Source organism: Sphingopyxis sp. (assembly GCF_035998905.1).
Lineage (GTDB): Bacteria > Pseudomonadota > Alphaproteobacteria > Sphingomonadales > Sphingomonadaceae > Sphingopyxis.
In genome coordinates this window covers 281,987-322,453 of record NZ_DASYHG010000025.1, presented here as the reverse complement: position 1 = coordinate 322,453, position 40,467 = coordinate 281,987, and the positions used below count along the sequence as shown (strand labels likewise).

The 40,467-nt window shown below is 66.3% G+C and carries 31 protein-coding genes and 1 pseudogene (1 of these 32 running past the window's edge); 5 read left to right on the top strand and 27 right to left on the bottom strand.

The features are described 5' to 3' along the window. Positions 1 to 209 (bottom strand): annotated as a pseudogene (locus tag VGN62_RS15860) (phosphotransferase family protein); the annotation flags it as partial. A gap of 462 nt (positions 210 to 671) precedes the next feature. Here VGN62_RS15860 and VGN62_RS15855 point away from each other — a divergent pair. From VGN62_RS15855 to VGN62_RS15835, 5 genes are all read left to right on the top strand, one after another. Continuing rightward, a complete protein-coding gene (locus tag VGN62_RS15855; protein ID WP_327455599.1) occupies positions 672 to 1,187 on the top strand; it encodes a hypothetical protein in 516 nt (171 codons plus the stop codon). A 163-nt stretch (positions 1,188 to 1,350) separates the two neighbouring features. Beyond that, a complete protein-coding gene (locus VGN62_RS15850; RefSeq protein WP_327455597.1) occupies positions 1,351 to 1,968 on the top strand; it encodes a hypothetical protein in 618 nt (205 codons plus the stop codon). Between the two features lie 57 nt (positions 1,969 to 2,025). Continuing rightward, positions 2,026 to 2,805 (top strand): molecular chaperone, encoded by a 780-nt coding sequence (locus tag VGN62_RS15845; protein WP_327455595.1) that lies wholly within the window; start codon positions 2,026 to 2,028, stop codon positions 2,803 to 2,805. A gap of 50 nt (positions 2,806 to 2,855) precedes the next feature. Continuing rightward, complete coding sequence (locus tag VGN62_RS15840) at positions 2,856 to 5,330, top strand: fimbria/pilus outer membrane usher protein (RefSeq protein WP_327455593.1); 2,475 nt, start codon at positions 2,856 to 2,858, stop codon at positions 5,328 to 5,330. After that, positions 5,327 to 6,283 (top strand): hypothetical protein, encoded by a 957-nt coding sequence (locus VGN62_RS15835; protein ID WP_327455591.1) that lies wholly within the window; start codon positions 5,327 to 5,329, stop codon positions 6,281 to 6,283. The genes VGN62_RS15840 and VGN62_RS15835 overlap by 4 nt, the downstream gene beginning before the upstream one ends. Positions 6,284 to 6,303: 20 nt before the next feature. On the opposite strand, the gene VGN62_RS15830 is transcribed toward VGN62_RS15835, so the two are convergent. The 26 genes from VGN62_RS15830 to kynU form a co-directional block, all read right to left on the bottom strand. Then, positions 6,304 to 6,744, bottom strand: a complete 441-nt coding sequence (locus VGN62_RS15830; RefSeq protein ID WP_327455588.1) for a hypothetical protein — start codon at positions 6,742 to 6,744, stop codon at positions 6,304 to 6,306. A 114-nt stretch (positions 6,745 to 6,858) separates the two neighbouring features. Next, entirely contained in the window at positions 6,859 to 7,527 is a 669-nt protein-coding gene (locus VGN62_RS15825) for a helix-turn-helix domain-containing protein (RefSeq protein WP_327455586.1), read from the bottom strand. Between the two features lie 358 nt (positions 7,528 to 7,885). Next, positions 7,886 to 11,452 carry a DUF6519 domain-containing protein gene (locus tag VGN62_RS15820; RefSeq protein WP_327455584.1) on the bottom strand — a complete coding sequence of 1,189 codons (3,567 nt, stop codon included), beginning with the start codon at positions 11,450 to 11,452 and terminating at the stop codon, positions 7,886 to 7,888. Beyond that, positions 11,449 to 13,863, bottom strand: a complete 2,415-nt coding sequence (locus VGN62_RS15815; RefSeq protein WP_327455582.1) for a hypothetical protein — start codon at positions 13,861 to 13,863, stop codon at positions 11,449 to 11,451. Before VGN62_RS15815 ends, VGN62_RS15820 begins: the two co-directional genes overlap by 4 nt. Beyond that, on the bottom strand, positions 13,860 to 16,472 hold the full coding sequence (locus VGN62_RS15810) for a baseplate J/gp47 family protein (protein ID WP_327455580.1): 2,613 nt from the start codon (positions 16,470 to 16,472) through the stop codon (positions 13,860 to 13,862). The genes VGN62_RS15815 and VGN62_RS15810 overlap by 4 nt, the downstream gene beginning before the upstream one ends. Continuing rightward, positions 16,469 to 18,949 carry a baseplate J/gp47 family protein gene (locus tag VGN62_RS15805; RefSeq protein WP_327455578.1) on the bottom strand — a complete coding sequence of 827 codons (2,481 nt, stop codon included), beginning with the start codon at positions 18,947 to 18,949 and terminating at the stop codon, positions 16,469 to 16,471. Before VGN62_RS15805 ends, VGN62_RS15810 begins: the two co-directional genes overlap by 4 nt. Beyond that, positions 18,946 to 19,320: a GPW/gp25 family protein gene (locus tag VGN62_RS15800; protein WP_327455576.1), complete on the bottom strand. Its 375-nt coding sequence runs from the start codon at positions 19,318 to 19,320 to the stop codon at positions 18,946 to 18,948. Before VGN62_RS15800 ends, VGN62_RS15805 begins: the two co-directional genes overlap by 4 nt. After that, a complete protein-coding gene (locus VGN62_RS15795; protein WP_327455574.1) occupies positions 19,317 to 19,553 on the bottom strand; it encodes a hypothetical protein in 237 nt (78 codons plus the stop codon). The genes VGN62_RS15800 and VGN62_RS15795 overlap by 4 nt, the downstream gene beginning before the upstream one ends. A 118-nt stretch (positions 19,554 to 19,671) precedes the next feature. After that, positions 19,672 to 20,187: a phage baseplate assembly protein V gene (locus tag VGN62_RS15790; RefSeq protein WP_327455572.1), complete on the bottom strand. Its 516-nt coding sequence runs from the start codon at positions 20,185 to 20,187 to the stop codon at positions 19,672 to 19,674. Continuing rightward, a complete protein-coding gene (locus VGN62_RS15785) occupies positions 20,184 to 21,302 on the bottom strand; it encodes a hypothetical protein (protein WP_327455570.1) in 1,119 nt (372 codons plus the stop codon). The genes VGN62_RS15790 and VGN62_RS15785 overlap by 4 nt, the downstream gene beginning before the upstream one ends. Next, on the bottom strand, positions 21,289 to 21,609 hold the full coding sequence (locus VGN62_RS15780; RefSeq protein ID WP_327455568.1) for a hypothetical protein: 321 nt from the start codon (positions 21,607 to 21,609) through the stop codon (positions 21,289 to 21,291). Before VGN62_RS15780 ends, VGN62_RS15785 begins: the two co-directional genes overlap by 14 nt. Beyond that, positions 21,606 to 22,262, bottom strand: a complete 657-nt coding sequence (locus VGN62_RS15775; RefSeq protein WP_327455566.1) for a hypothetical protein — start codon at positions 22,260 to 22,262, stop codon at positions 21,606 to 21,608. The genes VGN62_RS15780 and VGN62_RS15775 overlap by 4 nt, the downstream gene beginning before the upstream one ends. A 10-nt stretch (positions 22,263 to 22,272) precedes the next feature. Further along, a complete protein-coding gene (locus tag VGN62_RS15770) occupies positions 22,273 to 25,665 on the bottom strand; it encodes a DUF4157 domain-containing protein (RefSeq protein ID WP_327455564.1) in 3,393 nt (1,130 codons plus the stop codon). Then, positions 25,662 to 25,901: a hypothetical protein gene (locus tag VGN62_RS15765; RefSeq protein ID WP_327455562.1), complete on the bottom strand. Its 240-nt coding sequence runs from the start codon at positions 25,899 to 25,901 to the stop codon at positions 25,662 to 25,664. The genes VGN62_RS15770 and VGN62_RS15765 overlap by 4 nt, the downstream gene beginning before the upstream one ends. Beyond that, complete coding sequence (locus tag VGN62_RS15760) at positions 25,898 to 27,814, bottom strand: ATP-binding protein (protein WP_327455618.1); 1,917 nt, start codon at positions 27,812 to 27,814, stop codon at positions 25,898 to 25,900. Before VGN62_RS15760 ends, VGN62_RS15765 begins: the two co-directional genes overlap by 4 nt. Beyond that, a complete protein-coding gene (locus tag VGN62_RS15755) occupies positions 27,814 to 28,554 on the bottom strand; it encodes a DUF4255 domain-containing protein (protein ID WP_327455560.1) in 741 nt (246 codons plus the stop codon). Before VGN62_RS15755 ends, VGN62_RS15760 begins: the two co-directional genes overlap by 1 nt. Continuing rightward, on the bottom strand, positions 28,551 to 29,357 hold the full coding sequence (locus tag VGN62_RS15750; RefSeq protein WP_327455558.1) for a hypothetical protein: 807 nt from the start codon (positions 29,355 to 29,357) through the stop codon (positions 28,551 to 28,553). Before VGN62_RS15750 ends, VGN62_RS15755 begins: the two co-directional genes overlap by 4 nt. Next, positions 29,354 to 30,115, bottom strand: coding sequence for a hypothetical protein (locus VGN62_RS15745; protein WP_327455556.1), 762 nt, complete (start codon positions 30,113 to 30,115; stop codon positions 29,354 to 29,356). The genes VGN62_RS15750 and VGN62_RS15745 overlap by 4 nt, the downstream gene beginning before the upstream one ends. A gap of 7 nt (positions 30,116 to 30,122) precedes the next feature. Then, positions 30,123 to 30,644, bottom strand: a complete 522-nt coding sequence (locus VGN62_RS15740) for a phage tail protein (RefSeq protein WP_327455554.1) — start codon at positions 30,642 to 30,644, stop codon at positions 30,123 to 30,125. A 16-nt stretch (positions 30,645 to 30,660) separates the two neighbouring features. Beyond that, positions 30,661 to 32,721 (bottom strand): phage tail sheath family protein, encoded by a 2,061-nt coding sequence (locus VGN62_RS15735; RefSeq protein WP_327455552.1) that lies wholly within the window; start codon positions 32,719 to 32,721, stop codon positions 30,661 to 30,663. A gap of 326 nt (positions 32,722 to 33,047) precedes the next feature. Further along, positions 33,048 to 36,026: a DUF2339 domain-containing protein gene (locus tag VGN62_RS15730; protein WP_327455549.1), complete on the bottom strand. Its 2,979-nt coding sequence runs from the start codon at positions 36,024 to 36,026 to the stop codon at positions 33,048 to 33,050. Between the two features lie 229 nt (positions 36,027 to 36,255). Beyond that, positions 36,256 to 37,008 (bottom strand): Asp/Glu racemase, encoded by a 753-nt coding sequence (locus tag VGN62_RS15725; protein WP_327455547.1) that lies wholly within the window; start codon positions 37,006 to 37,008, stop codon positions 36,256 to 36,258. A 4-nt stretch (positions 37,009 to 37,012) separates the two neighbouring features. Then, positions 37,013 to 37,921, bottom strand: coding sequence for a fumarylacetoacetate hydrolase family protein (locus VGN62_RS15720; RefSeq protein WP_327455545.1), 909 nt, complete (start codon positions 37,919 to 37,921; stop codon positions 37,013 to 37,015). A 19-nt stretch (positions 37,922 to 37,940) separates the two neighbouring features. Further along, positions 37,941 to 39,074, bottom strand: a complete 1,134-nt coding sequence (locus tag VGN62_RS15715; RefSeq protein WP_327455543.1) for a cupin domain-containing protein — start codon at positions 39,072 to 39,074, stop codon at positions 37,941 to 37,943. Then, positions 39,074 to 40,087, bottom strand: a complete 1,014-nt coding sequence (locus VGN62_RS15710; RefSeq protein ID WP_327455541.1) for a carbon-nitrogen hydrolase family protein — start codon at positions 40,085 to 40,087, stop codon at positions 39,074 to 39,076. The genes VGN62_RS15715 and VGN62_RS15710 overlap by 1 nt, the downstream gene beginning before the upstream one ends. Next, positions 40,084 to 40,467: the end of a kynureninase gene (kynU, locus tag VGN62_RS15705; protein WP_327455539.1), read on the bottom strand. The gene runs 858 nt beyond the window's last position; 384 of the gene's 1,242 nt are visible here — the last part of the coding sequence; the start codon falls outside the window, past its right edge — the gene reads right to left on this strand; it ends in the stop codon at positions 40,084 to 40,086. Before kynU ends, VGN62_RS15710 begins: the two co-directional genes overlap by 4 nt.

Sequence of the window (40,467 nt, the reverse complement as noted above, 5' to 3'; positions counted from 1 at the left end):
ACCAGCGCCGCCTCGTCGACATGCCCGAACGGGCGGTCCGCCATATACGCCGCCGACGGCGCACGCCGCAGCACATAAGCCTCCCCACCCCACGCGAACGCAAAACTCTCCATGTTCGCGCCCCCGGACAAGCGACACAGCTCCGACAGCTCCCCGGAACCCGCTACTCGCGACATCAAGGCACTCAATAAATCAGCGAAAGTGGTCATGCGCCCCTCCGTCGCGCGCGCATTTCGCTCAACTCGCATGTCCGAAACATTCCCCGCACTCGCCACATCCCCGGCCTAACCGATATCCTTAGTATACTAACTATATCGATGGACGCCATCATGGGCAAGCAGAGAGATGGCGGCGCCCGGCCCACGATCCTGCAGCGACCGATGACGGCATATTCCGGATGCGAGGCCGGGATTAACAGGCACCCCCTCGGCTGTCCCAAAACGGGTCCTTAGAATATTAATCAAACTTTCAATTTGCTTAAGTTTCCTTAACTTTTTAGAAGGTGTCCCACTGAAGAGCCAAAACGTCCGTCGCGATGTCCGCGTCTGTGAAGCGAGCCGGGGGGTTCGCCACACATGCGGTTGGGGGAAATGATGCAAATGCTTTGGGGGGGCAGGCCCGGTCTGCCCGCAATTCGAATTGCGTGTATCGCTACCGGGTTGCTGGCCACGATGGCGCCTGCACAGGCCCACCCCGATTCCGTCGCGATCGATGTCTCCGCAGAGATCAAGGAACGATGCGGCTTCACCGCCAAGGGTCCGGCGAGCATCGATGCGCCGCGCGACCTCGAAGATGCCGCCAGCCTGTCGATCAAGGTCGGCCTCGACTGCAACACCCCCTATGCCGTGGGCGTGACGTCCGAAAATGGTGCACTGGTCAACCTCGACGCCAAGGATGACGGCTCGGGCTACGCTTTCAGCAAATCCTATCGTGTTGCGCTTGCGCTGGAAACCGACCGCGGCATCGTCCGCAGCGAGCGGTGCCGGTCGGGCGAACTGTCGCGCGACGGCAATTGCGATTTTGCCGCTTCGCGCGCGGGCAAGGGTTTGAAGTCGGGTCGCGGGATCAGCGTCGGCCGTGACGCGATCATCACGATCGACTGGCCAGCCCAGTCGACATTGCCGCGCCGGCTCGCCGCCGGCCGATACAAGGACACATTGATTCTGGTGGTGGGGCCTCGCGGATAATGCGGACCCACTCCACGAAGTGCGGCGCGCGGGTCGACGCGTCGCTGACATGCCGGACAAGCCCTTCGCGGGCACCGGCGAAGCCGATGGGGCCATCTGCCGGCCTCGATTTACCCGCGCCCCGATTCATGGGCGTCATTTAACTTAAGAGGAGTTGAATATTATGAAGCGTATCATTCTCGCGGCCAGCACGGCCATTGCGTTCGCCGCGACTGCCGGCGCTGCCTCGGCCGCCGAATCGGCCACCGTGAACATCAACGCCGAAGTCGCCAGCAAGTGCGGCGTTTCGGCAACCACGACGCAGTTCACGCTGGACGAACTCACCGGCGCTGACGCCAAGGTGCGTGCGGCCGTTACCGACGAAATCGCGGCGAAGCTGAACAGCGCGAAGATCATCCCCTTCTGCAACAAGGCGGGCAGCCAGGTTGAAGTGAAGCGCGGTGTCCTTTCGCGCGTCGGCAACACCGGCACCGGCACGACGACCGGCGGCTATGCCCAGCATGTCCGCTACAACCTCGACACCTCGATCGCCGGCCTGGCGCTCGACTCGACGTCGACCGCCGGCGCCTCGAACGTTGCCCAGCCCTTCGGCGGCCACACGAGCGCCAGCGACGCCAACACGCACATCAAGTTCGTGAAGGCTTCGGCACAGGGTGACCCCGTCGCGTCGTCGAACGGTTCGACCCCGACCGCAACCGACTGGTCGTCGCTGACCGATCGTCGCCTGATCGCAGGCACCTACACCGGTTTCGTCACCATCGAACTGACGCCCGCGTCGTAACAATTTTCCGGAGGCGGGGTTCGCTCCGCCTCCGGATTCTTGCCTGAACCCAAGATCATGACCATCACCCTTCCGCGTTTCGCGCGTTCATGGATGGCCCCCGTCGTGGCCATCGTCCTGCTCCTGGCGCTGATCGCGCCGGTCGTAGCGATCAACGTGCAGCCCGTTATCATCGACCTGCATTCGGCCGGCCGCCGGGCGTCGGCGGTCATCAGCCTGCAGAATACTTTTCCCGACGCGGTTCCGATCGAACTGACCGCGCACCCCATTCGGATCGTGAATGGCGAGTTGCAGGAGTTCGAGGAGGAAGAGGCCGAAGACCTGCTGATCTTTCCGGCGCAGGCCACGGTTGCCAGCGGCAGCACACAGGCCTTCCGCGTCCAGTGGGTCGGCGAACCCGACCTCAAGGAAAGCAAGCATTTTTATGTGACGGCGGCGCAGCTTCCGGTTGCGCTGTCCGAAGACCAGAACGCCGTCCAGGTGCTGCACCGGTTCAAGATCCTCGTCAGCGTCGGCGCCGCCGCCGCCACTTCGTCGCTGGAAGTGACCGAGGCCCGCATCGGCGTCGATGCGAACGGCAAGCCGCGCCCCGTCCTGACCGTCAGGAACGACGGCACGACCTATGGCTATGTCAGCCAGCGCCGCATGACGATCGTCCAGCGCGACGCGAGCGGCGCAGAAATCTTCCGCCAGACCTTCGAACCCGACGAGATCGGCCAGCGCATGGGCATGGGGCTCGTCCCATCGGGCCAGAGCCGGAACCTCGCCGTCAATGTCGAACTGCCGAAGGCAGAGGGAGCCTTGTCGATCGAACTGGCGCTGGCCGGAAGCAACTGAAGACCGTGCGCCGTTCCCGTTCCCGCCTGATTGCCCTGGGAGGGCTCATATTGTCGCATCCCACGGCGGGCGTGGCGGCCGGGGAAATGGCGCCGGGCGCGAACGCGCGCGGGACGCCGCCCGCGAGCCCCGCCGGCGGCGTCCCGCTGGCGGTTGTCGCCGCAGCCCAGCAACCGGCGCAGCGACTGAACCCGACGGGCCGCGACATCCCGATGGGCGGGCCGCTGATGGACAATGGCTTTGTCCTTGGCGACATTTCCTACACGCTGACCACCGACGATCGCATCCTCGTCGACACAAAGATGCTGTTGCCGATGCTGCAGCGCGTACTGACCGCCGACGCCCTCCAGAAACTGGCGGCGGCCATCGGCGACCGCTACAGCATTTCGACGGCGGAACTCGCCGATATCGACCTTCGCCTCACCTATGATCCGTCGAATTTCGGGCTGCGGCTCGATGTCGAGCCCGGGATGCGGCCACGGCAGATGATCAGCGTGTCGGGCGGGATCGACCCCCTGTCGGGTCCGATCGTGCCGGCGGCGAATTTTTCGGCCTATGTGACCGCCGCGATCAACACCGACTATGTCCACAAGGGCGGCGATACCGGGCTTTCGACACCCAATATCATCCTCGACAGCGCGGCGCGCCTGGGCGGCTTCGTCCTCGAGAATGAGGCGAATATCCAGCGGCGGTTCCGGCGCGAAGGCACGCGCCTCGTCTATGACGACCTGCGCCGCACGGCACGCTACACCGCGGGTGACCTCCAGCCGATCTCGCGCGGATTTTCGGGCGCATCGCCGATGGCAGGCGCTTCGATCGTGCGCGTCTATGCCGACCTGGAACCGCAGCGGAACATCCAGCCGCGCGGCCAGCGCTCCTTCACCCTCACCCGCCCCTCGACGATCGAAACGATCGTCAACGGGCAAACGGTGCAGCAGACACGCCTGAACCCCGGCACTTACGACATCGGCGATTTCCCCTTTGCGCAGGGGTCGAACGACGTCCGGCTGATCATTCGCGACGACACCGGACGCGAAGAGGTCGTGTCCTTCTCGCTGAACTTCGATCGCACCCTGCTTGCCTCGGGATTGACCGAGTTCGGGCTCTATGCGGGCGTCGAGGCGCCATTCAGCCTGAACGGGCGCCGCTACAGCGACAGACCGGTCTTTTCGGGCTTCTATCGCCGCGGCCTGACCGACGAACTCACCGCGGGCGGCAATTTCCAGCTCACCAACAAGGGCGGCGTCGCGGGCGCCGAGATCGTGTGGGCTGCGCCGCTCGGAACGCTGGCGTTCAACCTCGCCGGTTCCAGGAATGAAGCGACCGGCAGCGGCTATGCCTTCAACGCCGGCTATGAATTCACACAGCTGGGGTCGAACAACAATGCGCGGTCGCTCACCGCGACCTTCCAGACCATCAGCAAGAAATTCGCGACCCCGGGCGCGATCGTGGCGAACAATCCGTTCGCTTATGAATTCGGTGCGACCTTTTCGCAGTCGTTCGGCCCCGAACATTATGTCACCGCCGACGCCTTCTATTCGGTGGGCCGCGGCAACAACCCCAATCAATCTTCGTTTCGCGCGACGCATGGCTGGCGCCCGAATCAGCGGCTGCTGCTTACCACCGAAGCATCGTACGAGGACCGTCAGCAACGGTCGGGTTTCGGCATCCGCTTTTCGCTCACCTATCGCTTCGATCGCAAGTCGAGCGCGACGGCGGATGTCGATACGCGCCGCGAACGCGCCCGGCTCAGCTACCAGCGGTCGAGCGGCACCGGCGTCGGATCCTATAACGGATCGGTCAGCATCGACCGGGTGGAAGATTCAGTCGGCGCCAACGCGAATTTCAGCATGATCGCCAACCGCGCCGAATTCGGCGCCGCGCACCTCACATCCTTCTCGAACAGCGGACGGATCGTCGATCAGCGCACCTCGCTTCGCGGCGCCTTCTCGCTCGCTTACGCCGACGGGACCGTCGCGCTGTCGCGCCCGATCTACGACAGCTTTGCGATCCTCAAGACCCACGACACGCTGGGCAAGACGCCGGTGTATGTCGACCGGCGCAAGGATGAATATGTTGCGCGGTCGGGAACGTTCGGCGGCGCCGTGATGCCTGAATTGAGCGCGCACACCCCGCGCCTGCTCAGCTATGATGTCCCCGAAGCCCCGGCGGGCTACGACATCGGATCGGGCGTGCTGCAATTCCAGCCGCCCTATCGGTCGGGCCATGTGATCGAAATCGGGTCGGATTATTTCATCAGCTATATGGGCCAGCTGCTCGACGGCCGCGGCGAACCCGTCAGCCTGGTCGCGGGCTACGCCTATGAGGACGCATTGCCCGACCGCGCACCGATCCGTATGTTCACCAACCGGTCGGGCCGTTTCGCGATCCAGGGCCTTCGCCCCGGCCGCTGGCGTATCGAAATGCCGACGGCGAACGGCACCGCGACCTATCGTATCGAAATTCCCGCAGCCAGCACCGGAATGGAGCGCGGCGGCGTCCTGGAACCTGAGGAACGGAAATGAAAACGCCAGCAATGATCCTGATCGCGGCGGCCGCCTGTACGGTGCCGCAGGCCGCATTCGCCAGTTGCGCCGATTTTCGCGCATCCTCGAGCGAACTCAGCCTCCAGTACGATCCGTTCAGCCCCGCGGGCGTCGAGCGGACCTTCACATTGCGCACCCGACGGCTGGATCCCAATGTCACCGCGGTGCGCGTGGTCATCGCCGATCCGGGCAGCATCGAACGCGGCGCGGCGCTCGGCCTCGACAACGCCGTGCGATACGACATCCGCTGGACGCGCGACAGCGGACGGATCGTCTTCGTTTCGGGTGCGGAACAACCCAATGCGACGAACGGGGCGCTGATCCAGTTCGGCCCCTCGCGCTCGGGCGACAGCGTCAACGAAACCTTCCGCATCCGGATTCCGGCGGGGCAGGCGATCGGCGCCGGCGACTATTACCAGCCGCTCGAGCTTCGCTTCATATGCTATACCGGCCGCGACGAGATCGACCGCAGCATCCAGACCGGATCGCAGGTCGCCGTCAACTTGCGGGTGCCGGAACGGATTTCGACCTTTGTCGGCTCACCGGGGACCCGGCGCGGACGGATCGATTTCGGCGAGATCGATGCGTTGGGCGGAAACCAGATTCGCGGCCTGATCGTGACGGCGCAATCGACCATTCCCTATGACATCCGCGTCGACACCGAACGCGGGGCGTTGAAGCGATCCGACCGCGACGATGCGGAAGTTCCCTACAGCCTGAAATTGTCGGGGTTTCCGGTGTCCGACCGGTCGCGCCTCGTTTGCGACCGCACCCCTGCACCGGGCGGGCGGGCGCACAACCTGCAGGTCGAACTCAACGGCGACGATTTGCGCAAAGCCCCCGCGGGCGCCTATCGTGATATCGTCACGCTGACCTTTTCGCCGCGCCTCGGCTTGGCGGGCGGCGAAGGATGTTCCGCCACGCGAGGCTGACCGCCACGCGTCGTAGGCTTTTAGAAAACGGGTCCCTTGGGCTGGGCGTCGATGCTCAGCGCGATGCTGCCTTCGGGCAGATCGTCTTCGGAAAGGACCAGCCGCAGCGGCCGTTCGCGAAACTCCGCCGACGCCGCATCGACGATGATCGTGTGCGTCGCCGTGGCGGAAAGCGGGACCCGCGCATTGCCGACCTCGACCCAGGCATCGGTCAACCCGGCCGGGTGGTTCAGCGTCACCGTATAGCCTGCCATGCTGTTGCAAAGCTCGGTCATGACGCCAAGGTTGTTCGTCCCGGCGCGGAACGGCTGTGCCGGGCTGGCGGCCACGCTGACCTGGCACACCGTCGGCACGCGCGCGAAGATCGTGAGCGACGTCCCGTCCGACGCCGAAGCAGGCGTTGCCACTGCTGCGATCGCGACGAGCACTGCGGCGCTCCGATTAAATCCTGCCTTTGGCATAGCTAGCCTCCTGTTTCAGGAACCGCTCTAAGCCGCCGGTCTAAAGTTGTGTTTAATCGCCATGGTTAAATATCTTAACCTTGCCGGGCAGGTCCCAAAGGCAGGAATTACTTCCTATATTTCGATCATGATCCGTATCTTGTCCGGCGTCGTCCCGACGACGCGGGCAATTTGTTCGCGGCTTCGGGCGAGCAGGTCTTCAAGCATTTCGGGAACATCGGGTCCGAACAGTTCGGACATCGGGATACCCAGCGCATTCGCCAGCGCCTTCATCCGGGCGTCGCGCGGGCGCGCCTTGCCGGTTTCCCACGCACAGATCGCGGGCATGCTGACCCCGAGTTGCGACGCCATCTGGGCCTGCGTCAGCCCCTTCGCCTTGCGCAATTGTTTGAGGCGGTGACCGAAATCCTCCGCCGGCGGTGAAGCCAGCTGCTTGTCGGACGAGGCGATATCGCGGCTGACCGTGCTGCGCAGTTCGACCGCGCTCAGCGCGCCGGCAGAAAGCGCAACGTCGAATTCGCAGCCGTAAAGCCGACCACTCGCCCATATGACGCGCGCCGCCGTCGTCCCTGCATGGGGCAGCTCGATGGCGATTTCCTCGCCCGGCGCCAACGCGGCCTCGCTTTCAAGCAGCAGGCCCGACGCCGATATATTGTGAATAAGGACTTCGGTCGCACCGCGCGCGGCACTGATACCCTGGGTCTGGAGGCGCAGGTTTCGCCGTGCATTCCGCCGCTTTCCGCCCTGCTGTTCCTGATCGTCAAGATATGCGGTTATGACCATTTGTGCGCTTTCAAATAGGCACTTAGTCAACCCCCATCAGTTAACAGACCGTTATTGCGAAAGGCAGCGGATGCTGCCGCGCCACCATAAAGGCGGCAATGCGCCGCTTCAATGCGGTGCATCATCGTCCGGTCGCGCGGCGCGGGCGGCAGGACGCGCCGTTGCGTATCGGCGGCAGGAGCGGGTGAAGGAAGACTGTGGGGGGGCGGCTCTAAACCTAACCCCCCACGTCGCTAACGGACTCGACCAGATCGGCCACCGTTCCAGCCGGACAAATTGTCATGCTGGATGGCCACGCATAGCGCCGCTGCCGCATTTATAGCACAGGCGAGCCGACAGACAAAGCGGCAATAGCGGCTCAAGCCGGCACATTGTCGCGTTTTCGCATCGGCGGATCGCCATGGACGACATTGTGCGGCGACACCCCGGCGACCAGGTTCTCGGCGGCAAGCCAGAGGTAATCGTCAATCCCCGTATCAATCCGCTCGACGCTGTGTACCCGGATTCCGACGCGGGCGAACCCACCCTCAGGTGACTTCCTGTCGGCAATTCCGATGCGGTTCTGCGCAATGATGATGAAACGCCCCAGATAGCCGTGGACGCGGATGCCGAACTGAAAGCGGGTGTCGGCGTCGGGTTGATCGTCGGCCCAGTCGAGCAGGTTGCGTTCGATGCGCAATGTGTCGACATTGCCGACAAACATCCCCGACGAGCGTTCATGCGCCCGCGACGGAGCCCGCAGATAGATGGCATTGTCGCTGACGCGGACATTATGCGCGATCTGGGTCTCGCCCTTTTCGATGCTGACGCCGACGTGGACGCCCTGCAGGAAACCCCAAATCCGATTGCCCTCAATGGTCACCTCGCCCAGATGCCCGCCGCCGCATGTTATGCCCTGCCGCGCCCCCGCGGTGGCCGGCATCGCGTGGGCCCGGAACCATCGGTCGACATTTCGGTGGCGCGCACGCAGCCGGTTGTCGGTCGCCATCACATAGGCGACCGCCATCAGGCGTTCGGCAAAGCCGTCGATGTCGCGCGGTTCGTTCAGCGTATAGACCGCGTCGTCGGCAAACAGCGCCTGCCAATCCTCCAGCGCGATCGGCGTGTCGAGCAGTGCGGTGACGCTGCCGTAAATCAGATAGTCGCCCTCGACCACCAGCGGCCCGTTCCGGGCCCGGCGCGGCGGCCGGCGCGTCGGACGGGCGGCCCGCCCGGCCGCGACCTCGACACCGCCGGGCAGCAGCGCCGACAGCAGCGCCTCTTCGCGGGCGCCGTCGGCAAGCGTCGCGGTGCGCCGCCGTCCCTGCGCGACAAAGCGCCGCACCGTCGGGGTCCCCGTCTCGAACTCGGCCGCGCGGCGCGCAAGGCTTTCGACATGCGCGGTGATTGCAGCCGGGGTCGTATCGCCGACGAGCGGATTGGCGCGGAGCATCACATCCCATTCGGCCTGCGGCACCGACGACGGGAAGACCGCCTGCAAATCGCCGAACGACAGGATCCGGCGGTCGTCGGGGTCGCGGCGCGTGTCGGCGTCGACCGCCCGAACCCGCCGCACCAGCGCCCTCGCGACCGCTTTCGCCCACGCCTTGCTGTGGATCAGCCGATTGTCGTTGAGCTTGCTGCCGCGCCCGCCGACAACCAGTTCGTTCTGCGCGACGATCGTGTTGATGGCGTCGGTGACCAAAATGCCGTCCTGGAGATATCCGGTGATCAGCCGGTTGCGCATGACGCGAACCAGCGGGCTGGGCTTCTCCTTGTCTCCCGCGACGGTCAGGCACGTCCGCCCGGTCTCGATATCCCCGCCGCAGCGCAGCGTCATGTCGCTGACATCGACGATCGCGGTGTTGCGGATCGTGATCGAGCCCTTGCGATCCTGCCTGATCGCGTCGATTTTTTCATATGCCTCGACATCGGACTTCGGCGGGGTCGGCGCGTGCGGCGTGTCGAGCGTTTCGACGCGCAGGTCGCGCAGCGTCACGCTGGCGAAGCCGTCGAACATGATTGCGCATTCGCCCCTTTTGGCAACGATGCGCGTCCCGTCGCCCGCTCCCGACATGCGGACATTGCCCTTGCCGTTCAGTTCGACGAACAGCGAGGTCGAAAAGGTCCCGCGCTGGAAACAGATCGCGATATCCTCGTCATAGTCGATGAACCGCAATGTCTCGACCCAATTGCTCCCCTCCTCGATCACATAGGTCGAACAGCCGCCATGGCCGCCGTCCGTGTGGAAGCGCGCCGAAAAGATGATCGGCGGGGTTCCGGGCGCAAGGCCGCCGACAAGGCTGGCCTGTACCTGGTGGATCTCGTCGGCCGCGGCGGGATCGAGCGACCATCTGACTTCGGCCAGCCCGTCTGGTCCGGTCACCTGCTCGAACGCCGCGACATGGCCGTTCGACCCGGCTTCCAGTTTCCCGGTCCGACCGGCCGGGCCAAGGAATTCCCATTTGACGCGCGCGCCATTGACCGGCGTCTGCCCACGCATCACCGCGACGCGCAGCTTCGCCGGCAGCGGGACGAGCCCCGCCGCATTTTCAGCCGACACGCTCTGCCCGTCGCCGCCGCGATAGAGCAGCGCCCGGTCGGTCAGTGTCGCGAGCGGGATACGGCAGTCCTCGATCGCGGCCGCTTTGATCATCGCGAGCGGGGCGTAGCGAACCACCGGCCCATGCGGCGTTTCGGCGATGTCGGCCAGGTTGCCGTTGTCCCACGCGATCGACCCGTCGGCGCGCACCGCACAGGTCCAGTAATCGCCGCGGCGGAAGCGCGCGGCCGCCCCGCCGGTCAGCTGGATCGTCAGCCCGTCGCCCAGATCGATCACGGCGGAATCGCTGCCGTTCGGTGCCAGCGCGGCCGCGGCCATCCCGACCGGCGCGCCGTTCGTTCCGGCGGGGATGGCATCCCACAGACGCAGGAACCAGGTTCCGTCGTCGCTGACGCCGGTGTTGGCGACCGCGCCGCTCGCCGGCTCGACAAGCGTGACACTGTCGTCGCTCGCCAGCGCCACCTGGAACAAGCGTTCGGGCGTGACGGCCGGGGCGGCGTCGAGGTCGTCGTGGATCGACAGGATTTCGGCATAGGTGCCCGGCGCGAACCAGTTGCGCGGATCGAGCGAAGGCGGCGTCACCGTCAGGCGTCGTCCGTTGACCTCGCTCACCTGCACCATCAGGCTGGCGTTGCGGCGCGACAGTTTCAGCTTCAGCCCGTCGAGGCCGAAACGCGGGCCGTCGGCGGTCTGCTCGAGCACGTTCCCGCCGTGCACCTCGACGCGGTAGAGCAGATTTTCGAGGCGCGTATAGCCGCCCCCAGGCGTCAGCGAGCAGGGATCGGTCGACGATCCACCGGTCTTTTTGATGAAGGCAAGCTTGCCCGACGACGGCAGCGCCATCGCGCGCCAATTGTCGTCCGACAGGATCGTGTCGCACGTCGCCGCGCTATTGGCCGGGGTCAGCGGGAAAACGCGCCAGTCGTTGATCGATCGCCCCGACGCTTGCGCATCGCCCAATGCGCTGTCGGCAAAGTTGCTGTCCTCGACCGGGTCGACATGGCGGACGAGCGCCTTCAGGACGAGCGCCGCTGTGGCGCCGACATTTCCCATATAGGGGTGCGGTTGTCCGGCGAGGGTGCATGCCGCGATATTCTCGACGCGCCAGCCGTCGAGATAGGCATCCCCCGCACCGATCGAGACGACTGCGGGCGCCCCCCCGATCGTCGCGGCGAAGGCGCCGGTGCCCGCGGGCACGACCAGCCGGCCGGGCGACCCCATCGTATCGCGCGCTTCCTCTTCGATGCGCGCGAGCAGCGTTTCGGCCTGCCCGTTGATATCGGCGTCGAGCAGCACCTGCCCCTGCCGCGCCACGACGGCGCGCAACTGACGGGCGTCGCGCTGCGGAATCCGCAGTCTTGTGGCGTCGCTGCGTATCGTCATGGCCGGTTCCTTCGCATACTGACCGCGCTTGAACGCGTGTCGTCGATCAGTCCGGCTTCATTGCCGAACGGCAGATAGTCGTCGAAAAGGCTGCGCACATTCGCCATGCGGAGCGCGGTTGCGGAGCGCGAGAAGGCGCCCATCTCGCTTTCGCCCTCGCCGCCCCGCGCGATCGCATCGCCGGTCATCGGATGGAGCATGGCGAGCGTCGGCTCGTCGAGCGCGGTGTCGAGCAGGGTCGGCGCGGTCGCGAGGCGGATGTCGGCCTTTTCTTCGTCGGTGAGCGCGTCGCCCTTCCGCTCCGCGGCCGCAGCGAGCGCGAGGTCGGGCTGGCAGCGGAAGCGGCGCGGAAGCGAGGAGCCGTCGGCTGTCCAGCTATAGCGAACGCATCCCGCCTGCGTCCGCTCGGCGGTCACCGGACCCACGAACAGGCCGTTGGTGGCCTCGACGGATTTCACATGCGCCGGGCCGATCAGCGTCAGGTTGGCGAAATCGGCGTCGATCCCTTTGGCGGCAATCGCCATGCCAAGGGCACCGTCGCTGCTGACGATAGAGTCGTGCACCGACAGCCGCCCGCCCTGGCTGCCGTCGAGTTCGATCTTTCCGGTGATGCAATGGTCGATCCCGATCGACGCGCCGGCAAGGCTGCCGACCGACTTCAGCGCCGAGGCGCCCGGCGCGCGCAGCGTCGAGTGGCGGACCAGCAGGTCCGACACGCTGTCGGCCTCGAGTTCGAGCCCTGCGGTGAGGATAAGCCCGTCGAGGACCAGCCGCCCGGCACCTCCGGTCTGCGTCTTCACGCGCAGGCGTGCCTCGACCGCGAACTGCCGCGCCTGCCGCACCACATATCCCAGCCGGGCGGCGTCCGGATCAAAGCCCGGGCGAACCTGCGGGCTGACCCAGCGCGCCGCCACGATATGCAATTCGCTGCCCTTCGGAAGCTTGATCGACCAGCTCCCGCCCGTCGCGCGTCCGCAATTGTGCAGCACGATCAATCCGCGCTTCCCGGTGCGGTCCTGCGCGTTCCATGCGGTCAGCGCCGCCGCGAGCGACGCCGCCACATTCACCCCGGCGGGCGGGGGGTCGTCGGACGCGCCGACCAGCCAGACGATCGTGCTCCCCGACGGTTTGTCGATCACCTCGAAAGGGACGTCGGCGTCGTTGCGATCGTGCGGCCCTGCGCCGATTTCGCGTCCGATCCCGGTCGCATAGGCGATCCGCACCGCTTCGACGGCATGTCCGGGCGCCGTGTTCGCGACGATCAGCCGGCCGGTCACCGGATCGAAGCCGCACGCGATGGGACTATTCCCATCATGCTTCTGCGGCCCTGCCGCGTCGCCGGTGAACCAGCGATGCGCGCGCTCTGCGGCGGGCCGGTCGCCCACATTGGCTGGCGGGTCGTCTAGGTTGGCAATCAGGATTTCGGCCGGGGGGACGCGGCGATATTGCATCGCGCCGCCCACGTCGCGGCCGAGGTAAATGGTAAAGGGACGCCCCAGCCCGTCGAACCACGGCGATGATGCGAGGCGCGGATCGCGACCTTCGAGCGCGCTCTCCCGCAGCTCCTCGGTTTCCAGATGGAGTGGAAGCCGGCGCAGCCGGTCGGCGAGATCGCTTTCGACGACGCGGCCTTTCGCGTCCTGCGAGCGCCGGTCGGGGTTGAACAGGCGCAACCGTTCGCCATCGACCGGGGCGAGCTGGAAGTAACCGGCTGGCGCCTGCCCGCCGATCCGCCACGGCCGTGCCAGCGGCACCGCCGCGAGATCAGCCTCGCTGTACGGCCCCAATCCCTTTGCCGCGTCAAACGTCGGCGCGACGGGGCGCAACAGGTGGACGCCGACATTCGGGACATGGTGCCGTCCGCCGGTTCGCGCGATCGACCGCACGTCGACGAGACGGGGAAGCTGGTCGAACGCGGTCGCGGTGGCGGCCGCCGTGCCGCCCGCGATCAGCGATGCTGCCCCCGGACGATCGGGGCGGATGTCCGCCATATGCGCAAGGCGTGCCAGCCGCGCATAATATTCGACCGCCACCGCGCCGAAACCGCCGGCATCGCTGGCCAGCGCCTCGATCACCCGCGCCGTCCCCTTGCCCCGCCGATAGCGCATCGTGTTGGCGATATAGGCGCGCATGCTCTGGCCGGTCCCCGGAGGCAATGGCTGGAGTGGCTCGGCCGCGATCAGCGCCGCAATGTCAGGCAGCATCGCTTCGGGCGCGGTTTCGGCAAACATGCCGTCGTACAGGGCGTCGATTTCGCCTTCGACCTCGACCACCCCCGACGCCAGGACCTGGAGCAACGCGCGCAGCGGATAGCCCTGCGCCGCATCGACGGTCTGGACATGCGTGGGCAGCAGCGCGAACAGACGCTGGCCCTCCGCCTTGATCCGCGCGCTGCCAGCCGGCTCGGTCATAGGACAAGCTCCTCAAAGGCGAGGCGCGCTGGATCGAGCGCGAGCAGGCCCGCGCGCAGCAGCGCGCCGGTATCGGGATCGATCGAGGGTGCCGGGCACAACAGCCGGCCTTCGCTTTCCGCCGGATGCCCGGTGCCAAGTGTGAAGGCCCTGATTTGCGCCGCCTCGACACCCGGAACCGCCTGGACGGCGGCCAATATCTCGCTGCGATGCAGTCCGCGGCCGAACGGCCTGCGATCGGCGCCGAAACGTGCGGCAAGCGCTGCGCGCGCGGCCGTCTCGACATCGGCGCGGACGAGGTCGGGGTCGGTCGTCAGAGCAATCGCGATCGTTGGGTGGATCAGGTCGAACCCTTCGATCCGGACCTGGCGTCCGGGGACCGTCACCCGTTTCAACTCGTCGGCGAGGCCGGTCACGATATCCGAATCGGGTGCCGGCGAAGCGAGGTCGCTGGTCGCGATCGTCAGGCAGACGAACGAGCGCATCCCCTGGTACAGCTCGGTCGCCAGCGCCTTGCCGACACCGCGATAGGCCGCGGCAAAGGCTTCATGGTCGGACAGGCTGACGACGCGGTCGAGCGTCCGCACCGACTGCGGCGCGGCATGGCGCAGCACGTCGATCGCCTCGGGGTCGCTTCCCCCTTCGGCAAGCACCGGATTGCCGATCTTCGCGATGCCCGCGACGGGCGCCATTGCCATCGTCAGCCGCCCGGCGGCCAGATTGCCCGCGCGGCCTGCCCCCGTGCGATACAGCGCCGTGACATTGTGGAGGCCGCTCGGCAGGCTGCCCCCGAATTGCAGGACGCTCGCCCCCTCGCCGTCGGTGCGCAGGGTAAAGGCATGATCGTCGCTGCCGCGTCCTGCCAATGTCGCCACATGGTGCCACCGCCGTCCGTCCACGCGCGCCTCGATGGCCGGGGCATAGCCGCGTGCGGTCGCCGCGGGCACATGGCTGAGCGGCTTGCCTTTCAAGGCGAAGCGCTGGTTGCGGCGCCCGGCATCGCCCGAACCGATGATCTCGGCGCCCTGCACCGGGGTTTCGCCATGCGATGCGCCGATACAATTGCCGAGCAGGCGGAGCGTCGTCGACCGGAAGCGCATCTTCACCGGACGCTCGAACCGCAGCATGGTGCGGCCATTTGATATGGTGGCTTCGGCGATCGTCGCAACCTCGCTGACGATCTCGCCCTCCCTGCCCGCCTCATTCATCCATCGCTGTCCGGTCAGGACGACGCGGCGCCCGACGGGCAGCGACGCGACCCCCTCGATCTCCAGCATGTCGGCAGTGCCGGGAAGCGCGGCATCGACGGGCGGGCGATAGAGCCGCTGCACCTCGGTCTCGATATTGATCGCCAGCGAGCGGACAAGCCATGCAAAACTATTGCCCGCGGCGGGATCGAGCTCGATCTTGTCGAGCGTAATCTGGCTCACCTTGGCCGAGATCAGGAAGTCGCTGCGCGCTCGCTCCTCGACATAGTCGATCAGGGCCAGAATTTCCTCGATCGGCACTTCTTCGGTCCGGGCAATCCTTGGCGGCGTAAAAATGCAGACGCGCCCCGCGACCGCTCCGGGATAGACAGCGTCGAGATCGAGCTTCCTCGTTTCGGCACCCTTCTTGCTGCCGAAGCTACCTCCGGTCCCCACGAAAAAGTTGGCCCATTCGGTCACAGCATCGGGATTGCACATCCGGTGCAGCTCTTCGGCGGTTTCATCGCCCGATGCCCCCACATCGCCAAACGCGCATTTGATCTCGTCGGTCATCGCGCGGATGTCGGGCGCGGTTGCCCCGAACGGCGATGCTGCTTGCCCCAGGATGACGACCCGCCCCGCATAGGCTTGCGCCGCCGCCGGACTCCCCGAAATCGTCCGCAGCTGTGCCAGGTGCAGGCGGGTGAACGGTGCGCCGTCAATCGACGGGTCGGATATGCGTTCGAGCGCGGCGATACGCCCGACGCGCCACCGCACCTGCCCCGCCGCGGTCAGCGGCGCCGCCACCAGATCGCCGATCGCGGCCGCGCTTCCCACACCTTCAAGGCACAGCATATCCGTGTCGGTCGTTACCGGGACTCTCGCCTGATGCGGGCGCAACGCGTTCCACGCGCCGACCGCGGTCAGTTCGGCGTCAGTCTCGAATATCTGGGGCATTTCGTCCTGCCCCGGCACCGATGCGACCTTGCTGCCTTTTGCGACGCGGACTTTTTCGGGCGATCCCGCCATCGTGTCGACCGTGAAGGCCAGCGTCGTCGTCGCGGACAGCGCCGGGCGCGGCACATAGCCGACAAGGCCGGTCAACCGCGCCAGCGCATCGCGATCCTGCCCCGAAAGGATCGATCCGTCGGCCGCCAGCCGCGCGCTGTACCAGGCAAGGATGTGCAGGCTCGCCGCATGGGCATCGATCAGCGCGATCGCCGGATCGTCGGCCGCCCGCGTCGTCAGGCCGGCAAGCGGCCGGGCATGGTCGATGCGCGTGCCGGCGATGCTGCGCATCATCCTTTGCCGGATCGCCGCCTGGCGAAAATGATGCGCGTCGCCGACCGCGGCGCGCGAAACTGCGGCGCCGCCGCCACAGCTGGCACAGGTGCCGCACGCGCAGGCCGCTTCGCTGCTCATCGCCCGCCTCCCATTACCAGCCCAAGCCTGCCCTGTTCGGGAAAGCTCGGATCGTCCGAAAGCTGGAGCACTTCGAGCGCGCCGGGCTTGATGACCCCCGCGGCGATCTCGCCATCGGCGATCCGGCCGAAACGCTGGAACTTGCGCGCGGTGACGCTTTCGACGCCCTCCACCGCCATCGCAGCGGCGACGAGCCGCGACAGATAGAGCGGCGCGCCGAAATCGAATTTGTCGGGATGGAAAAAGCCCGGCCGGTCGCCGCTGCCGGGCCGCAGCACGGCGCGAAGCTCTGCCGCGACATGGCTGCGCAGCGCGTGCGGCGCGACGCACACCATCAGTTCGATATCGAGCGGCACCAGCCGCGCCGCCCTGACCGCGATATCGAAACCGATCAGGCGATAATTTTCCATATGGCGCAGCAGGTCGGCCCGGAACGCCGCATCGACCGCGGCACCCCCCTTGCGATCGATATAGAGCATGATCGTTTGCCACGCCCCCGTCCACATCGGCACCGCCGCCGCGTCGGCGACGCCCGGATGCTGGCGGGCGACAAGCGCATAGTCGTCGGCGACCACAGCGCGTTCTTGGCGGCGGAAGGCGACCGGGGCGTTGATCCGGATCTCGTTGACCGGTTCAGGATCCGCCCCGCCGCGCGCGGCCAGCGGATTGGTCACCGCGATCCGTCTGTCCGCCTCGGCATCCTTCAGTACCAGCCGGCCGATCGCATCCGCCCCGATATTACCCTTGGTCCCGCAGCCGAACCGGCCGCTGACGCTGAAACGCATTCCGACCGTCGGACGCAGGCCATGGACGTCGTCGCCGGGACGCAGCGCCACGCGCCCGTCTATCGTCTGTTCGACGACGAAGTCGCGCGAATAGCGGGTGCTTTCCAAAAGGTCGGGCCGCGCCGTCCATGACCGGAAATCATCGTCGAGTTGCAAGGCCGCCGCATGTGTACCCGGGGTAGCGATCGCCAGCCGCGCGGCGGACACCGACGCGTCCGCATCGTCGAGGTCGAGCGGTGCGATGCGCGCCACATCGCCGCGATCGAGCACCGGGCGCCATATTCCCTCGTCAGGCGGCTCATCGGGCATCAATTCGGGCCGCACCGCCTTTGTTTCGGCCGGCGTTAAGGCCAGCTCGGGCGACGGAGGCAGCGAGGCGCCATGATCGGCGAGCATGATATTCGCCGCCACCTCTGCAAAAGGCGCCGTCGAGACGGGATCGCGCTCTATCTTTGCCTGGATAACCAGGTCGAACGGCAAGGCGTCGGCTTCGTCCCATTCGACCGTCACCAGTTTCAACAGCGGCTGGAGCACGTCGGTCACCGGCGTCACGCGGGTCAGGCGGACGATATGCCGGTGCGCCGGGTCGGCATCCTCCGCGCGGCCATTTACGGGCGACCGGGCCTCGGCAAGCAGCAGGAAATCGCCCGGTGTCAGCGCGCCACTGCCCTGGCTGCCGTCGACCAGCGTGATCGCCAGCGCGCCTTGCGGAAGACGGCATTCGTCTGCGGCCCAGCTATGGACGGTCATGCTGTCTCGCCAGCTCCACAGCTGCAGCGCCGCGACCGTTTCGAATATGATCGGGGGATTGCCGACGCGCCGGGCATAGTCCGAGGCCTTGATGACGCTGCGTTCCCCGGCCTCGCCGAGCAAGAGCGGCGTAGCGGCGGGCAGCTCAAATCCATCGTCGGCGGCGTCGGCGAGCGTGAAGCGCGCGAACAACCGCGCGCTGGCGCCTTCGCCGACGACATAATCGACGAGGCGGGCGTGGCGCGCGATCGAGGTCCGGCTGCGCGCCGTCGACAGGAATGCCTCGGTGCCGACCCAGTCGAGCTTGTAACTGAGCTGATCCGCGCGATAGGCCAGCGCTTCGACCAGTGTGGTCGTGAAATCCACCGGATCGTCGGAACGAAAGCCCGGCACCAGCGTCGCGAGCCGGTCGAGCATCAGCCGGCGAAAACCCTGATAGTCGCGAACGCGATAATCGAAGGAGGGATCCGCGGGCAGCGCATCGTCATCCTCGCCGCAATCGGGGGCACAATCATAATCGCTCGCGCAGCCGATCTTGAACGAGAAGTCGACTGCGGCGAGGCGCGGGTCGAAGAAGGTCGGCGGGGCGGCATTGTCGGCGCTTCGCACCACCGAAAGCCGGTAGTTGGAAAAATCGGTCAGCTGCCCGCTGGCGATCCGCAATGTGAAATGCCGATCATCGCCCACCAGCGTATCGAGCGCAAAATCCTGCGGCGCGGGATGGCGTATGCCGCCGCTCAACGCGAAGTTGGCGGTCGTCAAAGGCGGCGATCCGGCGGGCACAGCATTGACGAGCACAATGTCGATGAAAACCGGATCGAGCGTCGATTCCCCGGTGCGCACCTCGATATAATCGATCCCGGTAAAGGCCGCATCGGCGGGCGGTTTGGTCAGCAGCGTGCGGCGCTGGTCGTTGCAGCAGATATATCGATCAACCGTCATGTCAGCTCCTTCCGGATGCTGAACCGGTCGTCGGTCCGCGTAGAGTGGACCTCATAGGCCACCTGGATCTCGAGGATCGCTTCGGCGCCGTCGAAATCGACCGTCAATTCATGGAGGGTCAACATATCGCCGAGCCATTGATTGATTGTCGCCTGCAAGGCCGCTTCCAGCGCGATCGCCGTCGCACCCTCGCCCGCCCCGAACAACAGCTGGCGTACCGGGCTGCCGAGGTCGGGGCGCATCACCCGTTCGCCCGCCATCGTCAGGATCAGCAGTTCGAGCATCTGGCGCACATGCGCGCTGCCGCCGTAAGCGACGGTTGTCGCGCGCCCGTCGCGCGCCGGATCAAAGGGGAAGGCCAGCCGGCTCATGTCGCGACGACCCGCGTCTGCGAACTGGAAATGATCGGCGGGCCGCCGGGAATCTGTTCGGCGCTCTGGCAGATGGCAACGCAGGGATTGATCAGCAGCGGTTGGCCGTTCGCCGTCACGCGCGTCGCCCCGACCGTCCACTTGGTCGTCACGCAGGGTTGCGGCTTGGGGCCCGGAACGGTGAAGGCGCATCCCGCGACCATGCCTTGGTCGGTCAAGACGGCGACGGGCATTCCCGAAACCTTTACCCGCGGACTCGCGGCGACGATGTTCAACGCTCCCCCATGGGGGCAGGTGGCGGAAGCGCCCGTGTGCAGAACCGGTCCTGGCATCTTTGTCTCCTTCCCCTCCTCAAGTGATGATCAGGGCACCCTCGTTGATGATGACCGATTTCCCGGTCATTGCGATCGTCGCACCCTGCCCATTGGAAATGACGACGCCCGTCCCGCCGATGCTGATCATCGCCCCCGAAGCCGTCTTGATCTTCACCTGCTGCATCGGATTGTCCGACAGGGTGACCGTCGTTCCCAGGCTTGTCTGGAGGTGGATATTGGGATTGGCGGGCGTCGCGCCGACCAGCGCCTCCATCGGGAAACCCGATGGGTCGGGCCAGAAGCCGCCGCTCCAGATCGGGAAATCGGGATCGCCTGCCTCGAACTCGATCCAGACCATCGATCCGACCGCGGGCAAGGACACCATCGATGCCGACATCCGGCCGGCAAGCGGCAAGCACGGAAGCGCCCATGTCGAGGGAAAGGGACCGTAACGATCGCCGAGCTGGACCTGGATGCGTCCCTGGTTCTGGGCATCCAGATTGTTGAGCACCGTCGCGCGATACTTGCCAAAATAGCGGGGGCCGGCGTTCATGTCGGCACCACGGGCAAATTGCTGATCAAGCCATCGCGCGACATCTGGAACGATTGCTTCCAGCTTCCGCGGCCGAGCGTGTGCGTGACCGAGCGGACATAATAGAGTCCGTCGTGGGCGAGCCCCGCCCCGCGCACGCCGACAAGGCTGCGCGCGTCGAGCGGTTTGCCATAACGTGCAAGATCGAAACTGCCGCTTGCCGTGACCGGGTCGGTCGCCACACGCTGCGCGAGCAGCAGCGACATGACCTTGGGCATCTTGTGCCGTTCGGTATCGATCAACTTCGTCTTCGTCGGGATCAGCGGACGTGCAGCCAATGGAGGCGCGAGCAACGAAATGTTGGGAACCGGAACGGGGATCGAGAAGCCGCCCGCCTTGACGAAGCCATAGGGCAGGACCGCTGCGGCGCCGTCGGCACTGAACGACAGGCTGTCGATATTGCTGGCGTGATCCATGTCGACGGTCAGCGCCGGTTGCGGCAGGCCGATCCGCACCTGCGGCCCCCAATAGGCGGTGTTCGTCCCGGGCGCGGGGCCCGGCGTGATATAGAATTCATAGCCCGCCTCCGCCGCCATCTTGTTCAGATATTGATAGTCGGTGCCCTGCTGGTGCGGGATCGCTTCGGTCGGAAGCGATATCGAGGTGAAGATTTCGGGGATGGGCAGCGGGATGATGCCCAGCGGCGCATATTTGGCGATCAGCGCCGCGACGCGGGCGACGGTCGGCATCCCGGGAAAGGGAAAACCCGAAAAGTCGATCACGTCCATATAGCCGGAGACATCCTCGCCGGTGATCGTCAGCCGGTTTTCGCCCGGCTGCGACGATGCGACGACGTCCTGCCGCTTGATCGGGCCGTCGGCGAGCACCTTTGGCATCCCGTTGATCGTCGCGACGAGGATCACGCGGATCATCGGGTCGAAATAGCCCGCGGGGATCAGCGTCGTCGCGATCGGCGAGGTTTTCGAATAGGTGAAGCTGATCTGGAAACCCGAACGCTGCCCGACCGCCGATGTGACCTGCGCGCTTTCGAGCGCGTCGATGACCGCCACCGGCACCGGCGCGACGGCGATCGGCCCCATCAAGAGGGTGAGCTGGATTCCCCTAAGCGTCGCCATCGTCGGCAATCTCCAGCGGCAGGGGGATCACGATCAGGCGGCCTGCGGGCTTCGTCGCGGCGCCGGGATCGGCGTCGCCATTGGCATCGCAGATCCGCCAGTAAAGTTCGGGATCGCCAAAGGCTTCGGCCGCGACCATGTCGATGCGCTCGTCGCCGCTGGCGCGGTGGCGGGTGAGCGGGCGGTAACGCGACAGCGCGGGGATGATTCGCCGCCCGACGAACTCCACCGTCGTGCCGTCGCCCTTCGCCACGCTGCGAAAGGCCAGTCCGCGATAGCGGCTGTTGGGGGCGTAATAATCGGTCATGGTACCCCCGTCAGGCCCAGCGCCTGCATGTTCGGCGGGCGGCGTTTCGCCATCCGGTCGCGGCGCCGCGCCGCCACCATGAACAATTCGGCGCCCTTGCTGCCGAAGGCGAGATCGTCGATCGACAACGCCCGCATACCCAGCGACACGCGCGCACGGATCGGATTGAGCTGCGTATCGAACGCCTCTTCGACAATGCTGAATTCGGTGATCCGTACCGGGATCAGCCGGTTGCGCCCGAGCGCCAGCAGCACCAGCGGCGACGGCAGCGGCAGCACCTCCAGCGTCCCGCTGCGCGCCAGGCCGTCGGCGGCGGCGATATCGTCGGGCGCGGGCGATATGATCATCTCGAGCTCGGCGAGCTCGGCCGCGATGCCGTTCGCGACGGTATCGGCGTTCGAGCCGGGATGTTCCAGCCGGTCGGTCGCATCGATCTCGATCTCGATCTTGATCGTTTCGATCGGGGGGCCGACGAGCCGCAATCCTTCGAGCCGGTCGCCGGCGTCGATCTTGGCCCCCCGCGGGGTCAGCGTACGCGACAGGCTGTCGGGATTATACTGAAACGCCACCGTGCGCAGCACCGCCTTGCCGTCGGAGTCCATCAGCACAAAGCCGCCCTTCAGGGTGCGCGGGGATCCGGGGAAGCTGGTCATCGCGCGCACCTCATACCTTGTTGCCGATATGGTCCCGGGGCGGCCGGGCATTGGGATCGTAATTGGGATTCGCCGCGCTCTTGGCGTTCCGCCGCGCGAGGATGTCCTTGATCACGCCCATCGGGTCGACATCGGACAGCTTGGCCTTTTCGGTCGCGTCCGGCATTTCCTTGCCGCTTCCGAAACTCGTCGAAAACTCGCCGAAATTGACGGTCTTCTTGCCGAGATTGACTGTAAAACTGGCGATATCGAAATCCCAGGTGTGGCTGAGCAGGCCCCACAGCGCCGAGATGGTCACCGCGCCGCCGATGCCGAGCGACGCGTCGAGACTCATGCTGAACTCGGGCTTTATCCCGACGGTGAAATTGCCTTTCTCATAATGGCCCTTGGCTTCAACATCGGCTTTGGTGGTCGCCGTAATCCGGGGGATCACCTTGATCGTGCCATGGACATCGCCGGCGCCGAACAGGACGTCGACTCCAAGGATCGCTCCGAATTCGCCCTTCAGCCCGAATCCCGCTTCGCAGACGAAGCGCGCATTCAGGTCGGCAGTGATGTTGGGATTTTCCTCAAGCGGGTCGAACGAACCGCTGATCTTGACGCTTTCGACCATCCCGGGGCCGAAGAAAACGCTGTAGCCGACGCCCGCGTAAAATTTGACATAGGCCCGGACCGCCGGGATCGGCGTCGGGATCGAGAATCCGGGGGTCGTGATCTTGAACAGATCGCGCTCGCCCTTGCCGTCCTTCGGGTACCGGTCGAATATCTTGTACGGGCCGAGCGTCACCGCGCCCGTGATCCTGAGGTGGTTTTCCTTGCTGAGCTCGACGGTCAGCTTGGGCTGGATCGTCGGGGTGAGCTGATAGATTATCGTGCCGGTACCGAACAGCCGGCCGCGTTCGTCAATCCCGCCCTTGAGCGATCCCTTGCCCTTCTTGTCCTTCGTTTCGACATCGACATTCGCGACGCCCTCGACCTTGACGCCGCCGCCCGAGAAGCGCTCGTAAGTGAGCGTGATGTCGCCCTTCCACTGGTTGCGGAAGGTAAAGGCCCCGCCTCCGGTGACCTTCAGATAGCCATCGCGGTAGTAAAATTTCGCCTCGATCGCATCGACGATCTTGAAAGGTTTTTCCCAGCGCGCGGCACCGCGATAGGTGATACTGCCGTCGGCCCATTTGGCGGTCAGGTCGAACGTCTTGTTGTTGACGGTGACCTTGGCGCCGCCCTCCGCCTCGATGTCGAGCTTGTCGCCCTTTTGCGCCATCAGCACGCGCACATCGATCACCGTGTTCGGCACGGACGTGCTGTTGATCTTGAGCTCGCCCGACCAGCCCTGCTCGGAATGGAAGCGGACCTTGCCACTGGCTTCCTTGACGCCGGGAATCCCGACACCGGGGACGATCGTTCCTTCGGCCAAGAAAGCGCCACCAGCGATCTTTGCGGTCACGTCACCCAGAATGATCGGTTTGCCCTTCGGGCCGATTTCGAATTTCACCGTCCCGCTGGGAACGAAATTCGGCGACAGCTGGAGCGCGAAGGCGCCCTCGGTGAAACGCAGGCCGGGAATCGGCGACTTCAGTTTCGACGCCTGGATCGGAACGCGCGCTTCGAGGAGGTCGGGGCCGAAATTGATACCCACGTCGCCCAGCATCGGGATCGACGATTTGATCACCCCGGTGCCCCGGACGTTTCCGGCATCATCGATTTCGGGCTTGATCCAGCCGGGACTCAGATAGGGGTAGTGAAACTCGATCTTTTCATTCTGCTTCGTCTTGCGCAGCTTCACGACCCGCCGCTCGTTGGCCTCCTTGCCCTCTTCCGCACCATCGGATGGTTTGGCCGCGACGGCCGGCGTTTCTTTCTGAAGAATGGCGTCGAGCTGGACGAGTTCACTCGCCTTGCCGGTCGTCTTGACCAGCTTGCCGTCGAGTACCGCCTCGATGTCGTCGGGGACGCCCGCCCCCTTTTTCTTGGTACGGCTGTAGCTCGTCAGCCGCATTCCCGGAACGATGCGCTTGAAATTGAAATCGATGGGCGTTGGCCCCGTCGGCCGGATCTTCATGGTTTCGGGCGCCCCGCCTGCCGTCATCGTGACAGGATCGCCCTCGACATTGGCCGGGACCGCGTCGGTCCCGGTCACGATCTTGTTGCGCAGCGCTTCTTCGATAATCTGGCTGCCGTCGTTTGGATCGGTGTCGGGCTTGACGGAGATGCCATCGACGAAACGCAGCTGCAATTCGCGAACATGGCCATAATCCGTCCCCTTCAGCATGCCGACAAGACCGACCAGCTGCTGATAGGTTTCGCGCCCCGATGCCTGGTTCTTCGCCGAGCCCAGTAGTTGCAGATTGGCCGGCGAACTCGTTCCCTGGAGCTGCTTTTCGACGATATGGTCGATGTCGCATTTGGCGTCGGTCAAGCGTTCCTTGCCAAAGCCCCTGAGGATGCTCGCGACCTCCTTTTTTTCGATTTTCGTTTTCAGGTCGGCATTGTTTGCCGCCGCCGTCTTGAACCCCGCGGCAAGCGATTTCAGCGTCGTGAAGCCATATTTGTTCAGCCAGATCGTCTTATATTTCTCGCTTCCCTCCTTATAGGCCGCAACATTGTCATATGTGTCGACGGTGGCGCCCTTGCCCTTGAATATCGGGCTGAAAATCAGCCGGTCGGGCTTGTGCATGTCATAGACCTGCTGCACCCACGGGCCGCGCCCCTTCACTTCGGGGAGCGTGAAGCCCGATACCGCCACGACCAGCCGGTCGGTGCCCGGGTTGGCGGGCTTCGGCTCGATGATCGTCCAGCCGCTCGGCAAGCCCGCCGCCGGACCAGCGTCGGCACTGGCGGCCGATCCCGAGGGTGCGGGGTCGTCGGTTTTGGCCCGGAAAACGGCAGGCGTTCCGATCCGCGACAGCGCCGGAGCGGCGCGTCCCGCGGTGACCGCCGCTGCCGCGCGATCCGCCTGCGCCTCGAGTTCGGCGTCGGCGGCCGCGGGCATCGGACCGTCGGCCTTCATCTGTACCCCGCCCTGCTGGACGCTGTGCGCCAGTTCGTGCGCGATCAGGGCGCGGCCGCTGCTGTTTTCGGGGCGGTAGGCGCCCTCGCCAAAGACGATATGGTCGCCCGCGGCATAGGCGCGCGCGCCCAATGCGCGGGCATTGTCGTGCGCGCGTGCGTCATCGTGCACCCGGATATGCGAAAAATCCTGTCCGAAGCCGCTTTCCATGCCGCTCCGTGTTCCGTCATCAAGCGGACGCCCCGCATCAACGATCGGCGGGGCCGAGAGCGTCGATGCGCCCGAACCGAGGGTCGATTTCGCCTGCGCGAGCACCGCCCCCGGACGCGTGCGCTGCGGAACCGGCAGCGGCGCCGGGCGCATCACCAAGTCCTGCTGCGCCTGCGCCCTCATCGCTCACGCTCCAGTCGCGGCGCGATCGCGCGCAGGATTTCGGCGGCAACATGATCGACCGGCGCCGCGCGAAGCGATGTATCGGCCGCCCCGCCGCGTTCCCGTTCTACCGCGCGCGCGATCGCATCGGGAAGGGCGTCGGCCAGCCGCCGCGCCTCGATGCGCGATGCCGCGGTGATCGTCAGGCGCCCGATCGACAGGCTCGCGGGCACATCCCGGAAGCCACCGCCGGTCATTGCACCGTCCCCGGCCCGGCGGCGATCTGCCCCGCCCAGTCGATCGCAGGCATCGGCTGGTCCTGCTTGCGCATCTCCTCGGCCAGTTCGGCCTCGATCAGCGAGGCGTCGATCGCGGTGCCGCGCTCGGCCGCCAGGAAAGCGGCACCCAGCGCGATGCTGCGGATGCTGCCGCCCGACAGCGGCAAGTCCGCGAGCGCCCGCCAGTCGATCGCCTCGACCGGCGCCTCGCCCGGAAAGGCCCGCTGCCACAGGCGGACGCGCTCCGCGGCGGCGGGCATCGGGAAATCGATCGAAAAGCGGAAGCGGCGCAGGAAAGCGGGGTCGATCGCGTGCCGCATATTGGTGGTCACGATCGTGAAGCCCTCGAACGCCTCGATCCGCTGGAGCAGGTCGCCGACCTCGGCATTGACGTGGCGATCGGTCGCGTGGCCGACGCTGCCGCGCGCCCCCCAGACGGCGTCCCCCTCGTTCCATACCATCACCGCGCCCGACCGCTCGGCGGCGTCGAAGGCGGCGGCGATATTCTTCGGCGTTTCACCGACATATTTGCTGATGATCTGGCTGAAGTCGATCAGCATCATCCTAAGGTCGAGCGAGCTCGCGAGCACCTCTGCCGCCATCGTCTTGCCGGTGCCGCTGGGACCGGCGAACAGCGCGACCACCCCGCGCCCGCGCGCGCCCATCGCGCGCGAGAAACCCCATTGGTCGAACACTTGGGCGGCATGGCGGACATGGCTTTCGATCCGGCGCAGCGCCTGTTCAGCAGGCGGCGGCAGGATGATGTCGTCCCAGTCGTAAACCGGCTCGACGATCGTGACCCCGGGCACGGGTGTCGCCAGCCCGGCGCGACCGGCATGATGCCACAGGATGCGCATCGCCGCGTCCGCATCGGCGGCCGCGTCGATCAACGGCGCGGTGCGCGCGGCAACCGCGTCGATCTCCGCCGCCGAAAGCCGGAACTGCGCCGCGACGCGTGCAACGCCGGTACCCAGCCGCGCGGCACGCACGTCGCCGAGCGCATGCCGCCAGCGACCGAGCGCGGCGTCGCGCGGTGTTGCCGTCGTCGCGAGCGCCCGCTGCGCGCGGCGCATCGGCGGCAACGGTACCGATCCGGCGATCGCCACATGCCCCGCGACCGCTTCGGCGAAGGCGGCCGCATCGACGGCGTGCATTTCGTCGACCGACAGGATCAGCGCGGCGCCGTCGAGGGCGGCTTCGCGGCTCCACGCCTGTGCCAGCTGGTCGCGCGCCTCGGGATCGGCGGGAATGTCCGCCGCACGCAGGCGAAAGGGGCGCAAGCCCAATGCCGCGAAGCCGCCGGCGAGCACATCGCCATCGGACATCCCGACCAGAAGCGGCGACAGATTGTCGGGTCCGCGCGCGGCCAGCGCGTCGTGCATCGCTGCGAGCAACGCGGGCGGCGCCGCTTCGCGGCCGGGGACCATCTCTGCAAAGCGCGCCGCGATCGCTGCATCGCGCGGAGCACCGCCGGCCAGCCGGTCGATCACCGCCTGGTCGAGCCACATCCGGGCATCGATCGGCGGCGTATCGGCCTCGCGCCCGATAAAGCCGAAGCGCATCAGGGGAGCCGACGCCGTCATATGGTTAGGGCTGAGTGCGGGCAAAAGCCGTAGCGCCAGCCACAGCGGCATACCGCGCCGGTCGGTGCGCGCCGTCTCGTGCACCGCGGTCGCGACCGCCTCGGACTGGGCCGCCGCATAGAGCAGCATGATCAATTGCGCCTCGCCATCGTCAAGCGCGAAGCCATCGGCGATACGCAGCAGCGCATGGTCGGGCGATTGGAGGGCGAGCGCCGGCAGCAACGTCTCAAACCCATCCGCGTCCTCGCCCGCGAACGCCGCCAGCGCTGCTGCCTCGGCCAGCGCGAGCAAGGGCGCGTCGGCGCGCATCACGGCGTGTCGCTCACGACGATCACCGCGTCCTCGCCGTCATCCGACGCCGGGTTGGCGTTGGGGCGGCCCGCGATGACAACGTCGGATACTGCGCGACCGTCGATCTGGCTTTCGTCGGTTTCGAGGAAAGTGGTAGTGACGAGATAATAGGCGCTCGGGCGGATCGGCGATTGCAGCGCGGACCACAGCTTGGTCGACATGTCGATGTCGAGCGGATGCTGGCTGACCTTGATCTGTTCGGGATGATGCGCGGGGTTGGCGAGCGGCTCGCTGGTCAATCGCTCCATCAACTTCGTGGGACTGGGCGGGATCGTCACCGCACCGAGCAGGCTCGCGACCTTGGTCCGCTCGACGATGGCATGGCGATGCAGCGCCGCCATCCCGACCCCAAGCAGCGTCTCGCGCTCGAGATCAGCGCCCGTCGCGGCCAGCATATAGTGGAGGTCGAGCACGAGCGGCATTTTCACCGACAGCTCCCCGCTGTTCTCGACATAGGCGAGCGAGGCCGAACGATAGGCAGCGTTCGGCGTCACATGGTGCAGGAACAGATAGAGCATGGCCGCTTCGGGCTGAGCGCCAGCGCCGGCCGCCGCCGGGGCGGGCGTCGCCGAGGGACGCGGCGGCGGCGCAATCGAAACCTTGGGCGCCGCAAACCCCGCATAGGCAACCGCGAGGTCGGCATCGATCAATGCCTTCAACACGAAGCTGGTTGCCGGGATGGCAAAGCGCGCGCTCATTGGCCGCGCTCCGCCGGGCGCCGCAGGAAATCGTCGAGGGCGACAACGGGTGCCGCCGCGCGCCGGGGCGGATCAACGACCGGCGCGCCGGGGGCGACGTCCAGCCGGATATCGATCCGGCCGATATGGACGTGGATCGGCTGGATAGCGTCGTCCGTCATCGTGGTCGCGGGTTCGCCAAGCTGCAGGTCGCCAATTGCGGCGAACTGGACGACCGGCGTCGCGTCCACCGGATCGGCGACAGGAATATCGGCGTGGGCAGGTTCGGTGGCCGGCGCGCCAGCCACCGGCGCGCTATCGACCGGCGCCGCCGCGCCATCCGCGCTGCCGGTCGGCATCGTCACGGCGAGGGGTTCGGGCGATCCTTCAGAGGCGCGCGCCAAAAGGGGACCAGCCGACTCAACCACGAGGGGGATCATGGGCGCCGCCAGGGGCTGCGCAACATCGGCATCCGGCTGCGGGGCCGGGACGACAGGATGCGCTTGGGATAATTCCGGCGGCGCGTCGTCGACCGCTGTGCGCGAGACCGGCGCGGATGCCTCGTCCTTCTCAAAGGCCGGGGGCAGGACATTACCGTCCGCCTTCGACGGCGACGACTCCGGTTCGGCGGGAGCTGTTCGCGACGTTCGCCGAACCGTGGAGGGCGCAGGCGCGGCCTCTTCGATATCCAGCGCGCCCCAATCTTCGCCGTCATCGCCCGCATCGGGACCGAAGACCGGCGGCGCGGGCACCGGCGCGGCATCCGCCTGTCCGTCTGCTCCGCCGCGCGCTGCGGCCGCGATTGCGGACCAGTAACCGCTCATCCCAGCGCCACCCTTCGCGTCCGCTGCGCTTGTCCTGCACGGCGGTCGGCGATCATCGCGACATAGCGCGCGCGCCGGTCGGCAGGCAGCGCGACGATCGTCGCCTCGGTCCAGCCATAGGCCGACGCGATCGCATCGATATCACGGAACAGTGCGGCATGGATGCGGTCGATATCGGCGGCGACAAAGGCCGCCAGATCGACACGCGCGGCAATCGCAGCTCCGCAGTCCGAACAGGTGCTTTCGACGACGATGCTGGCGAGTGGATCGAGCCGGTCGAACTCCGCTTCGATCGCGTCGATCCTCGCCGCATCGAGCTGCGAGGCCGGTACAGCCTCGCGATCGAGCACACAGCGGTCGAGCATCGCCGCGCGCATCGCTGGCGTATCGCCACGACCCGCGACCGCTGCGATATCGGCCATCGTCGGCAGGCGAAAGCGTAGCAACCGCCCGCCATGTGCCACCGAAACGATCGCATCGGGCGGCGGCGGCGGCAGCGCGCGCATCGCCGCTTTGGGCACCGAAAAGCTGTTCGCGGTCGTGCAGGCTGTACAGGTGACGCGCGCCTCGATCTCGCCGCCAATCCAGTCGTCATGCAGCGCGATCAGCCGCCGGTTTCGCTCGCCCAGGCTTTCTGTCGCCAGCGCAGCTTCGTCCGCGCCGCGCGCAACCAGCAGCGCGGCCAGCCGGGCGTGAGCGGCCGGACCGGGCTCAACCGACCAATGATCGAGCAGCGTCAGGGGGTCGCGGGACTCCATGGTTCGCTCACGGTTCTACGAAGCTGGGTTCCTTGGGCTCGACGACCGCATAGTCGCGCTCCCATCCCTCGATCTCGAGCTTCAGCTTGGCGATCGCCACGGCGTTGGCGTTGGAATCGAGATCGGGCAGCGCCTGATATTCGGACACCCAGCAGCGATAGAGGTTATAGGCGATCACCGTCTGCCCCGCTTCGTTGAGCATTTCGATGATGATATCCTTGCGAAAATCGGCGAGCGACACTTCGCCCCCGGCAATCGAGCCATAGTTCCAGACCTTGTTGGCCCATTGTTCGAAATCGACGTCGTGGGTCACCCCGCGTTCGAGCGTCACCGCTTCATATTCGGTGCGGCCCGGCGATTTGGAACTGGTCGACGGATCGCCCCCCGAGCGATGCTTGATCATCTCGGTCGTGCGTTTCAGCATCGACACCTTGGAAATGCCCGCGACATAGCGGCCGTCCCATTTCACGCGGAATTTGAAGTTCTTGTAGGGATCGAACCGCTGCGCGTTGACTGAAAACTGTCCCATGTGACGCTCCCTTCCCTCAAACCAGCGGCTGGACGATTTGGCGCAGGCTGATGACGACGAATTCCGCCGGCTTCAGCGGCGCAAAGCCGACCAGAATATTGACGACGCCCTGATTGATATCGTCTGCGGTGGTGGTCGAGGCGTCGCACTGCACGAAATAGGCCTCGCGCGCCGACACGCCCTTGAACGCGCCCTGCCGGAACAGGCCGTGCATGAACGCCGTGCTGTTCAGCCGCAGCTGCGACCAGAGCTGGTCGCCATTGGGCTTGTGGACCGCCCAGCGCAGCCCTTCGCTCAGGCTGCGCAAAATATAGGACGCTGTCCGGCGAACCGGGACATATTTCCATTCGCTGGCGAGCGCGTTGGCGCCATCGACCGTTCGCGACCCGAAACTGACGGTGCCATAGACGGGGAATTTGCGAATGCAGTTGAGCCCGAGCGGATTGAGCACGCCATGATCGGCGTCCGACAAGTCGACCGACGGCGCATAGACTCCCGACAGGACCGCGTCGGTCCCGGCGGGCGCCTGCCACACGCCGAACTGGCCGTCGGTGCGCGCGAAGAGCCCTGCCATCGCGCCCGACGGCGGGTGGCTGCGGATCGCGCCCGCCTCCAGCGGATCGTCGACGCGGATATTCGGGAAGTAGGTTGCGGAATGGCTCGACGCGAAGCTGATGCCGCTGGTCTTGAACGCTTCGGCCGTCCCGACATCCTCGACATAGGGCGGCGGGTCGATCAGCAGGAACGCGTGCTTGAGTTTGCAGATGCGCGCCGCCTCGCCATAGATCGACATTGCGGTTTGATGGTGAAGCCCCTTGGGATTGCCAGCCGCCGGGCGGACGAGGTCGGGCAGGCAGAGCAGGTTGAAAAAGGGGTCACGACCTTCGAGCGCAAGCACGGCGTCCTGGAACGCCGTCGTTTGGGGCTGTCCCGCCGCCGCCGTATTGCCGTCGACACCCGTAATCAGGCTGGGCGGGCCAACGATCTGTTCGCTGGAGGCGGGCGTATAGGGCGCACCGAGTGCGTAGCGCGACACATTGGCGACCGCTGCGCTTCCTGCGATGAACTGGCTCGCAAAGGAGGTGCCGGTCCCGGGATTGGCGAGCGTCACCGTCGCGTCGAACAGGCGGCGGCCGAACTGGCCGGCGACGGGCGCGCTGGTACGCAGCCGCAGATATTTGCCGCCCTCGGCCAGCGAAACGATGACGCCGACCCCCTGCATTGCCTGGTCCGCGGCGGCGGTCTGGCGGATATGCAGGTTGATCGCGGCTTCCAGACGGGCTGCGGCTTCCTGCAAGCTGGCAGGCTTCGCCGCGCCGTTCGGGAATACCGCGACGTCGGTCAGGGTGAGCGACAGCGCATTGTCGACATCGCCCGCCGCGTCGCGCACGGCGATCCGTACATTGGTGTTGATCGGCGCGCCGAATGTCCCCGCCGCGGGCAGGTCGGCCAATTTATACGCTGTCCCTGTCGTGACCGGCCGCTCCGCGTCGATGCCGTTGACCTTGACCTTGACCAGCTTCGATCCCGTCGCGGGATCGTTGACCACCGCTTCGGCGAAGCGCGCGCTCGACGACGCCGTGGTCAGGCGCGGAAAACGCTCGACGCGCCCGGTCAGCCGGTCGGTAATCGTCAGCGTGAAGGCGCGCTTGTCCGTCGCCTCGGTGCTGAACGGCTTGCCGTCGATATCGAAGCTGTCGATCTCGAAATAAAGCTCGCTGCTGGCTTTGCCGGCCGACAGGGCGGTCACGGTCAACGAGGCGTTATTGCCCGCTGCGTCGCGCTTGACCGCCGATTGCGCCGCTGCGGCGCCCGCCACCGGGACGCGCCACACAAATGCTTCGGACCCGCCGTTGGCGAAGAAATGGAGCACCGAATAGGACAGGCTGCTCGTCTGCGTCAGCCCGCCGAACTGGCGTTCGAAATCGCCGAAATTCTGGATGCGGATCGCGCGGTTGTCGATGCCGGTCAGCGTCGGCCCGACGAACAGCGCGACCGATGTCGCCGCGCCGGAGATCGTGCGGACCCCGCTCGGCACTTCCTGTGTGTAGACACCCGGATGTTTATATTGAAGCATCGACCTGATCTCCCCAAAAGGGCGTCGATGCATCGTGAAACAGAGCGCACGGACCGACACCTGCGAGCTGCCGAAAACGGCGACCCAGCTTCAACGCGGTAGAGGTGCGACTTGTGTTTTTAGGCCCAGTCGGATGTTCCCGACTCGTGCGGTCCCATGGCCGGGGGCGAAGCTGCCACGCGTTCCGCGAACGAGTCAAGGCGCCTGACCGCAAGCCTGGAACATTTCGACCCGCGCAAATCGGACCGGGACTTTCGACCCTATTCTTGTCTCATTCATGGCCGGAAACGGCGCGAACGCGCCCGCCGATTGCCGGCTTTTCGCGCCTAGTCCCCGGGTTCCGGCGTTGGCCCCGATGCGCGAAGCTGCCGGCTATAGAGCCATCCAATCCCGATCAGGCTGAAGCCGAGCGCGACGAAAGAACCGATACGGAGCAGTCCTTCGAGACCCGATGCGTCGAAGACGAACACCTTGCCGACGGCGGCCAGCATGAGCACGAGCGACGCGATCCGCCAGTCGCGGCGATGGCCCCGGATTCCCCACAAGAGGAAACCGATCGCAAGCAGCAGGATGAGGAGCGAACGCAGGATATTCTCCGACGGCGCGACGCCGGGTTCGACGAGCAGGCTGCCGTGAAAAAGCTGGCGCAGGCTGGCCCAGGCAAAGGTCGCAACGAGCAGCATCGTCAGCAGCTGGACGCCGCGATCGAGCAGCGCTGGCGCGGGCGCGAAGACCATGCCCGTCAGCCGCAACCCGACCCACGGTAGCAGGAAGAGCGGTATGAGCAGGTTGGCGAGCGGCCAGCCGCCGACCGCCTGTTCCGCCCACAGCGGGTTGTGGAGGATGAGGCCATAGACGAGGGCATGCGCCGTCCCGGCAACGATCAGCACGCGCGCGCCGGTGACGATGCCTCGGCGCCAGAGCAGCCAGCCGAGCCCGATCAGCAGCATCTCCCAGACGAAGCGCTGCACAATTCCGGTCGTCACGAAATCGCCGCCGGCGAGCGCGGCAAAGCCGAGACGGTAGAGCGCGTGGACCGCGATCACCCCGATCGCCCCGGCGATCGTCATCCCGCCGACCAGAAGCCAGCGCGGCAAATTTCCGCGGAGCAGCCAGAGCGGCGCACCGCACAGCAGTGCGGGAAGCGCGAGGCGGCGGATCAATTCGCCCGCAGCGAGCGCTTCGCCGTCGATCGCCATCGGCACGCCGGCGAGCGACAGCATCGCCTTGCCCGCCCATATCGCGACGGGCATCGCCGCCCAGCCGAGCGCGATCGCCGCAAACATGCCCGCACCGGCACCGATCCGGCCGAGGCCGAAGCGCGGCGCCGCAAGCAACAGCGCCGCGACGCCAAGCGCGGGCACGAAGACGAGCAGCGAAGCCGGAAGCAGCTGCGCAGCGGCGCCATAGGCGAGCGCCGCGGCAAATCCCTGCCCCAGGCGAAGCACGACGGGTCGTTCGGCGCGGAGCGCGAAGACCAGCGCGCCCGCCGCGAGCGCTGCCCAGCGCAAGAAAGCTTCCGCAGCAGCGGCCTCCGTCCCCAAGGCGAGACGCGGCAATTCGTCGAGCGCGCGCGGCGTCGCGAGCAACGCGGCGAGCGCGACGCCAAAAAACCCTGCCGCGATCCATTCGATCCGGCGATCACCCGCGGCCTTGCCGAACGGCAACAGCGCCGCTGCGACGCCGGCAATGGCGACCGCCGCCAGCCAGAACGGCAGGAGCAGCGCGAGCGCAAGCGCGACAAGCGCCGCGACGGTTCCGGTCAGCCATGCGAAGCGGCGGTCGGCGGCGCGGCCTTCGATACGCCAGCCCCGCGCGAGTCCGGTCGCGGGGAGCGCCGCGCCCGCGAGCGCGACGAGGGCCAGCGCGCCATCGCCCATCGCGGGGACCTGCCACTTGGCGAGCAGTGGCAGCGCGATCGCGAGGAAACAGAGTTCGAGCGTGCGGCGCAGCTCGGCCGGCGGAGTCCACAGCCGCGCGAGCAACGGCAGCGCGTGGATCAGCACCAGCGCAATACCGATGAGGGTCAGCCAGAAGAGCGTCGGGTCGGGCCATAGCCCCATCAGGAGCGCGGACAGCGCGAGGCTGGTCGTCGGGACGATCGCCAGCTTCGCCTCGCGCCAGGCAAGCCACTGCCCGGCGGCGGCAAGCAGCGCGAACAGGCCCCAGTGGAGCGGCACAAAGCCCGCATAGGCCACGAGCAGTGCGAGTTGCAGCGCACCGACGATCGCCGCCGCCGCGCGCAGCAGCGCCGCGCGCGGGCCTTCATAGGCGAAAAGCGGAATCGCGATGGCGAGAAGCAGGACATAGCCGCCGATCGACAGCGAACCGAGCGTGTCGAGCGCACCGCCGACGAAGACCATCCACACGCTCCACCCCGCACCGCCCGCAAGCGCGGCAAGCGCGAGCCACGGCCAGCGGCGCATCCGCGCAACCCCGGTGAGCGCGCCGATAGTCAGCGCAAGATAGACGGCGATGAGCGGGACGTTCGGTTCGAGCGCCCCGACGAACGTCGGCGCGGCAAGGCCCCCTGCAAGCCCGAGGAGCGCGCTCGGCGGGCCGAAGCGGAGCGACAGCGCGAGCGCCGCGGCGGTGACCAGCGCCAGTCCGAAGAAGGCGGACAGCGGGCCGATCAACCCATAGACGTTCGCCGCGACCATGATCGCGGCATAAAGCGTCGCGATACCGGCGCCCGAGAGCGCCTGCGGCACGCGGAGGTCGCGGACCCGCGCTTCGTTGCGCCAGGCATATTCGGCGCCGCCGACAAGGCCGAGGCCGAAGAGGATGCCGGCAACCACCTGCACCCCCGGGGTGAAGACACGGGCGAAGAAGCCGAGATCGATCGCATAACGCACGATGAGAACCCCGGCGATCGCCAGCGTGATGCCGCCCGCCCAGATGGGCAGCGTCTTGCCGAACAGGTCCTCGAACCGCGCCGACAGATTGGCGGGGGCGGCGGGCTTCGCCGGAGCGGCGGGCGTTTTCGGCGCAGGCGCCGGTGGCGGCGATGGCCGGACTTCGATCCCGGCCGGTGCCGACGCCGTCTGGCCTTGCTTCTGCGTCATCGCGGGCAATGGTGCGCTGTCCCTGGCTGCCGCGCGCGCCGCATTCGGTGTCGTCGTTTCGCTTTGGGGTTCGACGACCGGCTTGGCCTTGGCAACCGGCGCTTTCGCTGTGCCTTGCGCCGCGCCGAGCTTCCCGGCGGCTTCGGCGAGGATCTTTTCGGCACGTTTCAGCCGGGTCCGCGTGTCCGACAACAGCACGCCGAGGATGACGATAGCGAGGAAAGCAAAAAGCTCGAACACCTATGCGGCTCCGGAACCCGACACGATCATCGGTCCCCAACTTGTCCCGAGCGGTGTGCTTTGCATTCCCATTCCCTCAAGGCCGAAGCAATCCTCAAATTAGCAGCCGAGCATATGCCCGAAGCCGCGCCGTGCAATAGCGCACGCCAAAAGCCGCTCGCAGACAGGGTCAAACGAGCGGCCTCGCGTTCGGTTGCGCATGCGCCCCTAGCGGGGGCACGGGGTGAACTCAGTATCGGCCCGAAAGCAGCGCGCCCGCGTCGGGGACTTCGGTCGAAAGTCCGAGCCGCGCCAGCATCTGGTGCGCGGTGCAGATCGCCGCCGACACGACCGGGATGCCGATCGCATCCTCAATCTTCTGCACCGACGGCAGCGACGGCATCTGGACGCACGCCGAGAGGACGAGCGCGTCGATGCCGGTCAGGTCGAGCCGCTTGTAATGGTCGAGGAGATTTGCGGGATCCTGTGCCGCGACCTCCAGATTGTCGGGAATTTCGAGGGCTAACCAGTCGCTTACCTCGACGCCTTCATTCTGAATATAGGACACGACCATCTGCGTCAGCGGCTTCATATAGGGTGCGACGAGCGCGATGCGCTTCGCCTCCAGCGTCTTCAGCCCCTCGACCAGTGCGCCCGCGCTGGTGACGACGGGTGCGGCGCGGCCATTCTCGACCGTGCGCTGGTGCAGGCGCGCCTCCGACACGCGGTGATAGCCTTCGCCCATGCTCATGATCGCGACGAGGCAGGCATAGCCGAGCACATCGACCGCGGCGTCCGACAGTTCGAGCGCGCAGCGATCGGAGTCGGCGTCCATCGCCGCGAGCTCTTCCTTCGTCACCTTCTTCATCCGCATCCGCGACGAGTGGAAGGTGAAGCGCTCGGGCGCGATGCTCTCCCGCGCGCGAAGCAGCGCGGGGATCTCGGTCTCCATCGTGACGTTCGAGCTGGGCACGATCTGCCCGATGCGGATGGGTCGCGTCATCGTATCAGACCGCGACGATCGGATTGCGGAGCGTGCCGATGCCCTCGACGGTGCATTCGACGACATCGCCCGGCCACATGAACTCCTGCGGCGTGCGTCCGGCGCCGACCCCCGCGGGGGTACCCGTCGCGATGATGTCGCCGGGTTCGAGCGTCATCACACTCGAGATGTCGGCGATGAGTTGCGGCACGTTGAACAGCATGAAGCGCGTGTTGCTGTTCTGCTTCTCGACGCCGTTCACATGCGTCAGGATATTGAGGTTGTGCGGATCGCCGATTTCGTCGGCGGTGACGATGCACGGTCCCATCGGCGCGAAGCTGTCCTGCCCCTTCGACACGATCCACTGCCCCGCGCGGCGGCAATCGCGCGCCGACACATCGTTGATGACGGTATAGCCGAACACATGATTCAGCGCATCGGCCTCGGCGACGTGCCGCGCGGTGCTGCCGATGATCACCGCCAGCTCGGTTTCCCAGTCGAGCTGTTGCGTCACCTTCGCATTGTGACGGATCGGGTCGTTCCACGCGACGACCGCGGTCGGCGGTTTCGAGAAGATAACCGGCTGCTGCGGCAGTTCGTTCGATGTGTCGAGCGAGCGCGCCGATTCAGCGACATGCTCGGTATAGTTGAGACCGATGCCGAAGATATTCTTGCGCGGGCGCGGGATCGGCGCGAGCAGGGTGACATTGCCGACGGGCAGCGAGGTGCCGATCAGGTCGGCGGAGGTCGCCGCCGCGACGGCTTCCTGGAGGAAGCGGAGCGCAATCGGCCCCAGATCGATGAAATCGAGCATCGTCGAGGGCAGATCCTGCCCGATCGCATCGCCGAAATATTCGACGTCGATCACGAGTCCGTCGTGGAGAAGGCCGAGCCGCGGTTCGGTCTCGACCGTGCGATAAGTCACGAAACGCATAAATTATCCTGTCTGCAAATCAGGCGGGCTGATGGCCGCCATTTTCGGAATAGGCTTCCTCGATCCGGACGCCGAGCGCCTCCATCACGGGGAAATCGTTGAACGAGAAGAGGAAGGCTTCTTCGGATGCGTCGAGATTGACATGCTCGTGCCAAACCCATGCGGGCACGCAGAAAATGTCGTGGGTGCCCCAGTCGAAGCGCTCGCCGCCGATGATCGAATAGCCGCGCCCGCCCGCGACATTATAGACGACATTGCCCGTGTGGCGGTGCGCCTTGCCGCGGAAACCGCCTTTAAGCATCTGCATATGCGCGCCCATCGTCTGGAGCGCCCAACCGCCGGTGAGCGGGTTCGAATAGCGCACCATATGCCCGTCGAACGGCGTGCCGTCGGAAACCTTGGCGAGGTTCCACAGCGCATCGCGCGTCGCTTCCCAGCGGTAGACCATCACCGGCGAATAGGGCTTCTCCCAAGCCGGCACGCCCTCGGGGCGCAGCGCCGCGCCACCATAGCTCAGCGGCAGGTCGTCGGCGGGAAAGGCCGCGGTCTGCGCGGGCTGGTCGTACACCGCGTAGAAATTGGTCTCGAGGCTGTTCATCAACGGGATGTCGAGCCCGTCCTGCCAGATCGACACTTCGCCCTCCGCGACAACGCCATGGTCGTGCCAGGCGCCGTTCGGGGTCAGCACATAGTCGTTCGCGCCCAGCGTGATGTGGTGCCCATCGACGACGGTATAGGCGCCCTTCCCCTCCATGATGAAGCGGTGCGCCGAGGCGGTATGCCGGTGTGCGGGTGTTATCTCGCCGGGGCGCATCGCCTGCATCCCGCTGAACAGCCAGCCGCAGACCGCAACATTCTCGCGTCCCGCATCGCTGTCGTTGAGCAGGGTCACGACGCGGCGCCCCGCTTCCTCGGGCTTCACCAGATCGAGCGCGCGCAGGCACATGTCGCGCATCTCGGCGTAGCGCCACAGCGTCGGGCGATAGCGCGTCTCGGGCTCCCACGGCTCGATCGCGTTCGCGCGCTTCCAGAAGGCGCCGGCGTTGCGTCCGGCGAGTTCCTCGTAGAACGCTTCGAGTTCGGGCGTATCGGTGACACGCGCCCGCCCGAGCACATCGTCGCGCGGATCGACAATCGTGCTGCTGCCTGCCATCATGACGTCTCCTCGTCGGGATCGACGGGCTGCGGCTCGTCGACAAACAGCGCCGACGCACGTGGCGTCCGGTCGACCGTCAGGTTGAAGATGTCGAAGCGGTTATAGCCGCCGATGATGTCGTGCATCAGCTTGGGCCGGATGCACTCGCCGAGGTCGATGTCGGCGTAAACGATGCCTTCCTTGTCGATCAGCGCGTCGCCGACCAGATTGCCGTGCGGGTCGATGACGCCCGAAAAGGCACTGTTCGGGCGCGACAGCAGGTCGCGGTTCTGCGGCCGGTCGGCGCTCATTGCATCGATGATTTCGAGGCTCACCGCCGAGCAGGCAACGATCGTGAACACCTTGCCCTCGAAGCTGTGCGCGGTGGCGCGGATCTTGATCGCTTCGGCCATATTGTACGACGCCGGCGCGACGGGCAGCGCGATATAATTGGCGATATGGACGAGCTCGCCCTGCGAGAGCAGCGCAAAGCGCGCGAGCGTATTGGTGTTCTCGCCGCACGCCAGCGTGCCGAGCGGCCCGACGGGCGTGTCATAGACGCGGATCGAACTGCCGTCGCCGCCCGCCCAGGTCAGCTTCTCGGCCCAGGTCGGCACCAGCTTGCGGTGGCGTCCGAGCAGGCTGCCGTCGGCGCCGATGATCAGATTCGTGTTGTAGAGCGTCCCGACGCTCACCGGGTCGCGCTCGTTGATCCCGATCACGACGGTGCAGCCATGGTCGCGCGCGGCGTCGCAGAGCGCAGCGACTTCGGGGCCATCAACCAGCACCGACGCGCGATACAGCCGCTCGTGCCACTCCGCACCCTCGATCGGCGTCATCAGCCAGTTCCAATACGGATAGGCCGAAACAAACACTTCAGGAAAAGCAACAAGCTGTGCGCCGTTACCCGCCGCCTCGGCGATCAGCGCACACGTCTTGTCGACGGTGCGCGCGGTATCGAGAAAGACCGGCGCGGCCTGCACAGCGGCAACGCGCGATCTGGGCAGGAAGGGAGCCGACACGTCGCTCATGTCACCGCCGCCCGCTGACGATATTGCGGCTTGTCCCACGCGCGCGTCGCGCAGACCTTTTCGAGCCGCCGGGCGGTTTCGACGATGTCCTGATAGCGCAGGTAAAGCGGCGTCAGCCCGAAGCGCAGGATGTCGGGCGCGCGGAAGTCGGCGATGACATCAAATTCCTTGAGCGCCTGCACGATCTCGTACCCCTGCGGATGCGCATAAGCCACCTGGCTGCCGCGTGTCGCATGGTCCTGCGTCGTCACGAGTTCGAAGCCATAGGCGTCGCACAGCGGCTGCATCTGCTCGATGAACAGGTCGCCGAGCGCGAGCGATTTGCGACGGATTTCCCCCATGTCGGCCTCGAGCATCAGGTCAACGCCGACTTCGAGTGC

What these genes read in the sequence shown, in the direction of transcription:
- VGN62_RS15770 (WP_327455564.1), bottom strand. Translation starts at nt 25,665, where the DNA reads ATGAGGGCGCAGGCGCAGCAGGACTTGGTGATGCGCCCGGCGCCGCTG.
- VGN62_RS15830 (WP_327455588.1), bottom strand. Translation starts at nt 6,744, where the DNA reads ATGCCAAAGGCAGGATTTAATCGGAGCGCCGCAGTGCTCGTCGCGATC.
- VGN62_RS15850 (WP_327455597.1), top strand. Translation starts at nt 1,351, where the DNA reads ATGAAGCGTATCATTCTCGCGGCCAGCACGGCCATTGCGTTCGCCGCG.
- VGN62_RS15820 (WP_327455584.1), bottom strand. Translation starts at nt 11,452, where the DNA reads ATGACGATACGCAGCGACGCCACAAGACTGCGGATTCCGCAGCGCGAC.
- VGN62_RS15810 (WP_327455580.1), bottom strand. Translation starts at nt 16,472, where the DNA reads ATGAGCAGCGAAGCGGCCTGCGCGTGCGGCACCTGTGCCAGCTGTGGC.
- VGN62_RS15775 (WP_327455566.1), bottom strand. Translation starts at nt 22,262, where the DNA reads ATGACCAGCTTCCCCGGATCCCCGCGCACCCTGAAGGGCGGCTTTGTG.
- VGN62_RS15760 (WP_327455618.1), bottom strand. Translation starts at nt 27,814, where the DNA reads ATGCGCGCCGACGCGCCCTTGCTCGCGCTGGCCGAGGCAGCAGCGCTG.
- VGN62_RS15740 (WP_327455554.1), bottom strand. Translation starts at nt 30,644, where the DNA reads ATGGGACAGTTTTCAGTCAACGCGCAGCGGTTCGATCCCTACAAGAAC.
- VGN62_RS15785 (WP_327455570.1), bottom strand. Translation starts at nt 21,302, where the DNA reads ATGGCGACGCTTAGGGGAATCCAGCTCACCCTCTTGATGGGGCCGATC.
- VGN62_RS15755 (WP_327455560.1), bottom strand. Translation starts at nt 28,554, where the DNA reads ATGAGCGCGCGCTTTGCCATCCCGGCAACCAGCTTCGTGTTGAAGGCA.
- VGN62_RS15805 (WP_327455578.1), bottom strand. Translation starts at nt 18,949, where the DNA reads ATGACGGTTGATCGATATATCTGCTGCAACGACCAGCGCCGCACGCTG.
- VGN62_RS15720 (WP_327455545.1), bottom strand. Translation starts at nt 37,921, where the DNA reads ATGCGTTTCGTGACTTATCGCACGGTCGAGACCGAACCGCGGCTCGGC.
- VGN62_RS15765 (WP_327455562.1), bottom strand. Translation starts at nt 25,901, where the DNA reads ATGACCGGCGGTGGCTTCCGGGATGTGCCCGCGAGCCTGTCGATCGGG.
- VGN62_RS15795 (WP_327455574.1), bottom strand. Translation starts at nt 19,553, where the DNA reads ATGCCCGTCGCCGTCTTGACCGACCAAGGCATGGTCGCGGGATGCGCC.
- VGN62_RS15725 (WP_327455547.1), bottom strand. Translation starts at nt 37,008, where the DNA reads ATGACGCGACCCATCCGCATCGGGCAGATCGTGCCCAGCTCGAACGTC.
- VGN62_RS15780 (WP_327455568.1), bottom strand. Translation starts at nt 21,609, where the DNA reads ATGACCGATTATTACGCCCCCAACAGCCGCTATCGCGGACTGGCCTTT.
- VGN62_RS15800 (WP_327455576.1), bottom strand. Translation starts at nt 19,320, where the DNA reads ATGAGCCGGCTGGCCTTCCCCTTTGATCCGGCGCGCGACGGGCGCGCG.
- VGN62_RS15745 (WP_327455556.1), bottom strand. Translation starts at nt 30,115, where the DNA reads ATGGAGTCCCGCGACCCCCTGACGCTGCTCGATCATTGGTCGGTTGAG.
- VGN62_RS15710 (WP_327455541.1), bottom strand. Translation starts at nt 40,087, where the DNA reads ATGAGCGACGTGTCGGCTCCCTTCCTGCCCAGATCGCGCGTTGCCGCT.
- VGN62_RS15855 (WP_327455599.1), top strand. Translation starts at nt 672, where the DNA reads ATGGCGCCTGCACAGGCCCACCCCGATTCCGTCGCGATCGATGTCTCC.
- VGN62_RS15845 (WP_327455595.1), top strand. Translation starts at nt 2,026, where the DNA reads ATGACCATCACCCTTCCGCGTTTCGCGCGTTCATGGATGGCCCCCGTC.
- VGN62_RS15750 (WP_327455558.1), bottom strand. Translation starts at nt 29,357, where the DNA reads ATGAGCGGTTACTGGTCCGCAATCGCGGCCGCAGCGCGCGGCGGAGCA.
- VGN62_RS15715 (WP_327455543.1), bottom strand. Translation starts at nt 39,074, where the DNA reads ATGGCAGGCAGCAGCACGATTGTCGATCCGCGCGACGATGTGCTCGGG.
- VGN62_RS15835 (WP_327455591.1), top strand. Translation starts at nt 5,327, where the DNA reads ATGAAAACGCCAGCAATGATCCTGATCGCGGCGGCCGCCTGTACGGTG.
- VGN62_RS15790 (WP_327455572.1), bottom strand. Translation starts at nt 20,187, where the DNA reads ATGAACGCCGGCCCCCGCTATTTTGGCAAGTATCGCGCGACGGTGCTC.
- VGN62_RS15825 (WP_327455586.1), bottom strand. Translation starts at nt 7,527, where the DNA reads ATGGTCATAACCGCATATCTTGACGATCAGGAACAGCAGGGCGGAAAG.
- VGN62_RS15735 (WP_327455552.1), bottom strand. Translation starts at nt 32,721, where the DNA reads ATGCTTCAATATAAACATCCGGGTGTCTACACACAGGAAGTGCCGAGC.
- VGN62_RS15815 (WP_327455582.1), bottom strand. Translation starts at nt 13,863, where the DNA reads ATGACCGAGCCGGCTGGCAGCGCGCGGATCAAGGCGGAGGGCCAGCGT.